Annotated in this window: 64 protein-coding genes (2 of these 64 only partly in view); 15 read left to right on the forward strand and 49 right to left on the reverse strand. The window is 59.2% G+C overall.

The features are described 5' to 3' along the window. The 27 genes from rpoA to rpsJ form a co-directional block, all read right to left on the reverse strand. Positions 1-830, reverse strand: partial view of a DNA-directed RNA polymerase subunit alpha gene (gene rpoA / locus I6L47_RS12695; RefSeq protein WP_005307997.1) — the 5' portion only. Its footprint begins 160 nt before the window's first position; the window shows 830 of its 990 coding nt (coding positions 1-830); it begins with the start codon at positions 828-830; its stop codon lies off the left edge, out of view. 25 nt (positions 831-855) lie between these two features. Beyond that, positions 856-1,476, reverse strand: a complete 621-nt coding sequence (gene rpsD, locus I6L47_RS12700) for a 30S ribosomal protein S4 (protein ID WP_005340600.1) — start codon at positions 1,474-1,476, stop codon at positions 856-858. A gap of 39 nt (positions 1,477-1,515) precedes the next feature. After that, complete coding sequence (rpsK, locus tag I6L47_RS12705) at positions 1,516-1,905, reverse strand: 30S ribosomal protein S11 (protein WP_005307993.1); 390 nt, start codon at positions 1,903-1,905, stop codon at positions 1,516-1,518. Between the two features lie 14 nt (positions 1,906-1,919). After that, entirely contained in the window at positions 1,920-2,276 is a 357-nt protein-coding gene (gene rpsM / locus I6L47_RS12710) for a 30S ribosomal protein S13 (protein ID WP_005307991.1), read from the reverse strand. A gap of 139 nt (positions 2,277-2,415) precedes the next feature. Next, entirely contained in the window at positions 2,416-2,529 is a 114-nt protein-coding gene (gene rpmJ / locus I6L47_RS12715) for a 50S ribosomal protein L36 (protein WP_005319705.1), read from the reverse strand. A gap of 27 nt (positions 2,530-2,556) precedes the next feature. Beyond that, positions 2,557-3,885: a preprotein translocase subunit SecY gene (gene secY, locus I6L47_RS12720; protein WP_005340602.1), complete on the reverse strand. Its 1,329-nt coding sequence runs from the start codon at positions 3,883-3,885 to the stop codon at positions 2,557-2,559. Between the two features lie 8 nt (positions 3,886-3,893). Continuing rightward, a complete protein-coding gene (rplO, locus tag I6L47_RS12725) occupies positions 3,894-4,331 on the reverse strand; it encodes a 50S ribosomal protein L15 (RefSeq protein ID WP_005340604.1) in 438 nt (145 codons plus the stop codon). 2 nt (positions 4,332-4,333) lie between these two features. Next, positions 4,334-4,513: a 50S ribosomal protein L30 gene (gene rpmD, locus I6L47_RS12730; protein ID WP_005307985.1), complete on the reverse strand. Its 180-nt coding sequence runs from the start codon at positions 4,511-4,513 to the stop codon at positions 4,334-4,336. Between the two features lie 6 nt (positions 4,514-4,519). Beyond that, positions 4,520-5,020, reverse strand: coding sequence for a 30S ribosomal protein S5 (gene rpsE, locus I6L47_RS12735; RefSeq protein ID WP_005340605.1), 501 nt, complete (start codon positions 5,018-5,020; stop codon positions 4,520-4,522). A gap of 14 nt (positions 5,021-5,034) precedes the next feature. Further along, entirely contained in the window at positions 5,035-5,388 is a 354-nt protein-coding gene (gene rplR, locus I6L47_RS12740) for a 50S ribosomal protein L18 (protein ID WP_005340606.1), read from the reverse strand. Positions 5,389-5,397: 9 nt separating this feature from the next. Next, a complete protein-coding gene (rplF, locus tag I6L47_RS12745; RefSeq protein ID WP_005340607.1) occupies positions 5,398-5,931 on the reverse strand; it encodes a 50S ribosomal protein L6 in 534 nt (177 codons plus the stop codon). 13 nt (positions 5,932-5,944) lie between these two features. Continuing rightward, on the reverse strand, positions 5,945-6,337 hold the full coding sequence (gene rpsH / locus I6L47_RS12750; protein WP_005307980.1) for a 30S ribosomal protein S8: 393 nt from the start codon (positions 6,335-6,337) through the stop codon (positions 5,945-5,947). Between the two features lie 21 nt (positions 6,338-6,358). Beyond that, entirely contained in the window at positions 6,359-6,664 is a 306-nt protein-coding gene (gene rpsN / locus I6L47_RS12755; protein ID WP_005340609.1) for a 30S ribosomal protein S14, read from the reverse strand. Positions 6,665-6,674: 10 nt separating this feature from the next. Continuing rightward, on the reverse strand, positions 6,675-7,214 hold the full coding sequence (gene rplE, locus I6L47_RS12760; RefSeq protein ID WP_005331162.1) for a 50S ribosomal protein L5: 540 nt from the start codon (positions 7,212-7,214) through the stop codon (positions 6,675-6,677). Positions 7,215-7,227: 13 nt separating this feature from the next. Then, positions 7,228-7,545 carry a 50S ribosomal protein L24 gene (gene rplX / locus I6L47_RS12765; protein ID WP_005307977.1) on the reverse strand — a complete coding sequence of 106 codons (318 nt, stop codon included), beginning with the start codon at positions 7,543-7,545 and terminating at the stop codon, positions 7,228-7,230. An 11-nt stretch (positions 7,546-7,556) separates the two neighbouring features. Beyond that, the gene (rplN, locus tag I6L47_RS12770) at positions 7,557-7,925 is read right to left on the reverse strand and encodes a 50S ribosomal protein L14 (RefSeq protein WP_005307975.1); all 369 of its coding nucleotides are present in this window, start codon (positions 7,923-7,925) and stop codon (positions 7,557-7,559) included. 147 nt (positions 7,926-8,072) lie between these two features. Next, positions 8,073-8,321 (reverse strand): 30S ribosomal protein S17, encoded by a 249-nt coding sequence (rpsQ, locus tag I6L47_RS12775; protein ID WP_005307966.1) that lies wholly within the window; start codon positions 8,319-8,321, stop codon positions 8,073-8,075. Continuing rightward, the gene (gene rpmC / locus I6L47_RS12780; protein ID WP_005307965.1) at positions 8,321-8,512 is read right to left on the reverse strand and encodes a 50S ribosomal protein L29; all 192 of its coding nucleotides are present in this window, start codon (positions 8,510-8,512) and stop codon (positions 8,321-8,323) included. Before rpmC ends, rpsQ begins: the two co-directional genes overlap by 1 nt. Further along, positions 8,512-8,925 (reverse strand): 50S ribosomal protein L16, encoded by a 414-nt coding sequence (gene rplP, locus I6L47_RS12785; RefSeq protein WP_005340612.1) that lies wholly within the window; start codon positions 8,923-8,925, stop codon positions 8,512-8,514. The genes rpmC and rplP overlap by 1 nt, the downstream gene beginning before the upstream one ends. A 13-nt stretch (positions 8,926-8,938) precedes the next feature. After that, positions 8,939-9,652: a 30S ribosomal protein S3 gene (gene rpsC / locus I6L47_RS12790; protein ID WP_005307962.1), complete on the reverse strand. Its 714-nt coding sequence runs from the start codon at positions 9,650-9,652 to the stop codon at positions 8,939-8,941. Between the two features lie 3 nt (positions 9,653-9,655). Then, on the reverse strand, positions 9,656-10,000 hold the full coding sequence (gene rplV, locus I6L47_RS12795) for a 50S ribosomal protein L22 (protein WP_005319741.1): 345 nt from the start codon (positions 9,998-10,000) through the stop codon (positions 9,656-9,658). Positions 10,001-10,010: 10 nt separating this feature from the next. After that, positions 10,011-10,289 (reverse strand): 30S ribosomal protein S19, encoded by a 279-nt coding sequence (rpsS, locus tag I6L47_RS12800; RefSeq protein ID WP_005307960.1) that lies wholly within the window; start codon positions 10,287-10,289, stop codon positions 10,011-10,013. A 22-nt stretch (positions 10,290-10,311) separates the two neighbouring features. Beyond that, positions 10,312-11,133, reverse strand: coding sequence for a 50S ribosomal protein L2 (gene rplB, locus I6L47_RS12805; protein ID WP_005340614.1), 822 nt, complete (start codon positions 11,131-11,133; stop codon positions 10,312-10,314). Positions 11,134-11,148: 15 nt separating this feature from the next. Then, on the reverse strand, positions 11,149-11,448 hold the full coding sequence (rplW, locus tag I6L47_RS12810; RefSeq protein ID WP_342690021.1) for a 50S ribosomal protein L23: 300 nt from the start codon (positions 11,446-11,448) through the stop codon (positions 11,149-11,151). Further along, positions 11,448-12,053, reverse strand: a complete 606-nt coding sequence (rplD, locus tag I6L47_RS12815) for a 50S ribosomal protein L4 (RefSeq protein ID WP_005340616.1) — start codon at positions 12,051-12,053, stop codon at positions 11,448-11,450. Before rplD ends, rplW begins: the two co-directional genes overlap by 1 nt. A gap of 17 nt (positions 12,054-12,070) precedes the next feature. Further along, positions 12,071-12,703 (reverse strand): 50S ribosomal protein L3, encoded by a 633-nt coding sequence (gene rplC / locus I6L47_RS12820; RefSeq protein WP_005340620.1) that lies wholly within the window; start codon positions 12,701-12,703, stop codon positions 12,071-12,073. A gap of 22 nt (positions 12,704-12,725) precedes the next feature. Then, positions 12,726-13,037, reverse strand: a complete 312-nt coding sequence (gene rpsJ, locus I6L47_RS12825) for a 30S ribosomal protein S10 (RefSeq protein ID WP_005307944.1) — start codon at positions 13,035-13,037, stop codon at positions 12,726-12,728. A 356-nt stretch (positions 13,038-13,393) separates the two neighbouring features. Here rpsJ and I6L47_RS12830 point away from each other — a divergent pair, with 356 nt between their 5' ends. After that, complete coding sequence (locus I6L47_RS12830; protein ID WP_005355344.1) at positions 13,394-14,308, forward strand: DMT family transporter; 915 nt, start codon at positions 13,394-13,396, stop codon at positions 14,306-14,308. Between the two features lie 37 nt (positions 14,309-14,345). On the opposite strand, the gene envZ is transcribed toward I6L47_RS12830, so the two are convergent. Both envZ and ompR read right to left on the reverse strand, forming a co-directional pair. Beyond that, positions 14,346-15,656, reverse strand: coding sequence for a two-component system sensor histidine kinase EnvZ (envZ, locus tag I6L47_RS12835; RefSeq protein ID WP_005340624.1), 1,311 nt, complete (start codon positions 15,654-15,656; stop codon positions 14,346-14,348). Further along, complete coding sequence (gene ompR / locus I6L47_RS12840; RefSeq protein WP_216947551.1) at positions 15,653-16,375, reverse strand: two-component system response regulator OmpR; 723 nt, start codon at positions 16,373-16,375, stop codon at positions 15,653-15,655. Before ompR ends, envZ begins: the two co-directional genes overlap by 4 nt. Positions 16,376-16,624: 249 nt before the next feature. On the opposite strand from ompR, the gene greB reads away from it, so the two are divergent. Both greB and I6L47_RS12850 read left to right on the forward strand, forming a co-directional pair. After that, entirely contained in the window at positions 16,625-17,098 is a 474-nt protein-coding gene (greB, locus tag I6L47_RS12845) for a transcription elongation factor GreB (protein ID WP_216947552.1), read from the forward strand. 191 nt (positions 17,099-17,289) lie between these two features. Beyond that, a complete protein-coding gene (locus tag I6L47_RS12850; protein WP_216947553.1) occupies positions 17,290-19,599 on the forward strand; it encodes a Tex family protein in 2,310 nt (769 codons plus the stop codon). 70 nt (positions 19,600-19,669) lie between these two features. Here the strand turns inward: I6L47_RS12850 and I6L47_RS12855 are convergent, their stop codons facing one another. From I6L47_RS12855 to bioH, 4 genes are all read right to left on the reverse strand, one after another. Then, the gene (locus tag I6L47_RS12855; protein ID WP_005355353.1) at positions 19,670-19,948 is read right to left on the reverse strand and encodes a hypothetical protein; all 279 of its coding nucleotides are present in this window, start codon (positions 19,946-19,948) and stop codon (positions 19,670-19,672) included. An 85-nt stretch (positions 19,949-20,033) separates the two neighbouring features. Then, a complete protein-coding gene (locus I6L47_RS12860) occupies positions 20,034-20,801 on the reverse strand; it encodes a putative metalloprotease CJM1_0395 family protein (protein ID WP_167557245.1) in 768 nt (255 codons plus the stop codon). Position 20,802: 1 nt separating this feature from the next. Next, positions 20,803-21,036, reverse strand: a complete 234-nt coding sequence (locus tag I6L47_RS12865) for a flagellar basal body rod C-terminal domain-containing protein (protein ID WP_005340632.1) — start codon at positions 21,034-21,036, stop codon at positions 20,803-20,805. Between the two features lie 71 nt (positions 21,037-21,107). Next, on the reverse strand, positions 21,108-21,872 hold the full coding sequence (gene bioH / locus I6L47_RS12870) for a pimeloyl-ACP methyl ester esterase BioH (RefSeq protein ID WP_069527609.1): 765 nt from the start codon (positions 21,870-21,872) through the stop codon (positions 21,108-21,110). A 38-nt stretch (positions 21,873-21,910) separates the two neighbouring features. Here bioH and I6L47_RS12875 point away from each other — a divergent pair, with 38 nt between their 5' ends. Together I6L47_RS12875 and nfuA are read left to right on the forward strand one after the other, a co-directional pair. Next, entirely contained in the window at positions 21,911-22,639 is a 729-nt protein-coding gene (locus tag I6L47_RS12875) for a ComF family protein (RefSeq protein ID WP_139735433.1), read from the forward strand. Between the two features lie 80 nt (positions 22,640-22,719). Then, positions 22,720-23,298, forward strand: a complete 579-nt coding sequence (gene nfuA / locus I6L47_RS12880; protein WP_005340636.1) for a Fe-S biogenesis protein NfuA — start codon at positions 22,720-22,722, stop codon at positions 23,296-23,298. Positions 23,299-23,367: 69 nt separating this feature from the next. Here nfuA and gpsA read toward each other — a convergent pair whose 3' ends face one another. The 3 genes from gpsA to I6L47_RS12895 are packed head-to-tail and all read right to left on the reverse strand — an operon-like array spanning position 23,368 to position 25,327. Then, positions 23,368-24,372 (reverse strand): NAD(P)H-dependent glycerol-3-phosphate dehydrogenase, encoded by a 1,005-nt coding sequence (gene gpsA, locus I6L47_RS12885; protein WP_139735434.1) that lies wholly within the window; start codon positions 24,370-24,372, stop codon positions 23,368-23,370. Positions 24,373-24,374: 2 nt separating this feature from the next. Next, a complete protein-coding gene (gene secB, locus I6L47_RS12890) occupies positions 24,375-24,845 on the reverse strand; it encodes a protein-export chaperone SecB (RefSeq protein WP_005340639.1) in 471 nt (156 codons plus the stop codon). 50 nt (positions 24,846-24,895) lie between these two features. Next, positions 24,896-25,327: a rhodanese-like domain-containing protein gene (locus I6L47_RS12895; RefSeq protein ID WP_005340640.1), complete on the reverse strand. Its 432-nt coding sequence runs from the start codon at positions 25,325-25,327 to the stop codon at positions 24,896-24,898. Positions 25,328-25,573: 246 nt separating this feature from the next. Here I6L47_RS12895 and gpmM point away from each other — a divergent pair, with 246 nt between their 5' ends. After that, entirely contained in the window at positions 25,574-27,103 is a 1,530-nt protein-coding gene (gpmM, locus tag I6L47_RS12900) for a 2,3-bisphosphoglycerate-independent phosphoglycerate mutase (protein ID WP_005356867.1), read from the forward strand. 9 nt (positions 27,104-27,112) lie between these two features. Continuing rightward, positions 27,113-28,465 carry a murein hydrolase activator EnvC gene (gene envC / locus I6L47_RS12905; RefSeq protein WP_216947554.1) on the forward strand — a complete coding sequence of 451 codons (1,353 nt, stop codon included), beginning with the start codon at positions 27,113-27,115 and terminating at the stop codon, positions 28,463-28,465. Positions 28,466-28,598: 133 nt separating this feature from the next. On the opposite strand, the gene I6L47_RS12910 is transcribed toward envC, so the two are convergent. After that, the gene (locus tag I6L47_RS12910) at positions 28,599-29,249 is read right to left on the reverse strand and encodes a Qnr family pentapeptide repeat protein (RefSeq protein WP_005340643.1); all 651 of its coding nucleotides are present in this window, start codon (positions 29,247-29,249) and stop codon (positions 28,599-28,601) included. Between the two features lie 89 nt (positions 29,250-29,338). On the opposite strand from I6L47_RS12910, the gene I6L47_RS12915 reads away from it, so the two are divergent. Next, on the forward strand, positions 29,339-30,346 hold the full coding sequence (locus tag I6L47_RS12915; protein ID WP_139408825.1) for a substrate-binding domain-containing protein: 1,008 nt from the start codon (positions 29,339-29,341) through the stop codon (positions 30,344-30,346). Between the two features lie 86 nt (positions 30,347-30,432). Here I6L47_RS12915 and I6L47_RS12920 read toward each other — a convergent pair whose 3' ends face one another. From I6L47_RS12920 to I6L47_RS12930, 3 genes are read right to left on the reverse strand one after another with little or no spacing between them, the layout of a single operon-like run. Next, the gene (locus I6L47_RS12920; protein ID WP_216947555.1) at positions 30,433-31,074 is read right to left on the reverse strand and encodes a bifunctional 4-hydroxy-2-oxoglutarate aldolase/2-dehydro-3-deoxy-phosphogluconate aldolase; all 642 of its coding nucleotides are present in this window, start codon (positions 31,072-31,074) and stop codon (positions 30,433-30,435) included. Positions 31,075-31,083: 9 nt separating this feature from the next. Beyond that, positions 31,084-32,880: a phosphogluconate dehydratase gene (gene edd / locus I6L47_RS12925; RefSeq protein ID WP_216947556.1), complete on the reverse strand. Its 1,797-nt coding sequence runs from the start codon at positions 32,878-32,880 to the stop codon at positions 31,084-31,086. Continuing rightward, positions 32,877-33,386, reverse strand: a complete 510-nt coding sequence (locus I6L47_RS12930; protein ID WP_005340649.1) for a gluconokinase — start codon at positions 33,384-33,386, stop codon at positions 32,877-32,879. Before I6L47_RS12930 ends, edd begins: the two co-directional genes overlap by 4 nt. Before the next feature lie 245 nt (positions 33,387-33,631). On the opposite strand from I6L47_RS12930, the gene gntU reads away from it, so the two are divergent. Further along, positions 33,632-34,972, forward strand: coding sequence for a gluconate transporter (gene gntU, locus I6L47_RS12935; RefSeq protein ID WP_005355418.1), 1,341 nt, complete (start codon positions 33,632-33,634; stop codon positions 34,970-34,972). A gap of 62 nt (positions 34,973-35,034) precedes the next feature. Here gntU and I6L47_RS12940 read toward each other — a convergent pair. Beyond that, a protein-coding gene (locus I6L47_RS12940) for an IS3 family transposase (RefSeq protein WP_216947557.1) occupies positions 35,035-36,254 on the reverse strand; the annotation gives its coding sequence in 2 pieces (ribosomal slippage) (positions 35,035-35,906 and positions 35,906-36,254; 1,221 coding nt in all). 193 nt (positions 36,255-36,447) lie between these two features. Between I6L47_RS12940 and pssA the strand changes: the two genes are divergently transcribed. The 3 genes from pssA (at position 36,448) to I6L47_RS12955 (ending at position 42,313) form a co-directional block, all read left to right on the forward strand. After that, entirely contained in the window at positions 36,448-37,797 is a 1,350-nt protein-coding gene (gene pssA, locus I6L47_RS12945; protein ID WP_021230775.1) for a CDP-diacylglycerol--serine O-phosphatidyltransferase, read from the forward strand. A gap of 203 nt (positions 37,798-38,000) precedes the next feature. Next, positions 38,001-40,070 (forward strand): ATP-dependent DNA helicase RecG, encoded by a 2,070-nt coding sequence (recG, locus tag I6L47_RS12950; RefSeq protein WP_216947558.1) that lies wholly within the window; start codon positions 38,001-38,003, stop codon positions 40,068-40,070. A 143-nt stretch (positions 40,071-40,213) separates the two neighbouring features. Next, entirely contained in the window at positions 40,214-42,313 is a 2,100-nt protein-coding gene (locus I6L47_RS12955; RefSeq protein ID WP_216947559.1) for an AsmA family protein, read from the forward strand. 57 nt (positions 42,314-42,370) lie between these two features. On the opposite strand, the gene I6L47_RS12960 is transcribed toward I6L47_RS12955, so the two are convergent. Then, positions 42,371-43,276, reverse strand: a complete 906-nt coding sequence (locus I6L47_RS12960) for a bifunctional GNAT family N-acetyltransferase/hotdog fold thioesterase (RefSeq protein ID WP_216947560.1) — start codon at positions 43,274-43,276, stop codon at positions 42,371-42,373. A 51-nt stretch (positions 43,277-43,327) separates the two neighbouring features. Here I6L47_RS12960 and I6L47_RS12965 point away from each other — a divergent pair, with 51 nt between their 5' ends. Further along, positions 43,328-44,008, forward strand: a complete 681-nt coding sequence (locus I6L47_RS12965; protein WP_216949355.1) for a spermidine synthase — start codon at positions 43,328-43,330, stop codon at positions 44,006-44,008. Here the strand turns inward: I6L47_RS12965 and dtd are convergent. From dtd to I6L47_RS12990, 5 genes are all read right to left on the reverse strand, one after another. Then, positions 43,997-44,434: a D-aminoacyl-tRNA deacylase gene (gene dtd, locus I6L47_RS12970; RefSeq protein WP_005340662.1), complete on the reverse strand. Its 438-nt coding sequence runs from the start codon at positions 44,432-44,434 to the stop codon at positions 43,997-43,999. The two genes, I6L47_RS12965 and dtd, sit on opposite strands and share 12 nt — an antisense overlap. Before the next feature lie 86 nt (positions 44,435-44,520). Next, complete coding sequence (locus I6L47_RS12975; RefSeq protein WP_005340664.1) at positions 44,521-45,393, reverse strand: virulence factor BrkB family protein; 873 nt, start codon at positions 45,391-45,393, stop codon at positions 44,521-44,523. 176 nt (positions 45,394-45,569) lie between these two features. Beyond that, on the reverse strand, positions 45,570-46,811 hold the full coding sequence (locus I6L47_RS12980) for a malic enzyme-like NAD(P)-binding protein (RefSeq protein ID WP_216947561.1): 1,242 nt from the start codon (positions 46,809-46,811) through the stop codon (positions 45,570-45,572). Positions 46,812-47,065: 254 nt separating this feature from the next. Beyond that, positions 47,066-48,292, reverse strand: coding sequence for an aromatic amino acid transporter (locus tag I6L47_RS12985; RefSeq protein WP_216947562.1), 1,227 nt, complete (start codon positions 48,290-48,292; stop codon positions 47,066-47,068). Positions 48,293-48,461: 169 nt separating this feature from the next. Then, positions 48,462-49,895, reverse strand: a complete 1,434-nt coding sequence (locus I6L47_RS12990) for a DUF2867 domain-containing protein (RefSeq protein ID WP_216947563.1) — start codon at positions 49,893-49,895, stop codon at positions 48,462-48,464. A 167-nt stretch (positions 49,896-50,062) separates the two neighbouring features. Here I6L47_RS12990 and I6L47_RS12995 point away from each other — a divergent pair, with 167 nt between their 5' ends. After that, positions 50,063-51,154 carry a hypothetical protein gene (locus tag I6L47_RS12995; protein ID WP_216947564.1) on the forward strand — a complete coding sequence of 364 codons (1,092 nt, stop codon included), beginning with the start codon at positions 50,063-50,065 and terminating at the stop codon, positions 51,152-51,154. 61 nt (positions 51,155-51,215) lie between these two features. Here I6L47_RS12995 and priA read toward each other — a convergent pair whose 3' ends face one another. After that, on the reverse strand, positions 51,216-53,423 hold the full coding sequence (gene priA / locus I6L47_RS13000; protein ID WP_216947565.1) for a primosomal protein N': 2,208 nt from the start codon (positions 53,421-53,423) through the stop codon (positions 51,216-51,218). Positions 53,424-53,571: 148 nt separating this feature from the next. Between priA and rpmE the strand changes: the two genes are divergently transcribed. Then, positions 53,572-53,787 carry a 50S ribosomal protein L31 gene (gene rpmE / locus I6L47_RS13005; protein WP_005340673.1) on the forward strand — a complete coding sequence of 72 codons (216 nt, stop codon included), beginning with the start codon at positions 53,572-53,574 and terminating at the stop codon, positions 53,785-53,787. Between the two features lie 100 nt (positions 53,788-53,887). On the opposite strand, the gene I6L47_RS13010 is transcribed toward rpmE, so the two are convergent. Beyond that, on the reverse strand, positions 53,888-54,535 hold the 3' portion of the coding sequence (locus I6L47_RS13010) for a chromophore lyase CpcT/CpeT (RefSeq protein WP_216947566.1). The gene runs 3 nt beyond the window's last position; only the last 648 of its 651 coding nucleotides appear in the window; its start codon lies beyond the right edge, outside the window; the stop codon is at positions 53,888-53,890.

Here is a 54,535-nt window from a genome sequence, read left to right on the forward strand (position 1 = left end):
TAGTGGATAGCTTCTGCCTTCAGACAGTTCGCAGAACGAACTGTCAGCTCCAAATCATCGACAGGACGTAGCAGAATCGGATCAAACTCGGGTTTCTCTTCTTTCTTCTCGGGCACGCTGACATCGCGCAGATCCACGAAGGCTTCCAGTTGCTCTGCCAGGATAGTGGCAGAACGACGGATGGCTTCTTCAGGATCCAGGGTACCATTGGTCTCCATGTCGATGACCAGCTTGTCCAAGTCGGTACGCTGTTCCACACGTGCTGCCTCAACATTGTAGGCAATACGAACGATGGGGCTGAACGCGGAGTCCAACAGCAGGCGACCAATAGGACGCTCTTCATCATCGTTGTGAACACGAGCAGAAGCAGGCACATAACCACGACCGCGCTGAACTTTCAGGCGCATGCTGATTTCAGCATTGGCACCTGTCAGGTGGCAGATTACGTGCTCCGGGTTTACGATCTCGACTTCATCACCGTGAGTGATATCACCAGCGGTAACGGGGCCTGTTCCAGACTTGGTCAGGGACAGAGTTACCTCGTCCTTGCCTTCCAGCTTCACAGCGATACCTTTCAGGTTGAGCAGGATTTCAAGAATGTCTTCCTGTACACCTTCTTTGCTGCTGTACTCATGCAGTACCCCGTCAATTTCGACTTCAGTAACTGCACAACCGGGCATAGATGACAGCAAAATACGACGCAGGGCGTTGCCCAGCGTGTGACCAAAGCCACGCTCGAGTGGCTCAAGAGTCACTTTCGCATGAGTCGGGCTAACTTGCTCGATGTCAACTAGCCGCGGTTTAAGAAAATCTGTTACAGAACCCAGCATTGTGTCCTCTCTTTAGAAGCTAGCTTTACTTGGAGTAAAGCTCGACGATCAGCTGTTCGTTAATGTCGGCAGACAGGTCGGAACGCTCTGGCAGACGCTTGAAAGCACCTTCCATTTTAGCGGCGTCAACCTCTACCCAAGTCGGCTTCTCACGCTGACCAGCAACTTCCAGGGAAGCTTTGATACGCGCTTGCTTCTTAGCCTTCTCACGAACGCAGATCACGTCCTCAGGGGAAACCTGGAAAGAAGGAATGTTCACAACGCGACCGTTTACCATGATGGCCTTGTGGCTCACCAGCTGACGAGATTCAGCACGGGTAGCGCCGAAGCCCATACGGTAAACAACGTTGTCCAAACGACCTTCCAGCAGCTGCAACAGGTTTTCACCGGTGTTACCCTTTTGACGGGCAGCGTCGCGGTAGTAGTTGCGGAACTGTTTTTCCAATACGCCGTAGATACGACGAACTTTTTGTTTCTCGCGCAGCTGAACACCGTAGTCAGACAGACGCGCTTTACGCGCACCGTGCTGACCAGGGGCGGTGTCAATCTTGCACTTAGAATCAATCGCACGAACACCTGACTTCAGGAAGAGGTCGGTGCCCTCACGACGGCTAAGCTTAAGCTTAGGACCGATATATCTTGCCATCTTCTTTCTCCAACAATCCTAGACCAAGTAGCTACAGCGTTATACGCGGCGCTTCTTGGGAGGACGACAACCGTTGTGCGGGATCGGAGTCACATCAGTAATGTTAGTGATGCGGAAACCAGCCGCGTTCAGGGCGCGGATGGAAGACTCACGACCGGGACCCGGACCTTTGACCATGACTTCCAGGTTCTTGACGCCATATTCTTTGGCCATCTCACCAGCGCGCTCTGCAGCTACCTGAGCAGCGAACGGGGTGGACTTACGAGAACCACGGAAACCGGAACCACCAGAAGTAGCCCAAGACAGAGCATTGCCCTGACGGTCAGTAATGGTCACGATTGTGTTGTTGAAAGATGCATGAACGTGCGCAATACCGTCGCTCACTTGCTTTTTAACGCGCTTGCGAGCACGAGTCGGAGTTTTAGCCATTTTCTACCTTCCCGTTACTTCTTGATAGCCTTGCGCGGACCCTTACGGGTACGAGCGTTGGTCTTGGTACGTTGACCACGAACAGGCAGGCTACGACGGTGACGCAAACCACGGTAGCAACCCAGATCCATCAATCGCTTGATGTTCATGGAAATCTGACGACGCAGGTCACCTTCGACGGTGAATTTACCTACTTGTTCACGCAGACTCTCGATCTGAGCTTCGTCCAGGTCTTTAATTTTCACATTCTCAGCGATACCGGCTGCGGCACAGATGGCCTTGGAGCGGGTACGACCGACGCCATAAATCGCAGTCAAAGCGATGACTGCATGCTTATGGTCAGGAATGTTAATGCCAGCGATACGGGCCACTATTCACTCCTACATATAGTAGATTACGACCACCACAAAGCCCGTGAGCGGATACGTGGCGGTCAACCAATACACAACAAAAGTTGGCTGGCTATATTAGCCAGCACAACTATTTGTTGCAAGTACTAACCGTAAAAAATTAGCCTTGGCGCTGTTTATGCTTTGGCTCGCTGCAAATCACACGCACCACACCGTGACGCTTGATGATTTTGCAGTTACGGCAGATTGCCTTAACGGAAGCACGAACTTTCATTGCTTAACTCCGTAACTACGCCGACCTTTAGCGGCCGTAGCCCTTCAGGTTGGCCTTCCTCAGGACGTCGCCATATTGATGAGACATCATATGGGTTTGTACCTGAGCCATGAAGTCCATGATAACTACCACGATAATCAGCAGCGAAGTGCCACCGAAGTAGAACTGTACGTTCCAGGCAGTCATCAAGAACTGGGGTACCAGACAGATAAAGGTTATATAGAGCGCACCTGCCAATGTCAGGCGAGTCATAACCTTATCGATGTAACGTGCTGTCTGCTCGCCCGGGCGAATCCCCGGGATAAAGGCTCCACTCTTCTTCAGATTATCTGCTGTCTCGCGGGGGTTGAACACCAGCGCGGTATAGAAGAAGCAGAAGAAGATAATGGCTGCTGCATACAGCATCTCGTAAAGCGGTTGACCCGGCTGCAGGACCATAGAGACCTGTTGCAGGATATCAGCTACTTTACCCTCACCCTGACCAAACCAGGAGGTAATGGTCCCCGGGAAAAGGATGATACTGGATGCGAAAATCGCAGGAATCACACCAGCCATATTCACTTTCAACGGCAGGTGTGTGCTTTGCGCGGCAAATACCTGGCGGCCTTGTTGACGCTTGGCATAGTTAACGACGATACGACGCTGACCACGCTCCACGAACACCACAAAGTAAGTCACTGCGAAAACAATCAAGCCCAGCAACAACAACAGCAGGATGTGCAATTCCCCTTGACGTGCCTGTTCGGCCGTAGCGCCAATGGCATGCGGCAGACCAGCAACGATACCTGTGAAAATAATCAACGAGATACCATTACCAATCCCACGCTCGGTAATCTGTTCACCCAACCACATCAAAAACATGGTACCGGTGACCAAACTCACAACCGCTGTGAAATAGAATCCTAGACCCGGATTAGTCACGAGTCCATGCATCATATTCGGCAGACCGGTTGCAATACCAATGGCCTGGAAAGTTCCCAAAACCAGCGTGCCCCAACGGGTATATTGGCTAATCTTGCGACGGCCGGATTCACCTTCTTTCTTGAGTTCAGCAAGAGCGGGGTGAACCACTGTCAGCAGCTGGATAATGATCGATGCCGAAATGTACGGCATGATCCCCAACGCAAGAATAGAAGCACGCGAGAGTGCACCACCACTGAACATGTTGAACATCTCAATGATGGTGCCCTTCTGTTGCTGGAACAACTCGGCCAGTACGGCGGCGTCAATACCAGGAATCGGCACATAAGAGCCTGCACGGAAAACGATAATCGCCCCGAGAACGAAGAGCAGACGGCTCTTCAGTTCACTCAGACCACCCTGTGCTTTAACATCCAATCCTGGTTTCTTAGCCATTGTACTGATTATTCCTCGATTTTACCGCCAGCGGCCTCGATGGCTGCGCGTGCACCTTTGGTGACGGACAGACCACGAACGGTCACAGCACGGTCAATGTTGCCTGACAGAACAACTTTAGCGAACACGATGTTCTTAGTAACAACACCGGCTTGCTTCAGAGTGCTCAGGTCGACTACATCACCTTCTACCAGGGCGATTTCGTTCAGACGCACTTCGGCAGAAACCAAAGATTTGCGAGAGAAGAAACCGAACTTCGGCAGACGGATTTTCAAAGGCATCTGGCCGCCTTCGAAACCGTTGCGGACTTTACCGCCACCGGAACGAGAGGTCTGGCCTTTAACACCACGACCACCAGTCTTGCCCAGGCCGGAGCCGATACCACGACCACGACGTTGTTTTTCAGGCTTGGAACCAGCGGCCGGAGACAGAGTGTTCAGACGCATGCTTAGCCCTCCACCTTAACCATGTAATAAACCTGGTTGATCATGCCGCGTACGCAAGGAGTATCTTCCAGCTCAACGGTGTGACCAATGCGACGCAGACCCAGACCACGCAGAGTCGCCTTGTGCTTTGGCAGACGGCCGATAGAGCTGCGAGTTTGAGTTACTTTTACAGTGTTAGCCATGTCGCATTACCCCAGAATTTCTTCAACGCGCAGACCACGCTTAGCAGCGATCTGTTCCGGTGATTGACCGTGAACCAGAGCGTCTACAGTTGCGCGAACAACGTTGATTGGGTTGGTGGAACCGTAGGTCTTGGCCAGCACGTTGTGGATACCGGCAACTTCCAGAACAGCACGCATGGCGCCGCCTGCAATGATACCAGTACCTTGAGAGGCCGGCTTCATGAACACGGTGGAGCCAGAGTGAACACCACGCACCGGGTGGTGCAGAGTGCCGTTGTTCAACTCAACCTTGTTCAGGTTACGCTTAGCCTGTTCCATTGCTTTTTGAATAGCAGCCGGAACTTCACGGGCTTTACCGTAACCGTAACCTACACGGCCGTTACCATCACCCACCACGGTCAACGCGGTGAAGGACATGATACGACCACCTTTAACAGTTTTCGAAACACGGTTTACTGCAATGAGCTTTTCTTGCAGTTCGCCGGCTTGAGATTCGACTTTAGCCATCTTCGACTCCTAGCTTAGAACTGAAGACCAGCGTCACGTGCGGCAGCTGCCAGGGCAGCGATGCGACCGTGATACTTGAAACCGGAACGATCGAAAGATACGTTCTGAACGCCTTTGGCAATAGCACGCTCAGCGATAGCTTTACCTACAGCGGTAGCAGCATCTGCGTTACCGGTGTATTTCAGAGCTTCACTGATGGCTTTCTCTACTGTGGAAGCAGAGGCCAGAACTTCGGAACCGTTGGCTGCAATAACCTGCGCATAGATATGACGCGGGGTACGGTGAACAACCAGACGGGTAGCTCCCAGTTCCTGCATCTTTTTCCGAGCACGAGTAGCACGACGGAGACGAGCTGCTTTCTTGTCCATAGTGTTACCTTACTTCTTCTTAGCTTCTTTAGTACGCACTTGCTCGTTGGCATAGCGTACACCCTTGCCCTTGTAGGGCTCCGGAGCGCGGTAAGCACGGATATCGGCGGCGACTTGGCCAACCAGCTGCTTGTCGACGCCACGCAGAACGATTTCTGTAGCAGTCGGGCACTCAGCGGTCACACCAGCCGGCAGCGCATGCTCTACCGGGTGAGAGAAGCCCAGAGCCAGCGCAACAGCATTGCCCTTGATGGAGGCTTTATAACCTACACCAACCAGCTGCAGCTTGCGCTCGAAGCCTTGGGTAACACCGATTACCATGTTGTTGACCAATGCACGGGCAGTACCAGCCTGAGCGTCAGCACCAGCGATGCTGCCGCGCGGGGCGAACTTCAGTACATTGTCTTCTTTGGTCACTTCTACACCGGCGTGAATAGAGCGAACCAGAGAACCTTTACCACCTTTGATGGTCAGTTCCTGGCCGTTCAGAGTCACCTCTACGCCAGCAGGAATAGTGACGGGTGCCTTAGCAACACGAGACATTTCCTACCTCCTATTAAGCGACGTAGCAGATGATCTCACCGCCCATGCTTGCTTTGCGAGCAGCACGGTCAGTCATCACACCTTTAGACGTGGACACGATAGCAACACCGAGACCGCCCATAACTTTCGGCAGATCAGTAGTGCGCTTGTAAATACGCAGGCCTGGACGGCTTACGCGTTGGATCAGTTCTACAACTGGCTTGCCCTGGAAATATTTCAGTTCAATTTCCAGTTCCGGCTTCACGTCACCAGCTACGGAGTAGCCAGCGATGTAACCTTCTTCTTTCAGCACTTTGGCGATAGCCACTTTCAGCTTGGAAGAAGGCATGGAAACCGCAACTTTGCTCGCCGCCTGACCGTTACGGATGCGGGTCAGCATATCCGCGATCGGATCTTGCATGCTCATAAGTCTAACTCCCGAGATTCGTTACCAAGAAGCCTTCTTCAGGCCCGGAATTTCGCCCTTCATGGCATGCTCACGCACTTTGATGCGAGACAGGCCAAACTTGCGCAGGAAACCGTGCGGACGACCAGTAATATTGCAACGGTTACGCTGGCGGGACGGACTGGAATCACGGGGCAGCTGTTGCAGTTGCAGTACAGCATCCCAACGCGCTTCTTCAGAAGCGTTCATGTCAACGATGATAGCTTTCAGCTCGGCACGCTTGGTCGCGTACTTGGCTACCAGCTTGGCACGCTTTGCTTCGCGCGCTTTCATGGATGTTTTAGCCATAACCCTAACCTTACTTGCGGAATGGGAAGTTAAAGGCAGCCAGCAGAGCACGGCCTTCTTCATCGGTATTCGCGGAAGTGGTGATGGTGATATCCAGACCACGGACGCGATCGACTTTGTCATAGTCGATTTCCGGGAAGATGATCTGCTCACGCACGCCCATGGAGTAGTTACCACGACCGTCGAACGCTTTAGCGTTCAGGCCACGGAAGTCACGGATACGCGGTACGGAGATGCAGATCAGCCGTTCCAGGAACTCCCACATACGCTCGCCACGCAGGGTTACTTTACAACCTATCGGGTAGCCTTCACGAATCTTGAAGCCCGCAACAGATTTGCGAGCTTTGGTGATCAGCGGCTTCTGACCGGAAATGGCAGCCATATCGGCAGCAGCATTTTCCAGCAATTTCTTGTCAGAGATCGCTTCACCAACACCCATGTTCAGGGTGATTTTCTCGATCCGAGGGACTTGCATGATAGTCTTGTAACCGAACTGCTTGGACAGTTCATTTACTACATCGGATTTGTAGTAATCATGCAGTTTCGCCATCGTTAAACTCCAATTACTTCACAAGTTCGCCGGTGGATTTGAAGAAACGGACTTTTTTGCCGTCTTCAATCCGGAAACCAACGCGGTCAGCTTTGCCAGTGGCAGAGTTGAACAGCGCTACGTTTGATACATCGATGGGGGCTTCTTTGGTGACGATACCGCCAGCCTGACCCAGTGCGGGTACCGGCTTCTGGTGTTTCTTCACCTGGTTGATGCCTTCCACGATTACCTTACCTTTTGCAATCAGGACTTGAGTGACTTTGCCACGCTTGCCCTTGTCTTTGCCGGTAAGAACAATCACTTCGTCTTCGCGACGGATTTTAGCTGCCATCGTTCGACTCCTTACAGTACTTCGGGTGCCAGGGACACAATCTTCATGAACTTCTCATTACGCAGTTCACGGGTCACCGGGCCAAAAATACGAGTACCGATTGGCTGTTGGTTGTTGTTAAGCAACACAGCCGCATTGTTGTCGAAACGGATGACAGAGCCGTCCGGACGACGAACGCCTTTACGGGTGCGTACGACCACCGCGTTATACACATCACCTTTCTTCACTTTACCGCGAGGAATAGCTTCCTTGATGGAAACCTTGATGATGTCGCCGATGCCGGCGTAACGGCGGTGCGAGCCACCCAGAACCTTAATACACATTACACTGCGAGCGCCGGAGTTGTCGGCAACACCCAGCATACTTTGCATCTGGATCATCTTAGTGCTCCGCTTTGTTTACTTCTTATCCCTAATGGGATCTGGCTGCCTTCAAAAGGCGCGAAACTATAACACAGGATTTTCAGAAAAGGTAGCCTAAAAAACAAACGGCCCCTGAAAGGGGCCGCTTGGACTACAAAGTACCGATTAGGCCTTTTCTACAACGGCAACCAGGGTCCAGGACTTGGTCTTGGACAGCGGGCGGCATTCGCGGATTTCCACGAGGTCACCAGCTTTGCACTCGTTGTTTTCGTCATGTACGTGCAGCTTGGTAGTGCGCTTGATGATCTTACCGTAGATCGGGTGCTTTACCTTGCGCTCGATAGCAACAGTGATGGACTTGTCCATCTTGTCGCTGATTACACGACCTTGCAGAGTACGGATCTTGTCAGTCATTACGCACCTGCCTTCTCAGTCAGTACAGTCTTGATACGTGCGACGTCACGACGCACTTGTTTCAGAGTGTGAGTCTGAGCCAGCTGGCCGGTGGACGCTTGCATGCGCATGTTGAATTGCTCACGCAGCAGGCCCAGCAGCTCCTGGTTCAGTTCTTCGACGCTCTTTTGACGCAGATCTTGGGCTTTCATCACATCACCGTCTTAATTACGAAAGTGGTCTGAACAGACAGCTTAGCTGCGGCCAGGGCAAACGCTTCACGCGCCAGAGCCTCAGGTACACCGTCCATCTCGTACAGAACCTTGCCAGGCTGGATCGGGCAAACCCAGTATTCCACGTTACCCTTACCTTTCCCCATACGAACTTCGAGGGGCTTTTCGGTGATGGGCTTGTCCGGGAACACACGGATCCAGATCTTACCTTGACGCTTAACGTGACGGGTCATGGCACGACGGGCTGCTTCGATTTGACGAGCAGTCAGTTGACCACGGGATGTCGCCTTCAGGCCAAAGGTACCGAAGGATACTTCGTTACCAGAGGTGGCCAGACCGCGGTTACGACCCTTGTGGGTCTTGCGGAATTTAGTACGCTTAGGTTGCAACATTTACCGAATCTCCTTACTTAGCAGCGCGGCGCTTGTTGTCACGCTTGGGCTTTGCAGGAGCTTGCTCTTGAGCAGCGGCAGCGTTAACAGCAGCCAGACCGCCCAGAACTTCGCCCTTGAAGATCCAAACTTTAACGCCGATCACACCGTAAGTGGTGTGGGCTTCAGAAGTTGCGTAGTCGATGTCGGCACGCAGGGTGTGCAACGGCACACGACCTTCACGGTACCATTCGGTACGCGCGATTTCAGCGCCGCCCAGACGACCGGAAACTTCCACTTTGATGCCCTTGGCACCCAGGCGCATTGCGTTCTGTACGGCGCGCTTCATAGCACGACGGAACATTACACGACGCTCCAGCTGGGAAGTGATGCTGTCGGCAACGAGTTTGCCATCCAGCTCCGGCTTGCGGACTTCGGAAATGTTGATCTGAGCAGGCACGCCAGCAATAGTGGCTACAGCTTTGCGCAGCTTCTCAACGTCTTCGCCTTTCTTACCGATTACAACACCCGGACGAGCAGTGTGAATGGTCACACGGATGCTCTTGGCCGGACGCTCAATGGTGATCTTGGACAAGGACGCGTTTTTCAGTTCCTTGGTCAGGAACTGGCGTACTTGAAAATCGCTGTACAGGTTGTCAGCGAAGTCTTTGGTGTTCGCGAACCAGGTAGAATTCCAAGGCTTGGTAATACCCAGGCGAATGCCATTAGGATGTACTTTCTGACCCATTGCTTATCTCCCAGCCTTAGCGTCGGATACCACTACAGTGATGTGAGCGGTACGCTTGAGGATACGATCCGCACGACCTTTGGCACGCGGACGGATGCGCTTCATGGAGGGACCTTCGTCGACCATGATAGTAGCAACACGCAGCGCGTCGATATCGGCGCCTTCGTTGTGCTCAGCGTTTGCAATGGCAGATTCCAGCACTTTCTTAACCAGCACTGCAGCCTTTTTCGGGCTGAAGGTCAGGATATTCAGAGCCTTGTCTACGGACAGACCACGTACTTGATCGGCTACCAGACGAGCTTTCTGGGCAGAAGTACGGGCATAACGGTGTTTAGCGATAGCTTCCATCATTTATCCCTTAGCGCTTCTTAGCCTTCTTATCAGCAGCATGGCCGCGATAAGTACGAGTCGGTGCGAATTCACCCAGTTTGTGACCGATCATTTCTTCGGTAACGAAAACCGGAACGTGCTGACGACCATTATGGACAGCGATGGTCAAACCGATCATGTTCGGGATGATCATTGAACGACGGGACCAGGTTTTAACCGGCTTTTTATCCCCGCTTTCCACCGCTTTCTCTACCTTCTTCAGCAAGTGCAGGTCAATAAATGGACCCTTCTTGAGAGAACGTGGCATGGTGATTCCTCTATGTTAACAATTACTTGTTACGACGACGTACGATGTACTTGTCGGTACGCTTGTTCTTACGGGTCTTGAAGCCTTTAGCCTTCTGGCCCCATGGGGACACAGGCTGCATGCCCTTGTTACGACCCTCACCACCACCGTGCGGGTGGTCAACCGGGTTCATCGCCATACCGCGAACGGTCGGACGAATACCACGCCAGCGGTTTGCACCGGCTTTACCCAGTTGACGCAACATGTGCTCGGAGTTACCGACTTCACCGATGGTAGCGCGGCACTCGGCCAGAACTTTACGTACTTCGCCGGAACGCAGACGCAGAGTTACATAGTTACCTTCACGAGCCAGGATCTGGATGAAAGTACCAGCGGAACGAGCCAGCTGGGCACCTTTACCAGGCTTCATCTCTACAGCGTGAACGGTAGAACCAACCGGGATGTTGCGCATCGGCAGGGCGTTACCTACCTTGATGGCTGCATCAGCACCAGAAGCGATCGCGTCACCAGCTTTCAGGCCTTTCGGAGCCAGGATGTAACGACGCTCACCGTCTGCATACAACACCAGAGCGATGTTAGCGGTACGGTTCGGATCGTATTCCAGGCGCTCTACTTTAGCCGGGATACCGTCTTTGTCGCGCTTGAAGTCGACGATACGGTAGTGCTGCTTGTGACCACCACCGATATGACGGGTAGTGATACGGCCGTTGTTGTTACGACCACCGGACTTGCTTTTGCTGTCCAGCAGAGCGGCGAAGGGCTTGCCCTTGTACAGCTCTTGATTGACGATCTTGACGACGTGGCGGCGGCCCGGAGAAGTAGGCTTGCACTTAACGATTGCCATTTTTGAGAACTCCTCTTACTCGGCTGCGCCCATGAAGTCGATGTCCTGACCAGCTTTCAGGGTCACATAAGCCTTTTTCCAATCGGAACGACGGCCTACGCGTGCACCTGCGCGCTTGGTCTTACCCTTCATGTTCAGGGTACGGACGGTCTCAACTTCGACCTCGAACAGTTTCGCAACTGCAGCTTTGACTTCCGCCTTGGTAGCATCAACAGCAACTTTGAACACGATAGTGTTCTGCTTTTCTGCAACCATGGTGCTCTTTTCAGAGATGTGCGGAGCCTTCAGAACTTTCAGCAGACGCTCTTCACGGATCATGCCAGCATCTCCTCGATTTGCTTAACTGCGTCAGCAGTCATCAGAACCTTGTCGAAAGCGATCAGGCTGACCGGGTCGATACCGGCAACGTCACGCACGTCAACTTTGTACAGGTTGCGAGCAGCCAGGAACAGGTTCTCATCGACTTCAGCAGTCACGATCAGAACGTCAGTCAGTTCCATTTCTTTCAGCTTGGCGATCAGTTCTTTGGTCTTCGGAGCTTCGATGCCGAACTTCTCAACAACGATCAGGCGCTCTTGACGTACCAGCTCGGACAGAATGCTACGGATAGCGCCGCGGTACATCTTCTTGTTTACTTTCTGGCTGTGATCTTGCGGCTTAGCAGCAAAAGTCACACCACCGGAACGCCAGATGGGCGAACGGATGGAGCCAGCACGGGCACGACCAGTACCCTTCTGACGCCACGGCTTTTTGCCGCCACCAGACACTTCAGAGCGAGTCAGCTGCGCACGAGTACCCTGACGGGCACCAGCGGCATATGCAACGACGACCTGGTGAACCAGAGCTTCGTTGAATTCGCGCCCGAAGGTAGTCTCGGAAACTTCAAGAGCGCTCTTGGCGTCTTTCATTACCAATTCCATTACTATCTCCTCAGACGTTACGCTTTGACGGCAGGTTTGACGATCACGTTGCCGTTGGTTGCACCCGGTACTGCACCTTTGATGAGCAGCAGGTTGCGTTCAGCGTCAACACGAACCAGTTCCAGGTTCTGAGTCGTTACACGCTCAGCACCCATGTGACCAGCCATCTTTTTGCCCTTGAATACACGACCCGGAGTCTGGTTCTGACCGATAGAACCCGGAACGCGGTGAGACAAGGAGTTACCGTGGGTCATATCCTGGGTGCGGAAGTTGTGGCGCTTAACAGTACCAGCAAAGCCCTTACCTTTGGATGTGCCGGTAACGTCTACCAGCTTAACGTCAGCGAGAAGATCTACTTTCAGCTCGCTACCAACAGTGAAAGTTTCACCGTTGTTCAGGCGGAATTCCCACAGACCGCGACCGGCTTCTACACCAGCTTTGGCGAAGTGGCCAGCTTCCGGCTTGGTCACACGGCTGGCTTTCTTGGCGCCAGTGGTAACCTGAATAGCGTTGTAGCCGTCGGTTTCTACAGATTTGACCTGAGTTACACGGTTAGCTTCAACTTCGATAACAGTCACCGGGATAGAAACGCCATCTTCAGTGAAGATGCGAGTCATACCCACTTTGCGACCTACAAGACCGATTGTCATTGTTATCAACCTCTTTCCGTAATTAACCCAGGCTGATCTGGACGTCTACACCAGCTGCCAGATCCAGACGCATCAGGGCGTCTACGGTCTTGTCAGTCGGCTCAACGATGTCTACCAGACGCTTGTGAGTGCGGATCTCGTACTGATCACGCGCATCTTTGTTGACGTGCGGGGAGATCAGGACGGTGAAGCGCTCTTTGCGAGTCGGCAGCGGAATAGGACCGCGAACCTGCGCGCCAGTGCGCTTAGCAGTTTCAACGATTTCCGCAGTGGATTGATCAATCAGGCGATGATCAAAAGCCTTCAGGCGGATACGGATTCTTTGGTTCTGCATTGACAGAGCTCCAATAGATAAAAGAACATAAATCAACACCGCCCGACCGAGATTGCTCCCGCCAGAGGTGTGATTTTTCACGTTTCCCCCCATATCGGGAGGACTGTATGGCTGGCTCCTGTAAACAGGAAACTCAGCAGCAGACATATCGTCTGGCTTACCTCATGGGTAAGCGGAGGGGATTATACGGATTTTTCAAATTTGCGCAAGGGAGAACGAACAGATTATGCGCAGTTTTATGTGACAGATGGATCTCGCCTGCGGCAACGCACTCTGCTGCCAACACCCAGGTAACGACAATGTTACAAGCAGACTGGTAGACTGTGCGCTTGCCTCTGTCAGTGGAACGACATCCCATGCTCAAAGATCAAAAGAAAGCCTATCAGTATGGCCTTTGCGCCGTTGCCCTCTGGTCGACGGTCGCCACAGCCTTCAAGATCTCCCTCGCCTATTTCGAACCTGTGCAACTGTTGCTTGTGGCCGCCTTCACCTCGACTCTCACGCTGACAGCCGTCGTCGCCAAACAGGGCAAACTGCCGCTGCTGGGAAGCTACATCAAGGCCCGCCCTTTCTACTACCTGACTCTGGGCGTGCTGAACCCCTTTCTCTATTACCTGTTGCTATTCAAGGCCTATGACCTGTTGCCTGCCCAGCAGGCACAGACCCTCAACTACACCTGGGCCATTACTCTCAGTCTGCTGGCCGTCCCCTTCCTCGGCCAGAAGCTGCGTCGGCGCGATGGCGTCGCCATCGTGCTCGGCTACTTTGGCGCACTGGTGATCGCCACCAGAGGGGATGTATTCGGCCTCCAGTTCGACAGCCCCCTCGGCGTGACGCTGGCGCTGGTCTCGACCCTCATCTGGGCCAGCTACTGGATCCTCAACACCCGCAATCAGGGCGATCCCATCGTCAGCCTGTTGCTCGGCTTTATGATCAGCCTGCCTTTTATCGTCGTTGCAACCTGGTTGCTCTCCGATTTTGCCATGACCGCCTGGCAGGGATGGGCTGGAGCCATCTATGTGGGACTGTTCGAAATGGGCTTCGGTTTCGTGCTCTGGCTGATGGCGCTGCGCCATGCCACCAACACGGCCCCCATCAGCAACCTCATCTTTATCTCGCCGTTTGCCTCACTGGTGCTGCTCAACCTGTTGATAGGCGAAGCCATCCATCCAGCCACCCCAATCGGGTTGGCGCTCATCGTTGCCGCCCTGTTGATCCAGCAGCTCAAGTACGGCAAACGCTATCGGGCATCAGTCGAAACCAAGAGCTGACCATGCAGAAGGGCGTATCCACGGATACGCCCTTCTCTCAATCCATCCACTCCTGTGGCTGATGTTTCGGCAGCCGCATCTCGACCAACAAGCCGCCGAGATCCGAGCTTCCCAACCGGATAGTGCCGTGGTGCTGGGCGACTATCTTGGCCACTATGGCCAACCCCAGCCCACTACCGCCGACGGTCCGCGCCACATTCCCCTGAGTAAACGGCTTGAGCACCCGGGAATAGTCCTGCTCCGGAATGCCGGGACCATCATCGGAGAGGCGCAGGCGCACCCAGTGCCCATCGTCCTTGAGCTCGGCATGCAAGCGGCTCGCCCCATAACGCTGCGAGTTGCTTGATAGGTTGTTCAACACCCGCCGGATACTGACCGGATTGCAGGCCACCCGCACCGCCTCTTGCGGCAGCGCCAGATCGACCTCCAGTCCCTGTTCCGAGTAGATCAGCAAGGTATCGTGCACCAGCTGGGTCAGGTCGATCGGCTCCAGATCCTGCCCCTCGTCCGGGCGGATGTAGTCGATGAACTGATCGATGATGGCATTGGACTCATCGATGTCGGCGTTGATGCTCTCCTTGAGGTACTCGTCACCGGAGGACATCATCTCGGTGGCCAGCCGGATGCGGGTCAGCGGGGTACGCAGATCATGGGAGACCCCCGCCATCATCAGGTTACGCTCTTCGATTAGGCTCTTGATGGAGTGCGACATATGGTTGAAGGTGCGGGTCAGTCGCCGTACCTCCCTTGAGCCCAACTCCCCCAGCGCCTCGGGGAAATGGCCTCTGGCCACCGCAACAGCGCCAGCTTCGAGATCCTCGAGCGGGCGCACCAGCTGCCGGGCAAAGCGCCAAGCCGCAAACAGGGTGATCACCAACAGCACGCTCAGATAGATGATGAGGGGTTCGATATCGTCATCTTCGATCTCGGTCAGCGGGATCCGCACCCAGATTTTGCTGGCCTGGGGCGGCTGGATCCAGATGATGTAGTGATCCTGGATCTCGACCCGCACCTTGGCCGGGCCACCCAGCTCGCGGCTAATGTTCTCCTCCAGATAGGGGTATGGCTTGGCATCGTTGAAGCCATGCTGCACCGCCTCGCTCTGGGTATAGATGTCGGTACCGGTCGTCACATAGACCAGCGCCTCGGCATCTTCGCTCAGCGCCAGTTGTTCAGTGTTGACCGGAAAGATCAGCTTGACCTGATTGGCCAGCAAGTGACTGATCTGCTTGACGGTTGGCGCCAGCAGATAGTTGTAGAAGGTGACGTAGGAGACTGCTTGATAGACCACCAGAACGGCGGCCAGAAACCAGAGCATGCGTGAGAACATGCTGCCGACCTTTTTCATGCACCGTCACCATCTGGCACGAACACATACCCCAGACCCCAGACGGTCTGCAGATAGCGGGGCTGGGCCGGATCCTGCTCCAGCAGGCGGCGCAGGCGAGAGACCTGCACGTCGATGCTGCGCTCGGTGGCGGTGTATTCGCGGCCACGGGCCAGATTCATCAGCTTGTCGCGGGAGAGCGGTTCACGCGGATAGCTGACCAGCACCTTGAGCACCGCAAATTCACCGCTGGTGAGCGCCATCGGCTCGCCATCCCGGCTCAGCTCGCGGGTCGCCAGATTGAGTTGAAAGGCGCCGAAGTTGACCACTTTTTCTGCAGCCGAGGGAGCCCCCGGCAGCTCGACGGTATGGCGGCGCAGCACGGCACGGATCCGAGCCAGCAGTTCGCGAGGGTTGAACGGCTTGGGCAGATAGTCATCGGCCCCCATCTCGAGCCCGACGATGCGATCCACTTCATCCCCCTTGGCGGTGAGCATCAGCACCGGGATCTGGTTGCCAGCTTCCCGCAGGCGGCGGCAGATGGAGAGCCCATCCTCCCCCGGCAGCATCAGGTCGAGCACCATCAGGCTGAAGTTTTCACGAGTCAGCAAGCGATCGGCCTGCTCGCCATTGGCCACGCCGCGCACTACGAACCCCTGCTCGGTGAGATAGCGTTCCAACAGGGAACGTAATTTCAAGTCATCGTCCACGACCAGGACCTTGTATTGCTGCTGACTCATTGCTTTGCCTCTTCATTCTTTAGCTGCCCCCAATACTAGGGGGGGATATAGCGGGAGCAAAGCACAAATATGTTACCGGTTATTACCCGTCCCGAGAGCGTGACGGCCATCAAGTCACTGCGCTGGCCAGCGACTCCCTGAATGGCGCCAGCCGAGCCATCACGATTTCCCTCGACAGCAAGAGGACAAAAGCTAATATTCCCGAGCAGTTAGCGATGAATACCCCCCTTTGACCAGGTCCGCATCACCATGAAGACAAAGCTGATCACCCGCGAAGGCTACAACAAGCTGAAAGAAGAGCTCGATTTCCTCTGGCGTCAGGAGCGCCCCGAGGTCACCAGGAAGGTGGCATGGGCCGCCAGCCTGGGGGATCGCAGCGAAAATGCCGACTACCAGTACAACAAGAAGCGGCTGCGGGAGATCGACCGGCGGGTGCGCTACCTGCGCAAATGCCTCGAAGAGCTGGGGATCGTCGACTATGCCCCCGCGCAGGAGGGCAAGGTCTTCTTCGGCGCCTGGGTCGAGGTGGAAAACGATGATGGCGAGACCAAGCGCTTTCGCATCGTCGGCTATGACGAGATCTTCGAGCGCAAGGATTACATCTCCATCGACTCCCCCATGGCCCGCGCCCTGCTCAAGAAAGAGGTCGGTGATGAGGCCATCGTCCGTACGCCAGTTGGTGACGTCTGCTGGTATATCAACGAGATCAGCTACCCCAAATAGCCGGACTGCTTGCCACAGGCACATCCTGAGTCACAGGTGCAATGGCAAGATAAACGCCCTCCCCTGCGACTTTATCAGTCTGACTGGTGCAGACCCCGGCGCAGGGTGGCATCCCGCAACACGACCCCATATAGTGCTCACACTTGGCGCCTGATGGCGCGGACTCGACCACAGAGACCCTCAACAACATCATGATGCAAACCATAGAGAGACAGATTGCCGGTGAGCTCAATGCTCGCCCGGAGCAGGTGCAGGCCGCAGTGCGCCTGCTGGATGAAGGCTCGACCGTTCCCTTTATCGCCCGTTACCGTAAAGAGGTGACTGGCGGTCTGGACGATAGCCAGCTGCGTACTCTGGAGAGCCGCCTCGGCTATCTGCGTGAACTGGAAGATCGCCGTCAGGTGATCATTCGCTCCATCGAAGAGCAGGGCAAGCTGACCCCCGAGTTGGCCCGCGAGTTGAACGGCGCCGACAGCAAGACCCGGCTGGAAGACCTCTACCTCCCCTACAAGCCCAAACGCCGCACCAAGGGGCAGATGGCGATCGAAGCCGGGTTGGAGCCGCTTGCCAACCTGCTGCTCAGCGACCCGATGCAGGATCCCGAGCAAGCTGCAGCCACCTTCCTCAATCCCGAACAGGGCATTGCCGACAGCAAAGCGGCTCTCGATGGCGCCCGCTATATCCTGATGGAGCGCTTCGCCGAGCAGGCCGACCTGCTGGAGAAGTTGCGCGGCTACCTGTGGCAAAATGCCACCCTGCGCACCCGCGTGGTGGCAGGCAAGGAGCAGGAAGGGGCCAAGTTCAAGGACTATTTCGAACACGACGAACCACTGCACAAGGCCCCCTCCCACCGGGTGCTGGCCATGCTGCGCGGCCGCAATGAGGGGATCCTCAATCTGGCGCTGGTCACCGGTGACGACGAGAGTGCCAGCCCCTGCGAAGGGATCATTGCCCACCACCTCAAGCTCAATCTGCAGAACCGCCCGGCCGACAAATGGCTGCAGGGGGTAGTGAGCTGGACCTGGAAGATCAAGTTGTCGCTTCAGATGGAGACCGAGCTGATCGGCCGTATCCGCGAGTCGGCAGAGGAGGAGGCAATCAAGGTGTTCGCCATGAATCTCAAGGATCTGCTGATGGCGGCCCCGGCCGGCATGCGCTGTACCATGGGGCTGGATCCGGGCATCCGCACCGGGGTCAAGGTTGCCGTGGTGGATGCCACCGGCAAGCTGGTCGATCACGCCACCATCTATCCGTTCGAACCAAAACGCCAGATTGATCAGAGCCTCAAGACCCTGAGCGAGCTTTGCCAGAAACATAAGGTCGAGCTCATCAGCATCGGCAACGGCACCGCCTCGCGGGAGACCGACCGGCTGGTCAGCGACCTGTTCGAGCGCTACCCCGCCGCCAAGGCGCAGAAGATAGTCGTGAGCGAAGCGGGAGCCTCGGTCTACTCCGCCTCCGAGCTTGCCTCTCAGGAGTTCCCGGATCTCGACGTCTCGATCCGTGGCGCCGTCTCCATCGCCCGCCGCCTGCAAGACCCGCTGGCCGAGCTGGTCAAAATCGACCCCAAGAGCATCGGGGTCGGCCAGTATCAACACGACGTCGGCCAGAGCCAGCTGGCCCGCCGGCTGGATGCCGTGGTCGAGGATTGCGTGAACGCGGTCGGTGTGGATGTGAATACTGCCTCGGTCGCCCTGCTCAACCGGGTTTCCGGCCTCTCCCAGACGCTGGCCCAGAACATCGTCGCCTATCGGGATGAGCACGGCGCCTTCAAGAGCCGTCAGCAGTTGCTGAAAGTGAGCCGACTCGGCCCCAAAGCCTTCGAACAGTGTGCCGGCTTCCTGCGCATTCGCGGCGGCAGCAATCCCCTCGACAGCTCGGCGGTGCACCCGGAGTCTTATCCAGTGGTGGAGCGGATCCTCGCCAAGCTGGAGCAGACCGTGGAGAGCCTGCTCGGCAACAGCAGCCTGCTGCGCAGCCTGAAACCGGCCGACTATACCGATGAGCAATTCGGCGTACCTACCGTCACCGACATCATCGGCGAGCTGGACAAGCCGGGCCGCGACCCGCGCCCCGAGTTCAAAACCGCGACCTTCAAGGAAGGTGTGGAGCAGATCAGCGACCTGGTGCCAGAGATGGTACTGGAAGGGGTGGTCACCAACGTCACCAACTTCGGCGCCTTCGTCGATATCGGTGTTCATCAGGACGGTCTGGTGCACATCTCCTCCCTGACCGACCGTTTCGTCAAGGATCCCCGTGAGGTGGTCAAGGCGGGCGACATTGTGCGGGTCAAGGTGCTGGAAGTGGACGCCCCGCGCAAGCGGATCAGTCTGACCATGCGTCTCGACGAAAAGGCAGGGCAACCCGCCCGCAAGCCGGCTGAAGCGCGCAACAGCAGTGCTGGCAACACCAAACCAAGAAATGAGCCGCGCCAAAGCCCCCCTATGAGTGGTGCCATGGGCAACGCCTTCGCGGCAGCGCTCTCCAAAGCGAAAAAGTAGCGAAACCTTCCAGAAGTCCTCTGAATGCAAAAAGCCCCACAAGGGGCTTTTTTACACGCGAAGCTCAGGATCACTGCGTCAGGGCAGCAAGTATGCTCTCGGGCTCTCCATGCTGGGCCAGCACCTCCCGCAGTCGGTTGAATGCCTTGCAGGCCTCTTGCGGATACTTGCCGTAAGAGACGACGCCGGTGTGGCTCCAGCCAGCCGCCAGCATCACTTTCTTCTTGAAACTGGTTCCTTCAGTTCCACCTCCTCCGAGCTGCATCAGAAACTGCTCCATCTGCAGGTGGGGGGGCGGTACACGGGAGAAGGTGGTGAAATCTTCCGCTTTGACTTCATCGAAATGCATGACAGCTCCTGTGAAATTGGAATGGGCCTGATCTTCAGGTTAGTTGCAAAACAGGCAAAGCAGCTGAAAGTTTGGCGAGGGTGACTCAGATATGCAGACTGAGGGACTGGGTCGAGGCCGGGCTGACAGCCTGTCGATAGTGGCCCGCGATGACGCTGTTGCGCTTGTCCATATAGGCGCTCAGCACACCGCCCGATTTCGCGCTCTGCTCGGCCATCAGCTCTTTGCGCGCCTTGGCCTCACTCGCAGCGGCGCTGCGCGCGACGGCCAGATCCTGCGCGGAAGGCTCGGCGGGCGCCAGCGCTGCAGCGCGTATCTGCTGCATCTTGGCGATGGTAGCGGCAGGGTCACCGGGTACGACACTGGTATCGATCTGGACTTCGCCACCCGTCGCATAACGCTTGCCATCCGGCCCTTGCGTAAACTGATAGGTGGGCGAGCTGGCGTACTCTCCACCCGCAGACTGGTGCGCCTGCTCGTGAGTGCGCACCTCCTTGTCACGCTCGACAAGATCCTGAACCTGCTGCTCTTGCCGCTGTTGCTGCTCCTGCTGTTTGGGATCTTGCTGCTTGCGCTGCCCATCCTCACCGGTGGCCTCGACAAAGCGATTATCTGGCAGTGTCGTCGGGGCTAATTGCCCGGTTTCACGGCTGTTCTGGGAGCTCTGATTGCTGGAGGCCTGACCGGCTTTGGATTTCTCTTTCTGGGAGCCGACTTCGGATTCGGCAACGGAGGCTTGGCCCGCTCGGGCCTGCGGGATCAGTTCTGCCCGGCGATTATCCGTCCTCGCCGCTTCCACCTGGGGTTGCAGCTGTGTCGGGATAAGGGGAGGCAGACTGACATTGATGTTCATCTCACACCCGGATGTCGATCAGGGTTCCCATCATATCGCTGGCGGTCTGCACTACCTTGGCTGAAGCGCCAGCCTGCTGCTCGGCCACCTTGAGATTGACAAGCTCATCGGTCACTTGCACCTGATCCCCGCTGGGGGTGTTGAGGCGGGCGATCTGATTGGATGCCTTGTCGGCAATCTGCTCGGCTCGCTGAAATCCCTGTACCCCGCTGTTGAAAGCAGAATCAATACGCATGGTGTTACTCCTCTGGTCACAGCTTAATTATCCGCCAGACCAGAGGATTAATGAAGCTTGCCGGCTGTTTTTTAGCCAACAAAATCTCGAACGATTTCAATGAATTCGTCAGGATGGGAGATAAAAGGTGCGTGTGAGGCCTTATTAAGGGTCACGCTACGGCTGGCAGGGTAGAGATCGTCCAGCAGGGGAATGGCTGCCTTGGGCACCAATGAATCCAGTCGGCCATAGATCCGCAACCAGGGCAGATCCAGCTCCCGCAGCGGTTCGCGCAGGTCAATCTCGGCCAACAGCGTCAGCCCGGCCTCGAGTGCGGCAAACTGGGGCGCCGGGCGCTCGGCCAGCCAGTGGCGCAACTGACGGATATCGTCCCGGGCGTGTTCACTGCCCATGGCCTGGATCGCCAGAAAGCGCTCTATGGTCTGGCGAAAATCCCCCGCCAGCATCTGGTTGAAGCCGGTCAGAACCTTGGGGGCGATCCCCGGCCACTCATCACGGGCCATGAAACAGGGGGAGCTGGCCACGGTGATCAGGGAGTGCAGCCGATCGGGATGCGTCAGCGCCAACTGGCTTGCCACCAGACCGCCGAGCGACCAGCCAAGCAGATGACACTTCTGCGGCAAGATGGCGACCACCTGCTCGGCAAGCCAGGGCAGGCTGTAATCCACCTCGTCTGCCAGCAGGCTGTTGCCAAAACCAGGCAAATCTACCAGATGAACCCGATAGTGGGGCGCCAACTGTTGGGCAATACCATGCCAGACCGCACCATTCATCCCCCAACCATGCAACAGCACCAGATCGGGCCCCTGGCCAAACTGCTCTACCGATATGCTCATCTAGACTCAAGATCCCTGTTCATGCTTTTGGGGTCAGCATGTTAAAGCGACTGCTCGCTAAAGCAAGCCCGCTGCTCGGCAACCACGGCGACTGGCAAGGGAGTTGCCTCCTCTGTCATCAGCCTTGTGACAACGAGCCCCTGCTCTGCAGCTGGTGTCGGCAGGCGCTGCACCAGTCACAGCCGAGATGCCACCTCTGCGCCGCACCGCTGGCTGACTATATAGAAGAGAGCATACCGGTCTGCGGCCGCTGCCAACGCAGACCTCCCCCCTGGGAGCGGTTGCAGGTGATCGGCGACTACCAAATCCCCTACCCCATGCTGATCCCCCGGCTTAAATATTCCGGCCAGATCCTGCTGGCGCCGCTACTGGCACGCCTCTTGGCCGATCATCTGGATGGCAGCAATCCGCCAGAAGCGATCATTCCGGTTCCCCTTCACTGGTGGCGGCAGTGGCGGCGCGGGTTCAATCAGGCGGAGGAGATCGCGCAAGCCCTTGGCGAGTTCACCGACATTCCCTGCGACAACACTCTGTTGCAGCGCATCAAGGCGACCCCGCAACAAACAACCCTGAGCGCCGGGCAGCGGCGGCGCAATCTGCGCGGGGCATTCCGGATCCGCTCCCACAAATACCGTCATGTCGCCCTGCTCGATGACGTTGTGACCACAGGCGCCACCGCCGGTCAGCTCAGCCGTCTGCTCCATGAGAGCGGCATCACAAAGGTAGAAGTGTGGGCAATCTGTCGTACCCTGCGGCACAGCAAGTAGCCATCGGCATGCTACCCAAGCATTAATAACCGCGTTATCATGAATACCCTAGTCGTACACTCAGGTTTATGAGGATAGTGATGATCAGCATTTCCGACGCCGCCCAGGCCCATTTCCGTAAACTGCTGGAAAAACAGCCTGATGGCACCAATATCCGGGTCTTTGTGGTCAATCCGGGAACCCAGAATGCCGAGTGTGGCGTATCGTATTGCCCGCCCGATGCCGTGGACCCGGAAGATCAACACCTGCCCTTCAGTGGCTTCGACTGCATGGTCGATCCCCTGAGCGCCCCCTTCCTGGTGGATGCCACCATCGACTTCGTGACCGATCAGATGGGCTCCCAGCTCACCCTGAAAGCACCGAACGCCAAGATGCGTAAAGTGGCCGACGACGCGCCGCTAATCGAGCGCATCGAGTACGTGTTGATGTCCGAAGTGAACCCCATGCTGGCCGGTCACGGTGGCAAGGTCACCCTGGTCGAGCTGACTGAAGACAAACTGGCCATCCTGCAGTTTGGCGGTGGCTGCAACGGTTGCTCCATGGTCGATTACACCCTGAAAGAGGGGATCGAGAAGCAGCTGCTGGAGAAGTTCCCGGGTGAACTCAACGGTGTGAAAGACGCCACCGAGCACCAGCGCGGCGACCACTCCTACTACTGATTTGCAGCCCTTGCAGCAAAGAAAAGGCCCCGCCATCTGGAGGGGCCTTTTGCATGGGCAATCGGCAGATTACTCGTCCTTCTTGTCTCGCGACAGCAGGGCGATGGCCGCCTCTTTCGGGTTCTTACCCTCGTAAAGCACCTTGAAGATCTGCTCGCAGATGGGCATCTCGACGCCGCAGCGGGCCGCCAGCAGATGCACCTCTTTGGTGTTGCGATATCCCTCCACCACCTGACCGATCTCGGTCATGGCGGTGTTCACATCCTTGCCAGCCCCGAGGGCCAGCCCGAAGCGACGGTTGCGCGACTGGTTGTCGGTACAGGTGAGCACCAGATCCCCGAGCCCCGCCATCCCCATAAAGGTTTTGGCATCGGCACCCAGCGCAGCCCCCAGACGCTGCATCTCCACCAGACCCCGGGTGATGAGCGCGGTTCTGGCATTGGCGCCAAACCCGAGCCCGTCGGAGAGACCGGCACCGATGGCGATGACGTTCTTCACCGCCCCACCCAGCTGCAGACCGACGAAATCCGGATTGGTATAGACCCGGAACGAGCGGCCACAGTGCAGCAGGTGGGAGAGATCGTCGGCGAACTCGTCGTGAGTCGAGGCGACCGAGATGGCGGTCGGCAGACCGGCAGCCAGCTCCTTGGCGAAGGTGGGGCCGGAGATGACCGCCAGCGGTATCTCGTCACCCAGCACTTCGCGGGCCACATCCTGCAGCAGACGGCCACTGTCCGGCTCCAGACCCTTGGTAGCCCAGGCGATACGGGTATCGGGGCGCAGGAAGGGTTTGATCCGGTTCAGTACATCACCAAATACATGGCTTGGCACGACCAGCAGCAGCACGGGGGCAGCCTGTACCGCACGTTGCAGATCCGCAGTCAGCTGCAGATCGGCAGGAAAAGCGACATCAGGCAAAAATGCCTTGTTGCAGCGGTCTTGTTCCAGCTCGGCGACATGAGCGGGGTCGTGACCCCACAGCAGGGTCGGATGACCATTGCGCGCCAGAGAAATGGCAAGGGCGGAGCCATAAGACCCCGCCCCCAAGACCGAGATAGCGATCTGGTCAGCCATTATCAGGCTTCCGCAGTCGCCTGCTGGGCCTGTGCTTGCGCCATGTGCTGGGCAAACAGGGCATCGAAGTTGACCGGTGCCAGGTTCAGCTGCGGGAAGGAACCCTTGCTCACCATGTTGGCCACGGCTTCGCGGGCATACGGGAACAGGATGTTCGGGCAGAAGGCAGCCAGGCAGTGAGCCAGTTGCGGCTCCGGCAGGTTACCGATGGTGAAGATACCGGCTTGCTGTACTTCGCACAGGAAGGCAGTTTCGGTTTCCAGTTTGCAAGTTACGGTCAGGGTCAGGACAACCTCGTACACGTTCTCAGCCAGGATGTTGGTCTTGGTATCCATATCCAGCTTGACGTCCGGCTGCCACTCTTTCTGGAAGATGTGCGGGGTGTTCGGCGCTTCGAAAGAGACATCCTTGGTGTAAACACGCTGGATGTGGAATTCCGGTTGTACTTCCTGGTTGTTGATCTCGTCAGCCATTTCGTTTGATTCCTTGTTATATGGATAAGTGGGCTCAGGCCCTGCTTAAATCAGCGTTTCTTGGTTACCGGCAGATTTTCTGCACGCCATTGGGCCATGCCACCGCCGAGCACATAAACCTGCTTGAAGCCAGCTTTGCTCAGCTGACGGCCCGCGCCGCCCGCAGTCATTCCCGACTCGCACACCACTATGATGGGGGCATCTTTATGCTTTTCAACCGGGCCCAGATTATTGCTCTGGATCTGGGTCAGCGGCAGGTGCTGGGCACCGGCCAGATGACCCTTGGCGTACTCTTCCTGACTGCGAATATCCACCACGGTGGCATTCTCGCGGTTGATCAGCAGGGTCGCGGTGTGATTGTTGACGGTTTTTACCGGGGACAAACGGGCACGCACAGTGGTGTAAACCAGGGTGCCAGCCAGACCCAACCAGGCTGCGGTCAGCAGCGGGTTACGGGCCGCAAAATCCAAATACTCTTGCATCTTCTACTATCCAGGGACCAAGACAAGGGCCCGAGTATACATGGGGGTATTGATAAGATCAGCCATCTTGGCGGCAAAGCGCGAGCAGGCTCCCATCATCATTGGGCTGCGAGCATGGCAGGAAGAGCGTGGCTTGCGGGGCCACGGGAGCGCCCCTTGGCTATCAGGTGACTATTTCGGCAGATGTAGTAATATTACGCTAGTTTCATTTCCCGCATTTTTTCCAATCCGAGAGGACATAGTCTTATGTCAACAGCTAAGAAACCTTTGGTTCTGGTCATCATGGACGGTTGGGGCTACAGCACCAAGCAAGAGCACAACGCCGTCGCTGCCGCCAAGACTCCCAACCTCGATCGTCTGGCCCGTGACTACACCAGCACCCTGATCTCCGGCTCCGGTCTGGACGTCGGTCTGCCGGATGGCCAGATGGGCAACTCTGAAGTAGGCCACGTCAACATCGGTGCCGGTCGCATCGTCTATCAGGAGCTGACCCGCATTTCCAAAGACATCCAGGATGGCGAATTCTTCCAGAACGTCGAGCTGGCCAAGGCTGTTGACGCTGCCGTGACCAACGGCAAAGCCGTTCACATCATGGGCCTGATGTCCCCGGGTGGCGTACACAGCCACGAAGAGCACATCATGGGCATGATCGAAATGGCTGCCAAGCGTGGCGCCGAGAAGATCTACCTGCACGCCTTCCTGGATGGCCGCGACGTTCCGCCGCGCTCCGCCCAGTCCTCCATCGAGCTGTTCGACGCCCTGTTCGCCAAGCTGGGCAAGGGTCGTTTCGCCTCCATGATCGGCCGCTACTTCGCCATGGACCGTGACAACCGCTGGGATCGCGTGCAGCAAGCCTATGACCTGATGACCCAGGGCAAGGGCGAGTTCACCGCCGAGAGCGCCACCGAAGCACTGGCTGCCGCCTATGCCCGCGACGAGAACGACGAGTTCGTCAAAGCCACCCGCATCGGCGAAGCTGCACCGATGGAAGATGGTGATGCACTGATTTTCATGAACTTCCGTGCCGACCGTGCCCGTGAAATCACCCGCGCCTTCGTTGACACCGACTTCACCGGCTTCGCCCGTGCCGTTGAGCCGAAGCTGAACTTCGTGATGCTGACCGAATACGCGGCCGACATCAAAACTGCCTGTGCCTACCCGCCGACCGCTCTGGTCAACACCCTGGGTGAGTGGCTGGCCAAGCAGGGCAAGACCCAGCTGCGCATCTCCGAAACCGAGAAGTATGCTCACGTCACCTTCTTCTTCAACGGTGGCGAAGAGTCCTGCTTCACTGGCGAAGATCGCGAGATCGTGGCCAGCCCGAAAGTGGCTACCTATGACCTGCAGCCGGAAATGAGCTCCGAAGAGCTGACCGACAAGCTGGTTGCGGCCATCAAGAGCGGCAAGTACGACGTCATCATCTGTAACTACCCGAATGGCGACATGGTTGGTCACACCGGTGTATTCGATGCCGCCGTCAAAGCGTGTGAAGCCGTTGACCACTGCATCGGTCGCGTCACCGACGCCCTGGCCGAAGTGGGTGGCGAGTGCCTGATCACTGCCGACCACGGCAACGCCGAGAAGATGCTGGACGAAGAGACTGGTCAGGCCCACACCGCCCACACCAATCTGCCGGTTCCGCTCATCTATTTCGGTCGCAAAGCCGAGGTAGTTGAAGGTGGCAAACTGTCCGATCTGGCTCCCACCATGCTGACCCTGATGGGTCTGCCGGTGCCGCCGGAAATGACTGGCAAGCCCCTGATGATTCTGAAATAATCCTTCCCCATGCGGGGATGCGAAGTTATTTCACAGAAAACCAGTCGCGTCGGCCTGTTGGCCGGCGCGCTGTTTTTTTGCCTGTCGTTTGGCGCCAGCAAACCGGCTTTGGCCGCCAATCAGCAGCTGGGGACCATGCAGTCCCAGATCAAAGAACAACAGCAGACCATCAAGCTCAGCAAGCAGGAGCTTGCCAAGCTCAATACCCAGCTCAAGGCTGACGAGCAGGCCATCTCGGCCGCCGCCGCCAAACTCAACCAGACCAGGCAGCAGTTGAAGCAGAACCAGCAGACGCTGGCGACCCTGCAAAAGGACAAGCTGGGGCTGGAAGTTCAAGCCAAACATCAAAAGCAGTTGCTGGCCAAGCAGGCGGAAAGCGCCTTTCAAGCGGGCAACCACGACTACCTGAAACTGCTGCTCAATCAGCAGGATCCGGCCAAACTGAGCCGCTCACTCGACTACTACGACTACCTCAACAAGGCCCGCATCGAGGCCATCGACGCCCTGCGCGCCACCCGCGACAAGCTGGCGAAAAACCAGCAAGCCACCAAAGAGACCGAGACCAGACTGCAAACCCTGCTTGCCGAACAGCAGGAGCATCACCAGACCCTGCTGGCCAGCCAGCAGAGCCGGGCCAAGGTGCGCAACAAGTTGCAGCAGTCGGTGCAGGATGACGAGCAGAAGCTCACCAAGCTGGTCAAGGCGGAGAAAGCGCTGAAAGCTCGGCTGGAAGAGCTGCGTCGCAAGCGGGAAGAGCAGGAGCGCCGTGAGCGGGCCGAGCGGGAACGGCTGGCCAAGCTGAAAGCGGAGCAGGAGCGTCAGCACAAGCTGGCCGAACAGCGCCGCACCGAGCAACAACGACTCGCCGCCCAGCAGAATAAAACCGTCAAACCGGCAGAACCTGCCGAAGAGGTGGCCAGCAGCAAACCGGAGCGCGGCTCGGGCATCAGCAGTGCCGGTCACTACAGTGGTCTCAAGACCAATGGCAGCCTGCGCTGGCCGGTACAGGGGCCGATCCTCATCTCCTACGGTTCACCGCGCACCGCCCAGCTCAAGTGGAAAGGCACCCTGATCGGCGCCAGCGAAGGAACCCAGGTCAAGGCGGTTGCACCGGGACAAGTGGTTTACGCCGACTGGCTTGATGGCTTCGGTATGCTGCTGGTAATCGATCACGGTAAGGGCTACATGAGCCTCTACGGTCACAATCAGTCGCTGCTTCGTCAGGTGGGCCAGAATGTGGAACAGGGTGAACCTGTGGCACTGGTCGGTGACAGTGGCGGTCAGGACAGACCGGGCCTCTACTTCGAAATTCGCTATCAGGGCGAGGCCATCAACCCAACCAAATGGCTGGCCAAGGGTTGAGTCAACCCGGCCGACAAACGCATCACACGCTCACTAGCAAAAGCCTGCATCACGCAGGCTTTTGTCGTTTCAGGAGTACAGCAACCCGCTGTCGCTCCCATTTGATGAAAAATTACCTAATTTTTCGCTCGGCTCAGGGGAAGACAACCAGACCGATCTGCTCCAGCAAGGTCTGCTGCTGATCCTCGTTGATCTGCACCCCTTGCAGATCGACCCGGCGCAGATCCAGCCCCGGCAGATCGCACTGGCGCAGATCGCAGCCCTGCAGCTTGAAGCTGGTCCAGTCAATCTGGCCAAACTCGGAGCCGCTGAGATCGGAACCCGCCAGCGAGGCACCAAACAGGTTGGCTCCCTGCCAGCGGTTGCCGGTCAGCTCGCACTTCTCCAGCAGACAACCCTCGAAGCTGGCATAGCTGAAGTTGTTGCCGGTCAGATGGGCCTCGCAGAAGTAGCTTTTGGCGGTGATCTGGTTGGCGAAGCTGGCATGGCTGAAGTTGATACCGACCGCCTGACAGTCGCGCATCTCCAACCCCAGACACTGGCTGCGGCTGCAATCGGCCATGGTGAGATCGCAACGCAGGAAGCTGGCCTCGCGCAGATCGCAACCCTGCAACAGGCAGCCCCGTTCACTCTCCCGATCGTAGAAGCTGCAGTCGATGAAGCGGCTATCGCTCAAATCCAGCCAGGAGAAGTTGCAGCCGATAAAGCGGCACTCCGAGAACTGCTCCCCCTCCACATCCTGTTGCTCGAACCGGACATCCACGAACTGCTTGCCTCTGATCATCGGAAAACTCCTGCAAAAACGGCTTCATATGCTGACTTTATCCGCCAAAAACGGTAATGTTACATGTAACATCCACGCTGGACACCCCTATGAGCCCCACCCGCAAGCGCCGCCCCACCCTGCAAGATATCGCCGACCAGACCGGCGTGACCAAGATGACTGTCAGCCGCTATCTGCGCGACCCGCAGACCGTAGCGGAGGGGACCCGCGAGCGGATCGCAGCTGTAGTGGAAGAGCTGGGTTATATCCCCAATCGGGCGCCGGATATTCTCTCCAACGCGACCAGCAAGGCGATCGGCATCCTGATCCCTTCCCTCTCCAACCAGGTCTTCTCGGCGGTGATCCACGGCATCGAGTCGGTGACCCGACCGGCCGGTTACCAGACCCTGCTGGCCCACTACGGCTATAGTCCGGAGCGGGAGGAGGAGCAGGTCGCGTCCCTGCTCTCCTATCACGTGGATGGGCTGATCCTCTCCGACAGCCAGCACACCGAACGCACCCGCAAAATGATCGCCACCGCCGGCATTCCGGTGGTGGAGACCATGGATCTACCGCAAACCCCCATCGACATGGTGGTCGGCATGGACCATAGAGCCGCCGCCCGGGCCATGGTAACAGAGATGCTGCGCCGGGGCCGTCGCAAGGTGGTCTATCTGGGGGCGCGGCTCGACGTACGTACCCAGCTGCGGATGGAGGGTTACTATCAGGCAATGATCGACTTCGGCCTCACCGGCCAGCATCTGCTGACCGAACAATCCTCCAGCTTCACCCTAGGGGGCGAGTTGCTGGATCAGGCGCTGGTGCGCTATCCCGACCTCGACGGCCTGTTCTGCACCAACGATGACCTGGCGGTGGGCGCCCTGCTGCAGTGTCAGGCCAAGTGGATCCCGGTGCCCCAGCAGATCGCCATCGCCGGTTGCAACGCTCTCGATATCGGCCACGCCATGACCCCCAAGCTGGCCAGTATCGCCACCCCGCGGGAAGCGATCGGTCGGGAGGCGGCCACCATGCTGCTGGCGCGTCTCAACGGCCAATCCCAACCCGACACCCGCAAGGATATCGGCTTCTCCCTCTATGTAGGGGAGAGTCTGGGGTAATCCCTTCCCTCACCCACTTAAGTCACGCCGATAACAAACAGGCCACCCGAGGGTGGCCTGTTTGGTTTTCTGCACACAACTGATGCTTAGCGTTTTACCAACTCAACCGCTTCGCGGGAGAGGCGGGTCACCTCTTCCCAGTTGCCGCTCTTGACCGCATCAGCCGGCAGCATCCAGGAGCCGCCGACGGTGGCGACGCACTTGAGCGCCAGATAGTCGGCCACGTTTTTCGGGCCGATACCGCCGGTGGGGCAGAACTTCACCTGGGGCAGCGGCGCGGCAATGGCGGAGAGTGCCTTGGTGCCGCCGTTCGCTTCGGCCGGGAAGAACTTCAGATGGTCATAACCCGCTTCCAGCGCCTGCATCACTTCAGACGGGGTAGCGACGCCCGGGATCAGCGGTGCAGTGCTCTTGGCCGCGTGGGCCAGCAGGGCCGGGGTCATCCCCGGGGAGATGACGAAGCGGGCACCGGCAGCGACGGCGGCGTCAAACTGCTCGCAGTTGAGCACGGTACCGGCACCGACCATGGCATCCGGCATCGCCTTGGCGATGAGGGCGATGGCATCGAGCGCCACCGGGGTGCGCAAGGTGATTTCGAAGACAGAGATGCCGCCGTCGAGCAGCGCCTTGGCCATCGGCAGGGCCTGATCCAGATCGTTGATAACCATCACGGGTACCAGCGGGGAGGCGGCAAACACCTCGGCCGGGGTCACTTTCCAGTTCTGCATAGCTCTTCCTTAGTCAAAGATGGTGGCGCCACACTCGGCGCTCGATACCGCGCGACGCATCACGCTGAACAGTTCACGACCCCACCCCTCTTGTTCCAGAGTGAGGTCAATCTCGGCCTGGGTACGGCCACTCAAATCGGTCAGACAGTCGAGGCTGCCGTTTACCGCGTCAACCCGCAGCAGGTCGCCGTCAGCAAGCAGGCCGATGGCCCCGCCGTGCAGCGCTTCCGGGGTGACGTGGATGGCGGCCGGGATCTTGCCGGAGGCACCGGAGAGACGGCCATCGGTGACCAGCGCCACCTTGTAACCCGCCTTCTGCAGGTTGCCGAGCACCGGCATCAGCTTGTGCAGCTCCGGCATGCCGTTGGCGGCCGGGCCATTGTGGCGCACCACGATCACGGCATCCTGATTGAGATCACCCGCCTTGTAGGCCGCTTCCACCGCATGTTGGGAGGAGAAGACCCGCGCCGGTGCTTCAATCACCCGATACTCGGGAGCCACAGCGGAGACCTTGACCACGGCGCGGCCCAGATTGCCCGCCAGCAGCTTGGTGCCGCCGGTGGCCTGGAATACGCTGCCGGAAGGTGAAAGCACGCTCGCATCGCCGCTCTCGCCGACCGGCTGCCACACCAGCTGGCCATCCACCAGTGCCGGACGGCTGAGGTAATCCTGCATCTCGCCAAAGACCGGAGTGGCGTCCATGTGGATCAGCCCCTCTTCTGCCAGACGGCGCATCAGGCCAGGCACGCCGCCTGCCTGTTCGAAGGCGTTGACGTCGGCCGGGCCGTTCGGGTACATGCGAACCAAGAGCGGCACCACGTCGGAGAGATCGCTGATGTCATCCCAGGTCAGTACCAGACCGGCCGCGCGAGCCAGCGCCACCATGTGGATGCTGTGGTTGGTGCTACCACCGGAGGCGAGCAGGGCCACCAGACCGTTGACCAGCGAGCGCTCATCCAGCACCTCGCTCAACGGGCGATAGGCCGGGGAACCCGGGATCATGGCGCTGATACGGCGGGCCGCTTCGGCGGTCAGGGCGCGGCGCAGCTCGCTATGCGGGTGCACAAAGGCAGAGCCCGGCAGCATAAGGCCCATGGCCTCGAATACCAGCTGGTTGGTGTTGGCGGTGCCGTAGAAGGTGCAGGTGCCTGCCGCGTGGTAGGCGCCGCACTCCATCTCCAGCAGGGCATCGCGACCCACTTCACCGGCGGCGTACTTCTGACGCACCTTCACCTTCTCGTCGTTGCTGATGCCGCTCGCCATCGGGCCGGCAGGCACAAATGCAGTCGGCAGGTGAGCGTGGGAGAGGGCCCCCATGATCTGACCCGGAGCAATCTTGTCGCAGATGCCGAGCAGCAGGGTCGCATCAAAGGTGTTGTGAGAGAGCGACAGTGCGGTCGCCTGGGCGATCAGGTCGCGGGAGAAGAGGGACATGTCCATCCCCGGCTGCCCCTGAGTCACGCCGTCGCACATGGCGGGCACACCGCCAGCGACCTGGGCGCTGTGGCCCAGCTCGGCCAGTACCGCTTTGATCTGATCCGGATAGCCCTTATAGGGCTGATGGGCGCTCAACATATCGTTGTAGGCGGTGACGATGCCGACGTTGGCGCGGGTCATATCGAGAATGCGACCCTTCTCGTCACTGCTGCAGGCAGCCACGGCGTGAGCCAGGTTGCCGCAGGCCAGCGCGGCGCGGGTCTTGCCCTGCTCGGCCTGACGCTGGATGCGGGCCAGAAATGCCTGACGACGGGCGACACTGCGCTCGCGGATGCGGGCGGTGACGTCGGAAATTACCTGATGAATCATTGGGCTTGCTCCAATGCTGTGACGGCGCGGTCAACCACCTGTTCGAAGGTGCCGTCTATATCAATGTGGAATACACCGGCTTCGCCATCCGGGCGCTCCAGGGTATCGAACTGACTTTGTACCATGCTTTCACGCATGAAGTGGCCCTTGCGGGCACGCATCCGCTCGAGGATCAGCGGCTGGCTGCCATCGAGGAAGATGAAGCTGACCGACTCGTTGCCTTCGCGGATCTGGTCGCGGTACTTCTTTTTGAGGGCGGAACAGACAATGATACCGGTCTCGTTCTTCTGCTCGAGACTGTAGGCGGCGTCGCGGATCCGCTCCAGCCAGGGGGCACGATCCTCATCGTTGAGGGGGTTGCCGCCAGCCATCTTCTGGATGTTGGCCTTGGGGTGCAGGTCATCACCATCGATGAACTTGGCGCCCAGCGCTTCGGCCACTTTCAGACCCACGCTGGATTTGCCGCTACCACACACACCCATCACGATAATGCACTTACCCGCCATAATTTGACCTCTGTCCCACTTTTCAAAAAACCAGCTGTTGATGGGTTCTAATCTAACACGTTACCGGTAACATGTTACCGGTAACGATTGAAAATGTGAAGTCTGCCACAGACTGAGCAAACCCATAGTCACCTGGGCATATGATGTTGAGCCCTTGCCATAAATCTAAATAAATCATAAAGATATGGTTTGCCGACGGATCGGCAAGGTGTCACGACTGAACTTGGAAAAAGGAACGCATAACAATGTCTGACCTCTCCCTGATCATGACAGCCGCCGGCTCGATTGTGCTGCTGCTCTTCCTGGTGATGAAGGCCCGGCTCCACGCCGTGGTAGCCCTGATCCTGGTCTCCATGGTGGCGGGTCTCGCCGCTGGCATGAACCCGGCCGACATCGCCAACACCATCCAGAAAGGGATGGGCGGCACCCTAGGTTTCGTCGCGGTAGTGGTGGCGCTGGGCGCCATGTTCGGCAAGGTGATGGAAGTGACCGGTGCTCTCGACCGGGTGGCTCACACCCTGCTCGGCAAGTTCGGCGTCAAGCGCGCCAACTGGGCAATGGCCCTGACCGGCTTTGTCTGCGCCCTGCCGCTCTTCTTTGATGTGGCCGTGGTGCTGCTGATCGGCGTCGCCTTCGCCATCGTCCGTCGTGGCGGCGGCAGCGTGGTGAAGATCGGTATCGCTCTGCTGGCCGGTATCGCCACTTGCCAAGCCTTCCTTATCCCGGCGCCGGGCCCGATCCTGGTGGCATCCCAGCTGGGTGCCGACTTCGGCTACATGATCCTGTTCGGCCTGATCGCCGCCGTACCGGCGCTGATCCTGGCTGGCCCGCTGTTCGGTGACTTCATCAGCAAGATCGTCGATGTGCCGCTGCCTGCCGATGCCCAGAACAGCGTACACGATGACAGCAAATCCCTGCCCTCCTTCGGGCTGGCCATGGGTCTGATCGGTCTGCCGCTGCTGCTGATCGGCCTCAAGACCATCGTCGGTCGCTTCGTCGAGGCGGGCTCTACCCTGCACAACTGGCTGGAGTTCATCGGTCACCCCTTCACTGCCATCATGGTCGCCTGTCTGGCCGCCTTCTATCTGCTGGGTATTCGCCGTGGCATGTCCCGTGACGAGGTGATGAGCGTCTGCAACAGCGCCATCCAGCCCGCCGGTGTCATCATTCTGGTGACCGGTGCCGGTGGCGTGTTCAAGCAGGTGCTGGTTGATTCCGGCGTGGGTGCCGCCCTTGGCAACATGCTGGCCGACTCCGGTCTGCCCATCGTCGCGCTGGCCTTCATTCTGGCCGCCGCGGTACGGGTGATTCAGGGTTCTGCCACCGTCGCCATGCTGACCGCCTGTGGTCTGGTGCTGCCGATGCTGGAACCCCTCGGCCTGAACGGTGCCCAGCTGGCGGCCGTCACCATCGCCATTGGCGGCGGTGCCATCGTGCTCTCCCACGTCAACGACTCCGGTTTCTGGCTGGCCAACCGCTACCTCGGCCTGACCGAGAAGCAGACCCTGCAGACCTGGACCGTGATGGAGACCATCATCGGCACCACCGGCGGCGTGATGGCGATGATCATCTACAGCTTCCTCTGACAAGGGCGAAATGTGTCTAGTCCTGAAATAGGTTTACACATTTTCAACTAGCATTTCTCTACTCAGAACCCCCGATGTACCGCATCGGGGGTTCTGTATTTTAACGCATGATGCGGCCGCTCCGCGTTGTAAATATCCACTGCCTCACGCACCATCTCCCGCGCTTGCGTTAAATCCTGCGGGCTTTGCAACAATAACTCTCCTTTCAAAATCCCGTTCACCCGCTCCGCCAACGCATTCTGGTAACAGTCATACCCATCCGTCATCGAGCATTTCACCCCGTACCGTTCATGTAATGACTGATACAGCCCCGAGCAATACTGCACGCCGCGGTCCGAGTGATGGATGAGTTCACCGCCGCCACGTCGTTGCTTCAGCGCTTTCTTGAACGCCATCGCAACCGACTTGGCATGCATCCCTTCGTGCACGTGATGGCCCACTATCTTGCGTGAGTAGACATCCGTCACCAGGCTCAGGTACAGCGGTCCGCTCCTGGCGGGCAGATAGGTGATATCTGCGACCCAGACCTGCTCCGGGGCCACCGGCGTGACCTGCTCTGGCCCCGCCTTGAGCAAGTTGGGATGACGGTAGAAACGGTGAAAACTGTGGGTGGTCTTGTGATACGCCCGCTTAGGCTGCACCAGCAAGCGGTGCTCGGCCAATATCCGAAACAGCCTGTCACGCCCTACCTTGAGCCCGCCATCATCCTGACCCTGCAGCAGATAATGCAGCTTGCGGGTGCCGACCCGAGGTTGTCGCAGTCGAACCTGACGCACGAAGCGCACCACCTGCAATCCTTGTGCATGGCGCTCGTCGGCGACCCGATTGCGCTTGTAGTAAGCCTGCCGGCTTATCCCCAGAAACAGGCAAGCCCTGACAATGGTCAGCCTCTCGACTTGCCGCTGCGAGAGGACTTGCTGGGTCGCTTTTTTACGATGGAGACGCCGTAGTCATTCTTCAGTACATCGACGACGGCCTCAAAGAACTGGGCCTTCTGGCTCATCAGCGCCAGCTGCTGCTCGAGCTCCTTGATGCGCTGTTCGGGCGTCTGGTTGTCGGGGTCAGGCATGGTGATACTCCTGCCGGCACGCACAGAAGCCCCCTGACTCCAATCTTGCCGACCATGTTTACGCAACCATACCAGAACGGTGGAGCGGCCCTGAATGCCATAACGCACCTGAGCCTGTTTGTAGGTGAGCTCGCCTTTTTCAATCTGCTCGACCAGCGCCAGTTTAAAAGTCAGCGAGTAATCGCGCTGTGTCCGTTTCACACCTTGTCCCATCGGGCTCTCCATTTATTGGGGGGAAAGGTGTAAACCATATTCAGGACGGGACAATGCTGACAAAAAGGCCTCACTCGTGAGGCCTTTTTCATCTTTCTGATGATTCTTTCTTTGGCTGAGAGGGCGAGATTGCTAGAATCGCCTATTCATCGCTCCGAGTGGAACGCTTAACCCCGTGATTTCAGGTTTATCTATGCATTCATCGGCCCATTATCGACAACTGCTGGCGCGCCTGCCCCAGATCGCCGTCGCAGCGGATCAGTTTGAAGTGCTCTACAGCGCCCAGGATTTCAAACGCCGCATTCTTGCGCTTATCGCCAGTGCCACCCGGCGCATCTATCTGGTCGCGCTCTATCTGCAAGATGACGAAGCAGGCCGGGAGATCCTCTCAGCCCTCTACGCCGCCAAGCAGCGCAATCCGGCCCTCGACATCAAGCTGTTCGTCGACTTCCACCGTGCCCAACGCGGCCTGATCGGCAAAGGCAAGCAGGGCGGCAACCACCTGATGTATCAGGCCATGGCTGCCGAACACGAGCACCAGATCGAAATCTACGGCGTACCGGTCAAGGGGCGCGAGCTGCTCGGCGTGCTCCACCTCAAGGGCTTCATCTTCGATGATGTGGTGCTCTACTCCGGTGCCAGCCTCAACGACATCTACCTGCACCAGCAGGATCGCTACCGCTTCGATCGCTATCACCAGATCACCAGCCCGGAGCTGGCCCGCAGCATGGTCAACTATGTGGATGACCTGTTCGTGAAGAGCGACGCGGTGCAGCGACTGGATCACAGCGATATCCCCAGCGCCAAACAGCTGAAGGGGCCGATCCGCCGCTTCAAGCAGAGCCTGCGCCAGAGCCAGTACCGCTTCAGCACCATGCCGGTCAACACTCAGGAAGTGGCCGTCACCCCCATGGTGGGTCTGGGCAAGCGCAACAATCAGCTCAACCTGATGATCCGCAATCTGGTGCGTGCCACCGAGCGGGAGATCTTCATCTGCACCCCTTACTTCAACCCGCCCAAGGAGTTGAGCAAGGATATCGAGGATCTGCTGCAGCGCGGTTGCAAAGTCACCATCGTAGTGGGCGACAAGACCGCCAACGATTTCTTCATTCCGCCGGAAGAGAAGTTCTCCACTATCGGTGGCCTGCCCTATCTCTACGAGACCAACCTGCGCAAGTTTGCCGAGCGCAACCAGCGTCACATCGACGACGGCCGCCTCAACCTGATGCTCTGGTGTTGCGAGCGCAACTCCTACCATCTCAAGGGGATCTTCGTGGATGACGAGTGGGCCCTGCTCACCGGCAACAACCTCAACCCCCGCGCCTGGGCGCTGGATCTGGAGAACGGCCTGCTGGTACACGATCGTCGCCACCTGCTGCGTCCCCAGTTCAATGCGGAGCGGGAGAACATCCTGACCAACACCAAGCGGATCAGCCACTTCGATCAGGTGGAGCAGATCCAGGACTACCCGGAACAGGTGCGCAAGCTGCTGGGACGGATCCATCGGGTCAAGGCCCATTTGCTGCTTAAACGCATCATCTGACCTTGGGCGCCATGCGCCCGCGCCATGCGCCCGCACCTTGCCTGTTGGCAGCCACACAAAGGCCTCCCATTTTCGGCAGGCCTTTGTTATATCCGCCGTTTCCCCCGCTTTGACGGCCCAGCCAGCAGCAACTCGGCTTGCATCGGCCCCTCAACAACCCCTATCATCTGGACATATTTACAGTGTTTTCGGGCATCTAATTGATGAAATTGGATAAAATTCCTCTCGATAGCCTCAAGGGTGTCGGCAGCAAGATGCTGGAGAAGCTCGAGCGGCTGGGGCTGGCCACGGTACAGGATCTGCTGTTCCACCTTCCCCTGCGCTACGAGGACCGCACCCAGGTGTGGCCCATCGGCGATCTGCCGCCCGGCCTGCACGGCGCCGTCGAGGGCGAAATCCAGGACACTCAGCTGGTGATGGGGCGCCGCCGCATGATGGTCTGTCGCATCAGCGATGGCACCGGCACCCTCACCTTGCGCTTCTTCAACTTCACCGCCGCCCAGAAAAACAGTCTGGCGGCGGGCCGTCTGATCCGCTGCTTTGGCGAGGTGCGCCCCGGCAAATACGGGCTGGAGATGGCCCACCCCGAGTACAAGCTGCTCGGCGAAGAGCAGGCCGGTCAGACCGAAGAGGCGCTCACCCCCGTCTACCCGACTACCGAAGGGCTGCGCCAGCTCACCCTGCGCAACCTCACCGATCAGGCGCTGGCCCAGCTCGACCTCTATGGCGTGGAGGAGCTGCTGCCCGCCGGACTCTATCCCCATCAGATTGAACTGGCCGCCGCCCTGAAGCTGCTGCATCGCCCGCCCCCCTCGGTGGCGCTGCCGCTGCTGGAAAGCGGCCAACATCCGGCCCAACAGCGACTGGTACTGGAGGAGCTGCTGGCTCACAACCTCTCGGTACTCAAGGTGCGCGCTCAGGCGCAAACCCAGCTGGCTCGCGCTCTCAAACCGGCGCCCGAGCTGGTTGAACAGCTGCTCGGCGCTCTGCCGTTCAAGCCGACCGGCGCCCAGAGCCGGGTAGTGACCGAGATAAGTAAGGATCTGCAACAGAGTCACCCCATGATGCGGCTGGTGCAGGGTGACGTAGGTTCCGGCAAGACCCTGGTCGCGGCACTGGCAGCCCTGCAGGCTATCGGCAATGGCTGTCAGGTGGGCTTGATGGCGCCGACCGAGCTGCTGGCCGAACAGCACGCCATCAACTTCGCCAAGTGGCTGGAGCCGCTCGGCATTGGAGTCGGCTGGCTGGCGGGCAAACAGAAAGGCAAGGCGCGGGAAGAGTCGCTGGCCGCGATCAAAGATGGCAGTGTCAAGATGGTGGTGGGCACCCACGCCATCTTTCAGGAGCAGGTGGTGTTCCAGCGTCTGGCGCTGGTCATTATCGATGAACAGCACAGATTCGGGGTGCATCAGCGCCTCGCCCTGCGTGAGAAAGGGGAGCGTGAGGGGGTGCATCCCCATCAACTCATCATGACCGCCACCCCCATCCCCCGCACCCTGGCGATGACCGCCTATGCCGACCTCGACACCTCGGTCATCGACGAACTGCCACCGGGCCGAACCCCCATCACCACGGTAGCGATGCCCGACAGCCGTCGCGGCGATGTAATCGAGCGGGTCAAACTCGCCTGCACCGAGGGCAAGCAGGCCTACTGGGTCTGCACCCTGATCGAGGAGTCGGAGGTGCTGGAGTGCCAGGCTGCCGAGGATACCGCTGCCGAGCTGCAGAACCTGTTGCCCGGTCTGCATATCGGGCTGGTGCACGGCCGGATGCGGCCGGTGGAGAAACAGCGGGTGATGGAGGAGTTCAAGGCAGGCATACTGCAACTGTTGGTCGCCACCACCGTCATCGAGGTGGGGGTGGATGTGCCCAACGCCAGCCTGATGATCATCGAGAACCCGGAACGGCTCGGGCTGGCGCAGTTGCACCAGCTGCGCGGCCGGGTTGGCCGGGGTGCGGTAGCCTCTCACTGCGTGCTGCTCTATCATGCCCCCTTGTCCAAGACGGCCCAGAGCCGGCTCGGGGTGCTGCGGGAGACCAACGACGGCTTCCTGATCGCCCAGCGCGATCTGGAACTGCGCGGCCCGGGGGAACTGCTCGGCACCCGCCAGACCGGTCTGGCCGATCTCAAGATCGCCGATCTGGTGCGGGATCAGCCGCTTATTCCACAGGTGCAAAAGATGGCACGCTTCCTTATGGATAGGCACCCAAGCCATGTCGAACCCTTGATTCGCCGTTGGCTCGGCTTACGGGATCACTATTCCAATGCCTGACCGAGGTAGATGCAGAAGATGGGCACATGTCCTTATCGATAGGCATCCGAGTCATGTCGAACCCTTGATTCGTCGCTGGCTCGGTCTGCGAGACCACTACTCAAACGCCTGACAACACATCCCAAAACAGGAGGAAAGCAACCATGAATTCCTGGCTACGCGGCCTGCTCTACACCTTCGCCTTCCTGCTGCTGTTTGTCTGGGTTGCCCTCGGCCTGTTCGACGCCGAGCGCGCCAAAGGCCCCGTCGCCAGCTGGATCAGCCAGCAGACCGGCGTACCGGTCACCATAGGACGACTGGTGTTCAACCCGCTGCACCCTTACACCCTGCTGGCTGAGCAGGTACGTTACGGCGATGCGGTCTCCCTCGACAAGATCTATCTGGAGATCGAGAGCATCGACTGGATGAGCCGCGACGTGCGCATCGCCCATCTCGATCTCATTCGCCCCGCCATCAAGCTGCCGCTGCCCAACCAGTTGCCGAACCTGCCGGTGCACTCCCTCACCATCAGTGACAGCACCATAGACCGGCTCAGTCTGGAGAGCCCCGAGCTGACCCTGCGCGGCCTCAATGCCACCCTGAGCGACTGGGAGCTGATCGATCCGAAACGGCAGCCACAGGCCAACCTGAGCCTCAATATCGGCCAGCTGGAGACTCCGCAGTTCACCTTCGCCCGTCTCAACCTGCAAGGACGGCTGGAAGGAGAAGTGCTGCGCACCGACAAGCTGGTGACCAACCTGTTCGACGGTCTGCTGGAGACCGGCATGGTGCTGGACTGGCCCGCTCGCACCCTGCAACTGCACGATCTCAAGGCACGCGGCATGCGGATAGAGCTGGGTGATCTGACACAGCAAGGCTTCCCGTTGCAAAGCGTGTCGCTGGATCGCGGTCAGCTGGACGGCGTCAGCCTCAACGACATCAATCAGGAGCTCTCCTTCAACAACTTCAGCGGCCAGCTCACCGCCTTCAACTGGCAGGCGGGCAACCAGCCCACCGGCTATCTGAGCGGCACCTTGGGCGACATGGGCCGTGGCCTGTTCCAGCTGGAGGAGATCAAGGGCAAGCTCGCCTTCTCGCCCCAGCAGATCGACGGCGAACTGCAGGGCAAGGCCTATGAAGGGGTGTTCAATGTCGAGCTCTCCCTCGATAGCCAGCAGCAGAAGCTGACCCTGAAAGACGTGGCGCTGAGCGGCATGGATATCAGCCTGCCGCAAGGGTGGTGGCAGGATTGGCAGAGCTGGCGCCCGCAGCAGGTCGATATCCGCAAGCTGGCGTTCGACAAGCTCAAGGTGCTCTCCTTCGACGATACCCTGCCCCTGTCGCTGACCGGCTGGCAGCTCTATCTGAGTGATCTCGCCCTGCGCGATAACCAACCCGGCCCGCTGCTCGGCCGCGCCCGTATCGAGAGCAAGTGGTTCGAGCTGGTGTGGGATGGCCTCAGCGCCCGCAACGGCGAGCTGGATGGGGAGCTGACCCCCAGCTCCTGGCAACTGGGCAAACTCACCAGCTCGCTGCCGGATGAGGGCACTCTCAGCCTGAGTGGCCAGTGGGGCCGCGAACCGGGCCAGAGCAGCCGCCTGCAACTGCAGGCGACCAAGCTGGATCTGCAACAGTGGGGCAAGATACTCCACTCTCCGGTCTCCTTTGCCGGCAAGGCGGACGTGAGCGCCGACCTGCAAGCCGAACACGGCAAAACGGCGGGCGAGTGGCGCCAGACCCTGCAAGGCAGCTTTGCCCTCGATGCCGACGAGCCGTTCTGGGACAAGGTAAAGATAGACCCGCTGCTGGATGAGTGGTTCAAGGGGGCGACCCCGCCCACCCTGACGCCGGATCAGCTGTGGCAGGCGATGCAGGAGGGTGACACCCCCTTCTACCGCATCAAGCTGCAGGGCAAGATCGACAAGGGGCAACTACAAGTCGAGCAGGCTGGCGCCTCCACCATCACTCATCTGCTGGCGCTGCAAGGGGGGATCGATCTGGTCAACGAACAGTGGCAGCTCGATCTGGGGATCCTCAACGGCAACCGCTGCGCCGAGCTGCTCGGCCAGTGGCGCGGGCCGCTGACGGAACCCACACTGGCCTGGAGCTTCCCGCAGAAGCAGGACGCCTGCGGCTGGGAAGTGGGAGTACGCTATCCGCCGCAAGGCAACAGCGCCCCGCTCTGGCGACCGGCTCCCGCAACGAAAGCCCAAGCCCAAGTGCAGACCCAAACCGGGCAGACAAGCGACAGCCAGCAAGGGTAAAAACAGACAAGGCCTCATGATGAGGCCTTGTTGTTTGATGGGGAAACGACGCGGTTACTAGCCCGGACGGCGGGGCGGCTGCACCACGTAGTGACCGCAGAACTCCGCCGCCAGCTTGCTGCCGCTGAACAGCTGGATCTTGAGGCTGAAGGTGGCAGGCTCACCCCGTTTGAGCGGCTGCAGCACGGCGGGCATCCCCTCGCGGGCCACTCGCGCCTCCGGCTCCTCATCGACCGGGCCATGATATTTGATGGAGCTCTCGGCCAGCACCGGCTCGCCCACCAGGCACTCCTCTTTAAGCTGCAACCAGATCAGCCCCCAGCCTGCCAGCACGCACTGGCTGTAGACACTGCCGGCGAACATGCTGCCATGCACGTTGAAATTGGCCGCCAGATTGGCCTTGAGATGGAAGGTCTGGCCGTCGTAGTGGCTGATGTGCATCCCCATCTTCTCGCTGATGGGCACCCCACGTGACCAGCGGGTGGTGAGATCCTGACACCACTCCGGCCGGTACTGGATAGTCTGCAACGGGCTCAGGGATTTGATCATCTGGCGATGGGGAATGCGACCAAATGAGACAGGGCCGCCCCCCACTTCGAGAAAGCCGCACTTGCGATAGAACTCCACCGCCTCCTGACGGGCATTCATCACCAGCCGTTTCACCTTCTCGCTGCGGGCCAGCTGCTCGAGATCCTCCACCATTTTGGCGCCCAGCCCCTGGCCGCGATATTCGGGACGCAGCGCCATAAAGCGGATCTGCGCCTCGTCGCCGCCGATAAAGAGGCGGCCCACAGCGATGGGGGTGCCATCGGGTGCCAGCATCAGCCGGTGAATGGCGACCGTGTCGTATTCGTCCCGCTCGGAACCGACGGGCAGATTGAAGGGCTTACGCAGAAGCTCCCAGCGCAACTGGTAGTAGGCATCCAGCTCGGCGACTGTCTGAGGGGTGACTACCCGGTACATAGTTTCATCCTTGAGTTACACTGGTCGGAAACCATCTTGCCGTGCAAATTCATGGACTTCAATCTGCAAGCGTACCAAGCCGATCACTTGTTGCACCTCAGCGTCAAACCCCAGCGCCGCCTCACGGTACAGGAAAATGACCAGCACCGCTGGCTGGAGATAGACGGCGTGGTGCAATCCGCCATGTCGCTCGCCGACCCCGCCGCCCTCTGTCTGCCCCATCAGCGGGTCATCGCCTACCTGCTGCCCGAGCAGGCCACACAGATACTCGAACTGGGGCTGGGTGGCGGCGATCTCACCCGCCACCTGAGTCAGCGCTGGCCAGATGCTCGCCACGAGTGCGTTGACCTCGACGAAGAGGTACTGACCGTTTATCAGCAGTTTTTCCAGCATCAGGAGAGCGATGAACACGCCGCTCCGGCACTCCATCAGGCCGATGCCCTCGCCTTTTTGGAGCAGAGCGAACAGCAGTACGATCTCATCCTGCTCGATCTCTTCAGTCAGGATGGCAACCCGCTGCTGCTGTTTCAGGAGCGGCTCTACCGGGCGCTGGCTCCCCGCCTGTGCGGCCCCCTGGTGATCAACCTGCTGCCGCGCACAGAACTGGAGCTAACCCACGCCCTGACACTGATCGAACAGTGGATTGGCCCGGCAACCCCCTATCCGGTTGCGGGGCTCATCAACGTGATCGTCCACGTCACACCGCGGGACGAAACATCCTCAGACCTGTAGCCAGAAGGTCGTCGGCCCCTCGTTGACCAGCGCCACCTTCATGTCGGCGGCAAAACGACCGGTTTCGGTCGGAATGCCGCTGGCTGAAGCCTTGGCCACGAAGTAGTCATAGAGCCGCTCGGCCTCGCTCGGGTGAGCTCCGCAGGAGAAGCTGGGACGCATCCCTCGCTTGGTATCCGCCGCCAGCGTGAATTGGGAGACCACCAGCAGACTGCCGCCGATCTGGCTGACATTCAGGTTCATCTTGCCCTCCTGATCCGGAAAGATGCGATAACCACTGACCCGATGCAGCAACTTGTCGGCCTTGGCCTCGTCATCCCCCTGCTCTACCCCGAGCAGCACCAGCAATCCCTGACCGATGGCACCGGTCACCTCCCCCTCGACAGTCACGCTGGCCTCGCTGACCCTCTGAATCAATGCAATCACATCCCTCTCCTTTGAAAACAGAACGACCGCCCCCTCGCAGGGGCGGTCGTCGATGCTACCAATAAACCGGTGGGCAAGGCGATGGCTTAGCCCAGCTCCTCGCTCGCCGGCTTCTCGTACTCGCCGAGGCAGGCGGTAGTCTCCGCACCAAGCAGCACCACCAGCCAACTCAAATAGACCCAGACAAACAGGATCGGGATGGTGGCCAGCGCGCCATAGATGGCCTGATAGGAGGGGAAGTTGGTGATGTAGATGGCAAAGCCGCGCTTGGCCAGCTCGAACAGGGTCGCCGCCACCAGCGCGCCGATAAAGGCGTGGATCAGCCGCACCTTGCAGTTGGGTACCACGGTATAGACCAGCAGGAAGGTGAGCACCGAGAAAAGGAACGGCAAACCCCGCAACAGCAGATAACCGATACCGAACAGGCTCTCGGCGCCAAACAGCCGCAGCGAGAAGATGTAAGAAGAGATGGCGATACTGGCTCCGATAAGCACAGGCCCCAGGGTCAGGATCATCCAGTACATGGCAAAGGCTTGCGCCAGCGGGCGGCCCTGGGTCGAACGCCAGATGTAGTTGAGGTTCTTGTCGATGGCGGAGATCAGCATCAACGCCACCACCACCAGCGCCCCAATCCCCACTGCCGTGGTGTTGGTGGCATTGGCGACGAAGCCGTCGATGTACTCCTTGAGCATGTCGCCCGCGGTCGGCACGAAGTTGTGGTAGACGAACTGCTCCATCGCCTGCTTGAGGCTCTGGAACACCGGGAAGGCGGACATCATGCCAAAGACCACGGCGATCATCGGCACCAGCGAAAGCAGGGTGACATAGGCCAGATAACCGGCGGTAACCGTCAATCTGTCCTGCTGGAAACGGCCCCAGACAAACTGGGCAAAGTGGCGACCATCATGGCGCAAGAAGGAGAGGGCGTGGGCCAAACGGCCGCTGACAGGCTGCTGCATCTTGATTCTCGTTAGCGTCATAGTGGCAATATTGTGTCAGAGGAGAGCGCTGTTTGACCACCTTTGCACCCGATTTGCCTCCATATGCCCCAACCTGTCGCCCGGCTGGCGTCTCTGGCTGTCGCCAGAAGCAGAAATAAAAACGGCCCCGCTATGGGGCCGTTTGCAACGCCGGATTACAGCATGTAGTCCGCGGGCAGCTCGATGCGGGCAACGCCGGAGGCCACCGCCGCCAGCGCCACGGCGCGGGCAACCCGCGGCAGCAGACGGGCATCCATCGGCTTGGGAATAACGTAATCCTTGCCGAAGGCGAGCTCGCTCACCCCGGCGGCGGTCAGCACCTCGGTCGGCACCGGCTCCTTGGCCAGCGCGCGGATCGCCTCGACCGCGGCAATCTTCATGGCATCGTTGATGCGGCTGGCACGGGCATCGAGGGCACCGCGGAAGATGAAGGGGAAGCAGAGCACGTTGTTGATCTGGTTCGGGTAGTCGGAGCGGCCGGTACCCATGATGAGGTCGCTGCGCACCCCGTGGGCCAGCGCAGGCTTGATCTCCGGGTCCGGGTTGGAGCAGGCAAAGATCACCGGGTTGGGCGCCATCAGGGCGACCGCCTCGGCGGGCAACACGTCGGGGCCGGAGACACCGACAAACACATCCGCCCCTTCGATGACATCCATCAGGGTACGCAGCGGGGTCTCGTTGGCGAAGCGCTGCTTGTACTTGTTGAGATCGCTGCGGCCGGTGTGAATCACCCCCTGACGATCCAGCATGAAGATGTTGTGCGCCCTGGCGCCACACTTGATCAGCAGATCCATGCAGGCGGTGGCGGCAGCCCCCGCCCCCATGCAGACGATGCGGCTGTCGCTGATCTGCTTGCCCTGCACTTCCAGCGCGTTGAGCAGCCCGGCGGCGGTGACGATGGCGGTACCGTGCTGGTCATCATGGAACACCGGAATATCGCAGCGCGCGATCAGCGCCTCTTCAATCTCGAAGCACTCAGGTGCCTTGATATCTTCCAGATTGATGCCGCCGAAGGTATCGGCGATAGCCGCCACCGTGTCGATAAACTGCTGGCTGGTCTCGTGCTTCACCTCGATGTCGATGGCGTCGATACCGGCGAAGCGCTTGAACAGCAGGGCCTTGCCCTCCATCACCGGCTTGGAGGCGAGCGGCCCCAGATTGCCCAGACCCAGAATGGCGGTGCCGTTGGAGATGACGGCCACCAGATTACCCTTGCCGGTATAACGGTAGGCATCGGCCGGGTTGGCGGCGATCTCGCGCACCGGCTCGGCAACACCCGGGCTGTAGGCCAGCGCCAGATCGCGGGCGGTTTCGGCAGGCTTGGTCAGGGCGATGGCAATTTTGCCCGGTACAGGCAGGGCGTGGTAATCGAGTGCTTCTTGACGCAGATCGGACATGGGGGACCCCGATGTGGTTGGTGCAAATGAGGTGCCGACAGGGGGCACACAGAAGGGCGGGGATCATAAAAGAAAGCAGGGGGCATTCCCAGCAGATCATGCTACCGCCAGCCAGATCAGACCAGTCATTTCAGCACCTTACCCCACTCACACCTACCACTTTAGTTATAGATCCTGCTGCGTGGGGTAAAAATGGCGCAAAAAGGGCGGCAAGTTGGCCTTGCCGCCCTTTCTGTCAGAGCTGTAGACCTGACTCAGCTGCCCAGATAGACCGGCAACAGATTTGCCATCGACAGGAAGTGGAACAGCGCGGTCGCCAATCCGAACAGGATCAGCAGCCAAGCCATCAGCTTGCCGCCTGGGGTGACGAAATGGGGTGTCACTTCGCCCCGCTCGGCCCGCGCCCGGGTGCGCAGCACCAGCAGTGCCGGGATGATGCAGGTCCAGATGGTGGCGGCGGCACCGGCATAGCCGATGGCCAGCAGGAAGCCAAACGGGAAGAGCAGGGAGAGCACCAGCGGCGGCAGGAAGGTGACCGCCCAGGTCTTGCAGCGACCGGCGCGGCTGTTGTCGAACTTGAACAGATCAGCCAGATAGTCGAACACCCCGAGCCCTACCCCGATAAAGGAGGAGAGGATGGCCGCCATCGAGAAGCCGTTGATTGCGCTGGCCACCTTCTCCGATTCGATCACCCCTGAAAGCGCGGAGAGCAGCACGCTCACGTCCCCTCCCTTGGCAATCACGGGGGCAAAATCCTGACGGGGCAGGTTGCCGAAGATCCCCAGCAGCCAGAGCACGTAGAGCGCCAGCGCGATCAGGGTTCCCCCCAGAATGGCCCATCTGGCCTGCTGCTCGTTCTGGTAGTAGGCACGCAGAGATGCCACCGAGTGGTGATAGCCGAACGAGGTGAGCGCCACTGGCAGCATCGCCATGGCATAGGGGGCGTAGCGACTCTCGCTGTCCGCCAGATCGAGCAGGGTCGGCAGCTTGATACTGCCGAGCAGACCGGCCACACCGAGGGCGAAGCTGAGGATCATGAAGGCGATCAGCACCACCGAAATACGGTCAACGGCGCGGGTCGAGTGCCACACCACAGCAGAGAAGAGCGCCACAAACAGCACGGATGCAAGCTTGCTGTCGATCCCCAGTATCCCCTGCAGGATGGCACCGGAGGAGGTGATATAGGCGTAGAGCAGAATGCCGCCAACAAAGTAGACCGAGAGGTTGTTGAGGAGATTGAGCTTCTCCCCCAGCAGCTCGCGAGTCACGGTATTGAAGGAGACCCGCATATCGTGGTGCTGGAAGGATTCCAGCAGCATCCAGCCGGAGAGGGTCATCATCACCATGGTGATGGTCAGCGCCAGCACCGACCAGAGGGTCCAGGCCCCCGCCCCCGAACTCGGCAGACCGAGCATGCCGGCTCCCACGCAGACGCTGGCAATGATGCAGGCGCCCCCCAAAATTGACGGTTTTTTCTTCATAATCCCTTCTTTTTCTGACTGATTATCTATCCGCGGTAAACAAGATCGCGGCATGATGCCAGCCTTTGCCATGAGACGCCTACCACTATCTGCCATAACAGGGTATGGCCGCCGCATAAAAAGTGCCCCGAACGGGGCACTCTATCAGCGGGAATGATGTGAAGAGGGGTTAATCCATCACCGGGATACCTGCCCTCGCTTCGGCCTGACGGGCGATGGCTTCGGTCATCCCCTGAAAGATAAAGAGGTGGAACGGCAGCATGGCGAGCCAGTAGGCCAGCCCCCAGGCGCCCTGCGGGTGCCAGTGAGCGGTGACCCGGATGCGGGTCAACCCGGACTCCTCCGGCAGGAGGTTGAACTCCAGCCGCCCGACGCCCGGGGCCTTCATGTTGAACAAGAGATCGAGCCTGCGCCCCTCATCCACCCCGAGGATCTGCCAGGAGTCGAGCATGTCCCCCTTCACGAAGCGATCGGGATTGGTGCGGCCACGAGTGCGAGCCGGGCCGCCGATCAGATGATCCATCCATTCACGCACCACCCACAGCTCGTTCATGTAGAAGTAGCGCTGCTCACCCCCCAGCTGCTGTAACACCTGCCACACCACCTCGGGAGAGGCGAGGCAGATGGCCTCGCCGCTGGCGGTGCGGTCGTAGAAGCCATATTCGGGATGGCGCCAGCGCAGGCCGAGCGGCGTCTCCTGCCCCTGCTGTTCGGCACCCAGCTTCTGCTCCAGCGCCAGACTCTCCGCCAGCGCCTCATCGAAGCTGAGCAGGGTCTGTGGTAGCAGGGCACGCAGCGGACCATCGTCGGCCGGGATATCGTGCTTGAGGCCCCCCACCAGCGCCTTGGCCACCGGTTGCGGCACCGAGGTAACAAACTGCAGCCACCAGGCTGAGAGGCGCGGACTCAGAAACGGGATGGGAATGATGGGGCAGCGCTTGCCGATATGGGCGGCGAACTTCTGCAACTGCTGTTGATAGCTGAGCAGCTCGGGGCCGACCGCGTTGAAGATGAGCCCATCCACCTCGTCTGCCTCTACCAGCCCGCCCAGATAGTGCAACAGGTTGGACAGCGCAATCGGCGGCGTGCGCGAGCGCACCCATTTGGGCGTCACCATCATCGGCAGGTTGAACACCAGATCCCGCATCACCTCGAACGCCGCCGAACCGGGCCCGATGATGATGCCGGCGCGCAGCTCCACCGTCGGTACGCCGGAGTCACGAAACAGCTCGCCACAGTGGCGGCGGGAGTTGAGATGACGGCTGTTGCACTGCTCCGGCTGGATCGCCCCAAGATAGATGATGCGGCGCACCCCGGCGGCGCGGGCAGCGGCGGCAAAATTCTTTACCCCCTGCTGCTCCAGCCGGTGAAAATCGGCCCCCGCCCCCATGGCATGCACCAGATAGAAGACGGTATCTATGCCCGCCAGCGCAGGCAGCAGTGTGATGGGTTTGAGGCTGTCGGCGAGGCGAAACTCGACTCCCTCAGGCAAGCGGCAGGGACGGCGCGCCCCGGCAATCACCCTGTAGCCCAGCGTTTGCAGGTGGGGCACCAGATAGGAACCAATATATCCTGCCGCTCCCATCACCAGACAATTTCTCATCCTCTCTTCCTCTTCACATGTTGCGCCCTGCGCTTGGGCAAACGGGCTAGCACCCGCATGCCCATCATCCTGCCACGCCACCACCTTGCAACCTAGTACTAACCACTTCCCTGATTAGTCCGATTTGGTGTTAAGCCCTGCTCATTCGCTGGTCGATAACTGACCAGATGTATAGCGCCGAGGGCGAACGTATGCGCATCGATCACTACGACCTCCAGGGGGAGGTGCAATACCGGCAACAACAGGCCCAGAGCCGCAAGGTGCGCAACCTCGGGCCAGTGCCACCCGTCGTCAATCCACCGGAAGGCAACAACGCGGCAGTGGCCGGCGAACGCAGCAGCACCCTGACCCTCACCAGCGCCCTGACGCTGCAAACCGCGAGGCAATCCGCCGCCAGTCAGCAAGCAGCAACACCTCCCGCCCCGCCCGCAGCGGACGTCGGCAAAGAGCAGGATGGCATTCCCGACGATGGGCTGGATAACCGCCAGCGACTGATCAAGCTGATGATCGAGGCGATGCTGGGCCACGAAATCGAGCTGCCCAAGCCGATCAAACCCTCCGAAGAAGGAGGCGATGGAGTGACCCAAGGAGACGCCGCTGCTCAAGCCGCCGAGCCGGATCAACTGGTGGAGGTGACTGACACCCTGCTGCAACAGGAGCAGCTCAACGTGGTGGCATCGGCCAGCGTAGCGACTCGGGATGGTCAGACTATTCAGCTCGATCTCGGCTTTGTGCTCGACTGGCGCCAGCTGGAGGTGAGCCAGCGGCGCACCACCCTCAATGCCCTGAAAGACCCGCTGGTGCTCAGTCTGGATGGCAAGATCGCCGATCTGACCGAGGCTCGGGTCAATTTCGACATCGATCAGGATGGCAAGGAGGACAGCCTGCCGGGCTTGAGTGAAGGCAGCGGCTTTGTGGCGCTGGATCGCAATGGCAACGGCACCATAGACGATGGGGGCGAGTTGTTTGGCGCCCGATCCGGCAATGGCTTCGGCGAGCTGGCAACCCTGGATGAGGATGGCAACGGGGTGCTGGACGAGGGGGACAGCCAGTTTTCAGCGCTGCAGTTCTGGCATCCGGAGCACGCCCCTATAGCTCTGGTCGAACTGGGGATCGGTGCCATCCTGCTGCGCCCCCTCGACACCCCCTTCCACCATCTGGGGGAGAGCGGTAATCAGGGGGTGCTGCGCCAATCCGGCCTCTATGTGACCGAACAGGGCAAGGGCGGCTGGGTGCAGCAGATCGATCTGCGGGTCTGAACCCAGCACCCGCATGGCAAACCCGGTCGCTGACAAAGCCCATCAGCGACCGGAACCTGACTCAGTTCAGCTCGGTGGGGTCGATATCGAGGCTCCAGCGTACCCGCTTGGTCTCGGGCCATCCCTCCAGCTCCTTCACCGCCCAATCGAGCAGCTGGGCCAGCGGGGCCCGATTCGGCCCCTGCACCAGCAACTGCATGCGGAACTTGCCCGCCTTGCGCTCCATAAAGCCGCTGATGGGCCCCAGCACCTGAACGTGGGGATAGCGGGCGCTGCGCAGGGTATCGGCGAGGCGGGCGAGGAACAGCTGCACCTCGTCACGACCGTTGGCCTCGGCGCGGAACAGCCCCTGATAGCTGAAGGGCGGCAACCCCAGCAGGCGGCGCTCTTTCAACGCCGTATCGGCGAAGTGGCCGTAACCGTTCTGCGTCAGATCCTGCAGCAGGGCATGCTCCGGATGGTGGCTCTGCAGCACTACCAACCCGGGTTTGCTGGCGCGACCGGCGCGGCCCGCCACTTGGGTGTAGAGCTGGGCCAGTTTCTCGGCTGCGCGAAAATCGGCGCTGAACAGGGCACCATCCACATCCAGCAGACCCACTAGCGTCACATCCGGGAAGTGGTGGCCCTTGGCCAGCATCTGGGTGCCGATCAGGATCTTGTACTTGCCCGCCTTGATGTCGCCGAGATGGGTCTCCAGCTCCCCCTTGCGGCGGGTATTGTCCCGATCGATGCGCACCACCGGATATTGCGGGAACACCGTGGTGAGCAGCTGCTCCAACTGCTCGGTGCCCACTCCCGATCCGATCAGTTCGTTGCTGCCACACTCGGGGCAGTGGTGGGGCAGCGGGCGCACGCTGTCACAGTGGTGGCAGTGCAGTCGCCGCCCGGCCTGATGCCAGGTGTACCAGGCATCGCAACGCTCGCAAGCGGCGCTCCAGCCACACTGGTGACAGATCAGAGCCGGGGCATAGCCACGGCGGTTGAGAAACAGCATCACCTGATTGCCCGCCGCCAGATGCTCTGCCATCAGCTGCTCCAGCTGGGGGGAGAGCCCGGCCTGCAGCCGCACGTTCTTGATATCCAGGATCACCTGACGGGCGGTCTGGGCATTGCCGGCACGGCGAGTCAGGGTAAGGTGGCGATACTTGCCGCTGCGGGCGTTGTGCAATGTCTCCAGCGATGGGGTAGCCGAGCCAAGCAGGATGGGGATACCGGCACGATGAGCCCGCATCACCGCCAGATCCCGCGCGTGGTAGCGAAAACCGTCCTGCTGCTTGAAGGAGCCGTCGTGCTCCTCGTCGATGATGATGATGCCGAGGTTGTGAAACGGGGTGAACACCGCGGAGCGGGTACCGATCAGGATGGCGGCGCCGCCGTCGCGGCAGGCGAGCCAGGCGTCGAGCCGTTCCCGATCGTTCATAGCAGAGTTCATCGCCACCACCGGCACGTTGAAGCGGCGCCGGAAGCGGTTGATGGTTTGCGGGGTCAGGCCGATCTCCGGCACCATCACCAGCGCCTGCTTGCCCGCCTTGAGCAGGGGCTCGAGGATGCTTAAATACACCTCGGTTTTGCCGGAGCCTGTGATGCCATCCAGCAGGAAGGCGCCGAACTTGTCGCTCTGGCTGGTAACGGCAGAGACGGCCAATGCCTGCTCGCCGTTGAGGCGCAGCCCCTCCCCCGGTTCAAAACGGGCGGCCCAATCGCCGTCGTGGCTCGGCTCCAGCGAACGCTTCTCCAGCAGCCCCTTCTTCTCCAGCGCGGTGAGAGCGGCGCTCTGGATCTCCTCCTGCTTGAGGGCGGAAGGGGTCTGCGGCCCCTTGCGCAGCAAGGCGAGCGCTTGCTGCTGCTTGGCCGCCCGCTTGAGCTCGTTAAGGTCGATGGCCATGCCAGCCTCAGTGGCAAACCAGAACTCCAGTTCACGATAAGCGGCAGGCTCCCCCTTGCGCACCAGCACCGGCAGGGCGTGGGGCAGCACTTCCCCCAGCGGATGCTGGTAGTAGCTGGCGCTCCAGTTCATCAGCGCCAGAATATCCGGCCCCAGCACCGGCGTCGCATCGAGTACACGCTTGATGGGCTTGAGCTTGTTGCGGGGCACCAGGCTGTCAGCCGGATGATCCACCACCAGTCCGACCAGGGTCTGGGGACCGAAAGGGATCTCGACCCGGCAACCGGGGGCAGGTAACGGCAGGGGAGAGAGATAGTCGAAGTGACGGCGTAACGGTACCGGGACAGCGACACGAACCAGATCCAGCGTTTGGGAAGAATTCACCAGGGGGTTGCCTATTTTTTCTGCGAAGCCACTTGCCTGATATCAGGCATTTCCTATATTATTCGCAGCCTTTGAAACTGTGTTCAACAATCGTGTGGTGTCCGACAAGAGATCGGATGGCGACACGGCCTATTAATTGAGGTTGTCCATGAAAGCTGGTATCCATCCTGACTACGTAGCCATCACCGCCAAGTGCTCTTGCGGTAACGTCATCAACACTTTCTCTACCATCGGTAAAGATCTGAACCTGGACGTGTGCTCCGAGTGCCACCCGTTCTACACCGGCAAGCAGAAAGAAGTTTCTAGCGGCGGCCGCGTAGACAAGTTCAACAAGCGTTTCGGTGCGATGACCACCAAGAAGTAATTTTACTTCTGAAGAATTCTGAAAAAGGCGCCCAATGGGCGCCTTTTTTACGATCCCTGTTTTTCATCCTTCATGTTCCCGCAGCCAGACGCACTCTCCCCTACTGGCCAAATCCTTTGGAACGACGCAAATAGACATACCCCTCACCCGGGCTACCCCAGCGCGGACTCCCTGCGTTGTCATAGGCGCGATCCAGCAATCTGACGCTATCGGGGCCAATCCAGATATGCTGCACCAGCGTTGTGGCACCACCAAAATCGGTGGAGCAATGGCCCACCCGGGTATGACCGGCATATTCGCCGGAGGGGGTACGGGTCAGCCAGATCTCGCAACCGTGGCGCAAGGAGAGCTGCTGCGGGGTCAGACTGTCGAGCAGGGCGGGATCATGCCAGGCACCGGCAAAATCGGTGGCACGGGGCATAGTCAGCTCTGCCATCAGGACCCGCCCGTCAGGAGCAGGTGAGAAGCGATAGATGCGCTGGCGGAAAGGACGGACGGAGCGCATGCTCAGATACTGCTCGGCATAGACCCAGCGATAGCCCTGATAGCCGGGCCAGATCTCCATCAAGCGCAGCTCGGCACTGGTAAAGCGGCTGTCGTAACTGGCCTGCTCCCGGCTCGTAAAGGCCCCGTTGAACCAGCTGAGTAGCGGCTCCATACCGGGCTTGAGTGGGGTAGCCTGAGGCGCCGATCCTGCCAACACCAGACAGGAACAGAGCAGCCCGAATACGGCCACCAGCAACTTTGC

The organism is Aeromonas sp. FDAARGOS 1417 (genome assembly GCF_019046985.1).
In the GTDB taxonomy this organism is placed as follows: Bacteria; Pseudomonadota; Gammaproteobacteria; order Enterobacterales; family Aeromonadaceae; genus Aeromonas; species Aeromonas veronii.

Excerpts from the sequence above, each read along its gene's own strand:
- I6L47_RS12895 (WP_005340640.1), bottom strand. The coding sequence starts at position 25,327 with ATGCAAGAGTATTTGGATTTTGCGGCCCGTAACCCGCTGCTGACCGCA.
- I6L47_RS12910 (WP_005340643.1), bottom strand. The coding sequence starts at position 29,249 with ATGATCAGAGGCAAGCAGTTCGTGGATGTCCGGTTCGAGCAACAGGAT.
- I6L47_RS12830 (WP_005355344.1), top strand. The coding sequence starts at position 13,394 with ATGCTCAAAGATCAAAAGAAAGCCTATCAGTATGGCCTTTGCGCCGTT.
- I6L47_RS12850 (WP_216947553.1), top strand. The coding sequence starts at position 17,290 with ATGATGCAAACCATAGAGAGACAGATTGCCGGTGAGCTCAATGCTCGC.
- I6L47_RS12995 (WP_216947564.1), top strand. The coding sequence starts at position 50,063 with ATGTATAGCGCCGAGGGCGAACGTATGCGCATCGATCACTACGACCTC.
- greB (WP_216947552.1), top strand. The coding sequence starts at position 16,625 with ATGAAGACAAAGCTGATCACCCGCGAAGGCTACAACAAGCTGAAAGAA.
- rplF (WP_005340607.1), bottom strand. The coding sequence starts at position 5,931 with ATGTCTCGTGTTGCTAAGGCACCCGTCACTATTCCTGCTGGCGTAGAG.
- rpmD (WP_005307985.1), bottom strand. The coding sequence starts at position 4,513 with ATGGCTAACACTGTAAAAGTAACTCAAACTCGCAGCTCTATCGGCCGT.
- I6L47_RS12875 (WP_139735433.1), top strand. The coding sequence starts at position 21,911 with ATGTTAAAGCGACTGCTCGCTAAAGCAAGCCCGCTGCTCGGCAACCAC.
- nfuA (WP_005340636.1), top strand. The coding sequence starts at position 22,720 with ATGATCAGCATTTCCGACGCCGCCCAGGCCCATTTCCGTAAACTGCTG.
- rpsC (WP_005307962.1), bottom strand. The coding sequence starts at position 9,652 with ATGGGTCAGAAAGTACATCCTAATGGCATTCGCCTGGGTATTACCAAG.
- ompR (WP_216947551.1), bottom strand. The coding sequence starts at position 16,375 with ATGAGTCAGCAGCAATACAAGGTCCTGGTCGTGGACGATGACTTGAAA.
- envZ (WP_005340624.1), bottom strand. The coding sequence starts at position 15,656 with ATGAAAAAGGTCGGCAGCATGTTCTCACGCATGCTCTGGTTTCTGGCC.
- I6L47_RS12915 (WP_139408825.1), top strand. The coding sequence starts at position 29,339 with ATGAGCCCCACCCGCAAGCGCCGCCCCACCCTGCAAGATATCGCCGAC.
- I6L47_RS12860 (WP_167557245.1), bottom strand. The coding sequence starts at position 20,801 with ATGAACATCAATGTCAGTCTGCCTCCCCTTATCCCGACACAGCTGCAA.
- rplR (WP_005340606.1), bottom strand. The coding sequence starts at position 5,388 with ATGGACAAGAAAGCAGCTCGTCTCCGTCGTGCTACTCGTGCTCGGAAA.
- I6L47_RS12960 (WP_216947560.1), bottom strand. The coding sequence starts at position 43,276 with ATGTACCGGGTAGTCACCCCTCAGACAGTCGCCGAGCTGGATGCCTAC.
- rpsH (WP_005307980.1), bottom strand. The coding sequence starts at position 6,337 with ATGAGCATGCAAGATCCGATCGCGGATATGCTGACCCGCATCCGTAAC.
- rplN (WP_005307975.1), bottom strand. The coding sequence starts at position 7,925 with ATGATCCAGATGCAAAGTATGCTGGGTGTTGCCGACAACTCCGGCGCT.
- secB (WP_005340639.1), bottom strand. The coding sequence starts at position 24,845 with ATGGCTGACGAGATCAACAACCAGGAAGTACAACCGGAATTCCACATC.
- rplD (WP_005340616.1), bottom strand. The coding sequence starts at position 12,053 with ATGGAATTGGTAATGAAAGACGCCAAGAGCGCTCTTGAAGTTTCCGAG.
- I6L47_RS12930 (WP_005340649.1), bottom strand. The coding sequence starts at position 33,386 with ATGGCGGGTAAGTGCATTATCGTGATGGGTGTGTGTGGTAGCGGCAAA.
- edd (WP_216947556.1), bottom strand. The coding sequence starts at position 32,880 with ATGATTCATCAGGTAATTTCCGACGTCACCGCCCGCATCCGCGAGCGC.
- recG (WP_216947558.1), top strand. The coding sequence starts at position 38,001 with ATGAAATTGGATAAAATTCCTCTCGATAGCCTCAAGGGTGTCGGCAGC.
- rpmC (WP_005307965.1), bottom strand. The coding sequence starts at position 8,512 with ATGAAAGCCCAAGATCTGCGTCAAAAGAGCGTCGAAGAACTGAACCAG.
- rplX (WP_005307977.1), bottom strand. The coding sequence starts at position 7,545 with ATGGCAGCTAAAATCCGTCGCGAAGACGAAGTGATTGTTCTTACCGGC.
- I6L47_RS12985 (WP_216947562.1), bottom strand. The coding sequence starts at position 48,292 with ATGAAGAAAAAACCGTCAATTTTGGGGGGCGCCTGCATCATTGCCAGC.
- I6L47_RS12990 (WP_216947563.1), bottom strand. The coding sequence starts at position 49,895 with ATGAGAAATTGTCTGGTGATGGGAGCGGCAGGATATATTGGTTCCTAT.
- I6L47_RS12965 (WP_216949355.1), top strand. The coding sequence starts at position 43,328 with ATGGACTTCAATCTGCAAGCGTACCAAGCCGATCACTTGTTGCACCTC.
- I6L47_RS12980 (WP_216947561.1), bottom strand. The coding sequence starts at position 46,811 with ATGTCCGATCTGCGTCAAGAAGCACTCGATTACCACGCCCTGCCTGTA.
- I6L47_RS12865 (WP_005340632.1), bottom strand. The coding sequence starts at position 21,036 with ATGCGTATTGATTCTGCTTTCAACAGCGGGGTACAGGGATTTCAGCGA.
- I6L47_RS12855 (WP_005355353.1), bottom strand. The coding sequence starts at position 19,948 with ATGCATTTCGATGAAGTCAAAGCGGAAGATTTCACCACCTTCTCCCGT.
- I6L47_RS12975 (WP_005340664.1), bottom strand. The coding sequence starts at position 45,393 with ATGCAGCAGCCTGTCAGCGGCCGTTTGGCCCACGCCCTCTCCTTCTTG.
- envC (WP_216947554.1), top strand. The coding sequence starts at position 27,113 with ATGCGGGGATGCGAAGTTATTTCACAGAAAACCAGTCGCGTCGGCCTG.
- I6L47_RS12955 (WP_216947559.1), top strand. The coding sequence starts at position 40,214 with ATGAATTCCTGGCTACGCGGCCTGCTCTACACCTTCGCCTTCCTGCTG.
- pssA (WP_021230775.1), top strand. The coding sequence starts at position 36,448 with ATGCATTCATCGGCCCATTATCGACAACTGCTGGCGCGCCTGCCCCAG.
- rplE (WP_005331162.1), bottom strand. The coding sequence starts at position 7,214 with ATGGCGAAACTGCATGATTACTACAAATCCGATGTAGTAAATGAACTG.
- I6L47_RS12920 (WP_216947555.1), bottom strand. The coding sequence starts at position 31,074 with ATGCAGAACTGGAAAGTGACCCCGGCCGAGGTGTTTGCCGCCTCCCCG.
- secY (WP_005340602.1), bottom strand. The coding sequence starts at position 3,885 with ATGGCTAAGAAACCAGGATTGGATGTTAAAGCACAGGGTGGTCTGAGT.
- gpsA (WP_139735434.1), bottom strand. The coding sequence starts at position 24,372 with ATGGCTGACCAGATCGCTATCTCGGTCTTGGGGGCGGGGTCTTATGGC.
- gntU (WP_005355418.1), top strand. The coding sequence starts at position 33,632 with ATGTCTGACCTCTCCCTGATCATGACAGCCGCCGGCTCGATTGTGCTG.
- rplP (WP_005340612.1), bottom strand. The coding sequence starts at position 8,925 with ATGTTGCAACCTAAGCGTACTAAATTCCGCAAGACCCACAAGGGTCGT.
- rpsQ (WP_005307966.1), bottom strand. The coding sequence starts at position 8,321 with ATGACTGACAAGATCCGTACTCTGCAAGGTCGTGTAATCAGCGACAAG.
- rplC (WP_005340620.1), bottom strand. The coding sequence starts at position 12,703 with ATGACAATCGGTCTTGTAGGTCGCAAAGTGGGTATGACTCGCATCTTC.
- rpsK (WP_005307993.1), bottom strand. The coding sequence starts at position 1,905 with ATGGCTAAAACTCCGACTCGTGCTCGCAAGCGCGTTAAAAAGCAAGTG.
- rpsE (WP_005340605.1), bottom strand. The coding sequence starts at position 5,020 with ATGGCTAAAGTCGAATCTCAAGCCGGCGAACTGCAAGAAAAGCTCATT.
- gpmM (WP_005356867.1), top strand. The coding sequence starts at position 25,574 with ATGTCAACAGCTAAGAAACCTTTGGTTCTGGTCATCATGGACGGTTGG.
- rpsJ (WP_005307944.1), bottom strand. The coding sequence starts at position 13,037 with ATGCAGAACCAAAGAATCCGTATCCGCCTGAAGGCTTTTGATCATCGC.
- rplV (WP_005319741.1), bottom strand. The coding sequence starts at position 10,000 with ATGGAAGCTATCGCTAAACACCGTTATGCCCGTACTTCTGCCCAGAAA.
- rpsD (WP_005340600.1), bottom strand. The coding sequence starts at position 1,476 with ATGGCAAGATATATCGGTCCTAAGCTTAAGCTTAGCCGTCGTGAGGGC.
- rpsN (WP_005340609.1), bottom strand. The coding sequence starts at position 6,664 with ATGGCTAAAACATCCATGAAAGCGCGCGAAGCAAAGCGTGCCAAGCTG.
- rpmJ (WP_005319705.1), bottom strand. The coding sequence starts at position 2,529 with ATGAAAGTTCGTGCTTCCGTTAAGGCAATCTGCCGTAACTGCAAAATC.
- rplO (WP_005340604.1), bottom strand. The coding sequence starts at position 4,331 with ATGCGTCTGAACACTCTGTCTCCGGCCGCTGGTTCCAAGCCTGAAAAA.
- rpmE (WP_005340673.1), top strand. The coding sequence starts at position 53,572 with ATGAAAGCTGGTATCCATCCTGACTACGTAGCCATCACCGCCAAGTGC.
- rpsS (WP_005307960.1), bottom strand. The coding sequence starts at position 10,289 with ATGCCACGTTCTCTCAAGAAGGGTCCATTTATTGACCTGCACTTGCTG.
- bioH (WP_069527609.1), bottom strand. The coding sequence starts at position 21,872 with ATGAGCATATCGGTAGAGCAGTTTGGCCAGGGGCCCGATCTGGTGCTG.
- rplB (WP_005340614.1), bottom strand. The coding sequence starts at position 11,133 with ATGGCAATCGTTAAGTGCAAGCCTACTTCTCCGGGCCGCCGCCACGTC.